The sequence below is a fragment of the Arsenicibacter sp. R0_47 genome (assembly GCF_057652235.1).
The window spans coordinates 1-57,671 of the sequence record NZ_JBYFCJ010000029.1 but is presented as its reverse complement, the minus strand read 5'-3'; the positions used below and the strand labels follow the sequence as shown (position 1 = coordinate 57,671).

Below are 57,671 nucleotides of genomic sequence, written 5' to 3'. Positions count from 1 at the left end.
ACCGATGAGTGCGGCAAGCTGAAGAGTCTGCCCACGAAAGCGGCGCAGCTGGAACGGGTAAAGGTACTGGCAGGCTGGGAAAATCCCGGACAGGGCAGCTATTATGACGATGTATCGAATGTCAGTAAGGGGCCCCGCGTAACGACGGTTTCTGATGATGCCACCGACGTTGCGTGGTGGGACAATGGCAGTAGCCGGGCACGGTTATCGTCGCAGTTGTTTCAGCGGGCACCGGCCCTGACCTACACCAATCTGGAGCCTGGCGCGCGGTATGTCATCCGCGTGGCCGGATACGGGGAGGCCCTGTTACGGGTCGACGGCAAGCGGCTGGAGCCAGTCGTTTACAACCGCGAAGCCGAAACGTTCAAGGAGTGGATCGTGCCGCTCAGTTTGACGATGGACGGTCAGTTGTCGGTCACGTTCGATGAGCCGGAAGAATCGCATCTGAACTGGCGGAAGCAATCCCGCATTTCAGATGTCTGGCTGCTGAAACGATAACACAAAAAAATATACCACATAGATACATAGGGCACAGAAGAGACAAGGAATCTTTGTTTTTCTATGTGCTTATGTGGTATACTATTATTTTGAGACGTTAAACAAACTTCCCACACTTACCTGCCTTTCTGAAAACGGGCTGCGAGTTTATCCCAATTCATCATGGCCAGCACAATCAGCACCACACTAACTGCTAATGTGGCTGAATTTGTCTTGATGCTGAAGTGCAGCAGGACCGGCAGCAGCAAGGCATTCGTCCGGCGCATAATCTGACCGGCAAAGGCAGAGAACAGCGACAGGACTACAACCGTGATGAGCAGCATAATGGGTAAGGGCGCATTGGCCGACTGGCCCAACATCGCCTTAACGGGGTTATCCAGCCATGAGTAATGCCAGATAAACCAGACGGTACCGATGACAAAGGCCTGAAGCCAGCTGTTTAGCTGCCGGGTAGCACTTTGCAGATAATGCCGCCAGCCAAATTCCTCGCCAAAGCAATACAGCAGTTGCAGACCGGCATAGCGCAGGCTGGCGGTCAACGGTTGCCCGGTGCTGGTCAACACAAACGTGAGGGTTGCCGTCAGCACAATTCCCCAGGCCAATAATGGTTGTTTTCCGTCGACAGAATAAGTGGTCGGTGTTTTGAAGAACAGGTAGCAGAGGTGACCGCTCAGGAGCGGGCCGAATCCACAGGCAATGTCGCGCAGGTCGATACCGGAAGGGGAAGGGAATGGTAGCTTGCTTAGTGTGTAACTAAACAGGAATGCTAAAACGGAAAAGGTAATGATGGGCAGATAAGCAGAATTTTTCATGATTGGTTTGGGGGCCATGCTTTCTTTCGCTGATAGCAGGCGGTTATGAACCTAAAAAAGAGGCTGCCTGGTTACGGGCAGCCTCCTGTTACAAACGATAAAAAGTAACGTAGTGAACAGATTTAGGGGTAACAGGGGGTATTTAATCTTAATAGAGCACCCAGGTATCTTTGCCGCCGCCGCCTTGCGATGAGTTCACCACCAGCGAGCCTTTGCGGAGAGCAACACGGGTCAGGCCACCGGGAATTACGTTGATATCTTCGCCGTACAGGATATACGGGCGCAAATCAACGTGGCGGCCTTCGGCATGTTCCCCGACCAGACAAGGCACACGGGAAAGCGAAATCGTTGGCTGGGCAATATAGTTACGCGGGTTTTCCTTTATTTTCTGCCGGAACAGTTCGTGGTCTTCCTTCGACGCTTTCGGGCCGATCAGCATCCCGTAACCACCGGCTTCGTTGGCTTCTTTGACAACGAGCTGCTCAATGTTATCGAGCACATACTGGCAGTCTTCTTCCTCACCGCAGATGTAGGTTCTGACGTTCTGGATGATCGGTTCTTCGCCCAGGTAATATTTAATAATCCGTGGCACGTAGGCATAGATGACCTTGTCGTCGGCCACACCGGTGCCCGGCGCATTGGCGAGCGCAACACGGCCTTTTTTGAACACATCAAAAATACCCGGCACACCCAGAAGCGAGTCCGGATTGAAGACCTGCGGATCAAGGAACGTATCATCGAGACGCCGGTAAATAACGTCGACAATCTGAAAGCCTTTCGTGGTCCGCATCTTCACATAGCCGCCCGATACCACAAGGTCACGGGCATCGACCAGTTCGACCCCCATCTGCTGGGCCAGGTACGAATGTTCGAAGTAGGCGGAGTTATAAATTCCCGGTGTCAGAACCACCACCGTAGGGTTTGGCCGGTCGGCGATATGGGTGAGCATCTGCAGCAGGCGCGTCGGGTAATCGGATACCGGACGTACGCCCGTACGGGCCAGTGACTCAGGGAATGTCTGTTTGCTTAATTCTCTGTTTTCCAGCATGTACGATACGCCGGACGGACACCGCAGGTTATCTTCCAGCACCATCCATTGCCCGTCGTCGCCACGGATCAGGTCCGTTCCGGTAATGTGACACCAGATGTCCTTCGGTGGTTTCAGGCCGATACACGGCTTTAGAAAGCACTTACTCGACTCGATCAGATCACGGGGTACTACGCCGTCATTCAGAATATTCTGTGCGTTATAAACGTCGTGGATGAACAGGTTGAGTGCCTTTATCCGCTGAATCAGGCCGCGTTCCAGCTGATTCCACTCCATGGCATCGACGACGCGGGGAATGATGTCGATCGGCATAATCCGCTCCGTGCCTTCGCCTTCAGAATAGACATTGAACGTAATGCCCATGGCCATCAGTGCCCGTTCGGCGGCCTGCTGCCGGCGGAGCAATTCCTCGGGCGTTAACGTTTCACACCGCTGGCGAAATACTTCATACCCTGCACGAACTTGCCCGGTCGCGTCAAACATCTCGTCATAGAAGCCTTCTGTTAAATAGTCCGAGAAGGAAAAATTCTTGTTGGTCTGGCCCTGGTTTTGCATGGTAAAACCGCTGCCCTGCGATTGAAACTGTATCATACGGTCGGTTTTTTCGGAACAATATATGGAGAAAAATGAATTTTGTGAAATTTTCTTTAAAACGATTTTTCTGTCCTATGTCCGCAGCCTACCTTATGTGCTGGCAATGAAGCAGTAAAAGCTGTTTTAAATTTCTGCGTTTTCCGTGCGTCTGGTACTATTTCGGGACCTGCCATGCAGCAAGATTACATCCATGTGCCTGTTTCGTACCTACGGCACGAATCGCTGACGCGGGAATATCGGGTTGTTGCCGGTTGCAATAATTATACCCTATAGCGTTATACCGAAACGTTCGCCCAGCTCTTCCAGGCTTTTGATGACCGGATCGAGAACCGGTATACCGTTGGTGAGGCGTTCTGCCTCCATCTCCCGTTCCGGATCGCCGGGGACCAGCACCCGCTGCCCGTCGACGGCTTTCGCGCTGCGGAACCGCTGAATCCACGTATCCATGTGCTGTTTGAATTCATCGGCCGGCCGGAAGGCGTCAATGCGCATGGCGCCGAAAAAATGACCGGTGCCGATCCCGACACCTTCGCTGGCCGACATAAAACCGGCAGTCGCAAACGGTGGAACCCACGGGCCGTAATTGGCGCCTGACAGCACACCGGAGAAAATATCCACGATAGCCCCGAGCCCGTAGCCTTTGTGACTCCCATGCTCACGGTCGGAGCCCAGCGGCAGCAGCGCCCCGCCGTTACGGACCGCATTGGAATCGGTGGTGGGCTGGCCATCGGCATCCTGGGCCCAGCCGAGCGGGGCGGGTTGTCCCTTGCGCTGCAAGATCTCCAGCTTCCCGTATGCTACGGCTGTCGAGGCAAAATCGGCCAGGAACGGCGGTTCGGTCATGGCCGGAATCGCCACGGCGATTGGGTTTGTGCCCAGGAGTTTATCGAGGGAGAAGGTAGGCGCCACCAGCGGGGCGGCATGGGTCATGGCCTGACCGATCATGTCGTGTTCAGCGGCCAGCATCGCATGGTAACCGGCAATGCCGAAGTGATTGGAGTTCCGGACCGCCACCCAGCCGGTACCGGCCAGCCGGGCTTTTTCGATGGCCACCTGCATGGCCCACGGCCCGACCACAAGGCCCAGCCCGCGGTCGCCGTCGATCACGGCAGTCGAGGGGGACTCGTGCACGATGCGGATGTCCGGCGTCGGGTTTAGGCGGCCGTGATCGTATAAACGCACATAGCCCGGCAGCCGGGCCACACCGTGGGAATCGACACCGCGCAGATCAGCGCTGATTAAAACATCGGCGGCCAGCCGTGCATCGGCATCCGGACAGCCAATGGCCAAGAAGACCTGTTCGGTGAAATTTCGGAGGTTATTTGCCTGAATCATGGCGGCAAAATACCACAAAAATGAATTTTAGTTGCTTGTTTGAGGTTATGTTTACTGCTGATCATCCATTCACTTGCCGCCACTATGAGTCGGTTTCTTACCTATTTTGGCCGGGGACTCCTGGCTGTTGCCCCTATTGGATTAACCATCTGGGTTCTCTACAGTATTTTTATCTGGGTTGACGGATTAGTACCCACGCAGATTCCGGGTATTGGTTTACTGATTGTTTTCGGGATTATTCTGGGCGTGGGAGTACTGGTGTCGACGGTTATTCCGAACTCTGTGCTGAACCTCTTCGAAGGGTCCATAAAGCACATGCCCCTTGTGCGGCTGATTTATTTTTCACTGAAGGATCTGATTTCGGCTTTCGTCGGTGATAAAAAGAAGTTCAACCAGCCGGTTCTGGTCGTGGTAAACCGGCAGTCAGAGCTGAAAAAACTGGGTTTTATTACGCAGGCTGATCTGAACCACCTCGGGTTAAAAGGACATGTGGCGGTCTACTTTCCGCATTCCTATGCCTTTTCCGGTGAGCTGTTTATCGTTCCGGCCGAAAACGTGTCGCTACTGTCTATGTCCAGCTCCGATGCCATGAAACTTATCGTTTCGGGCGGGGTAGCGGCCTGAAAACAGGACGTCAGTGCGAACCGGCTGACGTCCTGTATCCTTTTCTGACGCCGGTTTTACCCGAAATACCGGAGTGCCAGCGCTGTAATGTCATCAAACTGAGGAGCTTCACCGATAAAGGTTTGCAGGCTGTCGAGCACCAGCTTATTGATCTGCTGCGGCGTAGCCGTATCGGCAACCGGCTTAAGCAGGTCGCGGACGCGCTGAATCCCGAAGCGTTCGCCGGTCAGGTTATTAGCGTCGGGCACGCCGTCGGTATACAGAAACAACGCATCACCCGGCTGAAGCTGAAACGTAGCCGATGTGTAGGCGAAACTTCCGTCGATGCAGAGGGCAAGCCCGCCTTTTTTCTTCATAATCTCAACCTCGCTGCCTTTCCGCAGAATAAGCGGTGGTTCGTGGCCGGCATCAATATATTCTACTTCGCCCGTTTTCAGGTTCAGAATGCCGACAAAAGCCGTGACAAACATCATGGCGTCGTTTTCGCGGCTCAGGAAGGTATTGATGCGGTTAACCTCATCGCAGATCGTACCGCAGTTAGGATTCGTGAAATGACTGTTGAAGAGCGCTTTGGTAATCGCCATGAACAACGAGGCCGGTACGCCTTTGTCCGACACGTCGCCGATGATGAAAAACAACTGGTTTTCGTCGATCAGGAAATAGTCGAACAGGTCACCGCCCACGTGTTTGGCCGCCTTTAGAAAACCGTGCAGGTCAAAGTCAGTGCGGTGGGGGAAGGGCGGAAAAATCTTCGGCAGCATCGATTGCTGAATATCCTGCGCGATGGTCAGGTCGTTCTGGATCGACACCAGCTGGTCGTGTTCCTTCTGGGTCCGGAGCAGCATTTCCACATGATCAACGGTTTTATTGATCGTTATCTCCAGATCCTTAAAATTGATGGGTTTTGTGACGAAGTCGAAGGCACCCCGGTTCATCGCCGTCCGGATGTTGTCCATGTCGCCGTGTGCCGAAACCATGACCGTTTTCAGGTTTGGCTGACTGCGGGTGTTCAGCTCTGTCAGAAACGTCAGGCCGTCCATTTCCGGCATGTTAATGTCGGACAAAATCAGCTGAATGTCGTTGTGTGAATCGAGCATATCGAGGGCTTCCAGTCCGTTACGGGCATAAATGAACTGAAATTTCCTGTCACGGATCTGTTTCCAGAAGCGCTGCTCAATCAGCATTTCCATGTCTTCTTCATCATCTACACTGAGTATCTTGATAGCCATGTCGGGTAATTTTTAGTTGTTTGACTTAACAGTTAAGTAAGTTGCTTTTTATTTCGGTTGAATGGGGAGTGTAATGGTAAACTCCGTGTACTCACCCGGAACGGTTTCCAGCAGCAGGTCACCATGGTGGAGCTGCCGGATAATGTCACGGCTGAGGGTAAGGCCGAGGCCGGTGCCTTTGCCGACGGGTTTGGTGGTGAAAAACGGCGTAAAGAGCTTTTTCCGGATGTCGTCCGGGATGCCGTCGCCGTTATCGCGGATTTTAACACAGATCAGTTCAGGTGTCCGTTCTGTGCCAATGGTGAGGGTGGGTTTAAACCCCTTGCCTTCGCGTTTGCGGCGTTCATTGACCGCATAACAGGCATTCAGTACGAGGTTCAGAATCACACGGTTAAATTCGTACGGAGCGATGTGTACCTTGCCGACTTCCGGATCGAAGCGGAACACAAACGACACATTGAATTCAGTATCTCCTGCGCGCACCCCCTGATAGGCGAGTTTCGAAAACTCTTCAACCAGGGTGTTCAGGCTGATCGACTCAAAATGGGTTTCGTCGGCCCGCACCTGTGCCAGCATGCCCTGAATAATCCGCTGCGCCCGGGCGCCGTTCTCCTCAATCCGGCTAACGTTGGAATGCAGCCGGCCGACAAGCATGGCCAGTTCCTCCTTTTCGTCAGCGCCTGGCGTGTCGTGGAGTTCGTTGACAATCCGTTCGGCCTCTTCGGCCAGCTCAACGGAAATCTGCGCGTAGTTATTGATGAAATTCAGCGGATTCTTGATTTCATGCAGGATACCGGCCGTCAGCTGACCGATCGACGCTAAACGATCAAGCTCCTGGACCCGCTCCCGCATGCTGTCCATCTCTGCTTGTTGTTCGGTCAGGGTTTGCGTGGATATAACCGTACCATCGTTCCCGGTATTTGTGTTTTGTTTTGGGGGTTCCATAGCAATAACGTTAAAAGTCAAAACGCTGCTTCAGCCTGTTTTCAGGAGATTACCGGCAGGGCCATGTAGATTTCCGTGAACTCACCTTCTTTTGATTGAATATTAATTTTTCCCTTATGAATCTGAATAATGTCTTTTGTCATAAACAGGCCGAGACCCGTGCCTTTCGAAGTAGGTTTTGTGGTGAAAAAAGGGCTGAATAAACGCTCTAAATCGCGCGGGGGAATTCCTTTGCCGTTATCGCGGATAGAAATATAGACATACTGCTCATCGGTCCGGGTTGATACCGTAATTTCAGGCGTAAATTCCTTTACGGATTTGTTTTTCTCCGCGAGCGTATAGAATGAGTTATTAATAATATTGCTGACAGCCTGCGACAGTTCGTGCGGCAGAATGTTGACATGCGTTGTTTGCCGGGCTGTATTCAGAACAAGGTTTACCGGCAGGCCATTATATTCTGTTTTTAATTGCGTAAAAGTGGCTTTTACTTTATTTTCAATGAAGTGATTAAATTCGGTTTCAATAAAATCAGTTGATTTTTCGGTCAGCAGTTTCTGCATGTCTTTCAGAATACGGGTTGTACTGTTACCGTGTTCGATGATTTTTCTGGAATTATTTTTGAGCATATTCAGCTCAAATAATAAATCCTCCAGCTGCTCTTCGGATAAACCGGTCGAATTGGTTTCGACATTACCGATCATTTCCTCCAGAACGGCATCAGACGATTCCGAGAAATTTGTGACGTAATTGATCGGGTTCAGGATGCGGTCTACAATGCCTTTTGTCAATTGCCCGACGGAAGCGAGTTTCTCCTGACGGATGAGTTCGTCCTGTGCGTTGTTCAGGTTTTTCAGCGTAATCTCCAGATTTTCCAGGAGGCGGGTTTTGATGTAGGCCGCAATCAGGTGTTCCTTTAAGTGCCTGATCATCGTAAGGTCCCGCTGGTCGAAGGCAAAGGGGCGGATGTTGTTTTCGAGGGTGATAAAGCCTTCGGTCCGCTGCTCATTGACGATGGCAATTGTGAGCAGTGATTTAGGCGTAACCAGATCATCTACGGCGTTACCCAGCGGCTCAAAGTCGGGGTGGTTTTTAACGTAGATGTCGTCAAATACCTCCTCTGCACCGTCGATATAGCGTTTTTGTGCCTGCTCCGGTGTAATCTGTACGTCTGCGACATAAGCCAGTTCGCGGCTGCCGCGCAGGGCCTTGAAGCGGAACATGCCCGATTCCTGGTCAACGATCAGCACGGTGGCGCTGTCCATGTTCCGGATAACGGTAAACCGGCTCAGAATGGTCTGGAACAGATTGCCGGAATCGAGTTCGGCATTCACTGCCTGAATAATGACGTCGATTTTTTCGAGCTGATCGTTCTTAACTGACAGTTCCTCCGACTGCCGCTCCAGCGTTTCTTTCTGTTCAACAATTTCTTCGGTTCGTTCCTTTACAACATTTTCCAGTAGCTGCCGCTCGGAATCAGCCCGGTTCAGCCGTTTTTTGATAACAATAAAGAGGACGATCAGCCCACTGATCATGTATAACAGATAGGCCCACCACGTTAAATAAAATGGGGTTTTTATCGTAAATAAAAATGTCGCTTCCTGCCCTTCATTACCGGAATCATCTCTGGCTTTTACATGAAATGTATACGAACCATAGGGTAATTTACTGTATTCTTTCGTTGCCTGAGTTGACCAGTCAGACCAGCGATCATCTAGCCCTTCCAGAAAATACCTGTACTGAATACTGGTATTCGGCGTATAGGTGGGCGCTGAAAAATCGATGGTTAACCCGCTGAAATTTGATTTAAAAACAAGGGCATTTTTTGCCTGATCAGCCGCCGGCGTAAAACCATTATAAAGAATCCGTGTCGTATCTTCTGTAACCGAAATTTTCCGGATCAGGGTTGTAAACGGAATAGAGTCCTTTGCCAGTCCGGACCTGTCATAATGGATCAGTGCCTCAATTCCGCCGAACCAGACAGAAGCCGGTCCGTCCGGATAAATTGTCCGGATATTCATGGTATTTACCGGCGAAAAAGGCTTACGGATAATGGTATAGGCAGCGCCTTCTTTTTTGAATAAACTAATCTGCCGTTCATCACCGCTGAGGGTCCACAGATTGCCGTTGGCTTCGGCACTAATCCGGCTGAACCATTTTTCAGTAGCCGAGCCGAAGACACCGGTCGAAAAGGGAATAAACCGTTTGTCGGATGGATTGAACCGGAAGAGGCCGTTGGCGTTATAGGCAATAAGATCGTTACCGCTTAGCCAGAGCTGATTACCATAGTCCGTTCCGAGGCCTGCCTTGCTGCTGTAATTGGTAAGCGCACGGGTGACCGGATCATAGGTATACAGGCCGTGCGACAGACTTTGCAGCCAGAGTAAACCCGAAGGTTCTTCCACGACCGATACGATATTATCCGGAACCGCAATTTTCTCAGCACCCACCGGTTTGTTGTCGCGGTGAATACCGTCGCGGTGAATGCCGTCGCGGTGAACACCGTCGCGGAGAATCTGGAAACTGTTTTCGGCGCCTACATAGATGGTTCCGGGGTAAACGGCTGAGGGCTTGACCGCAAAGGAAAAGTCACCCGACAGTTTGCTGACTGCAAGTCCCTGAATTTTATAAATTCCGCTTCCGGTTGCCACGTAGAGGGCATCCTGCCCGACTCCCAGTCCCCAGCAACCCGCCTGAATCACCGGTTTCAGCATGGCATCCTGAGCCAGAAAAAGGCCTTTTGTCGCCGCCACAAACAAGTGACCGTTATACCGGACCATGTCGTTGACAATACCTTTGCGGGAGGCGTCAATGAATGTCAGCGGCGAAGCCGTATTGATCAGCGCAATGCCGTTGTCGAGCGCCAGCCAGAGATTGCCGGCGTTGTCCCGGAACATATCGTTAACCGGTTCATGATTGATCTGAGCGGTACTATTGGCCTGTGTGACGATCTTGCCGAACCGGTCAATCGTCAGCAAGCCGTTCTCTTCCGACCATAATACGAAGCGGTCGCCGGTCGCCTGAATAGCCCGCGTCAGGCTAACAAATTGTTTCTGCTGAATGTACGGCGTCAGCGTGCTGCCTTTGAGTTTATACAAGCCGGCATTGCGGGTAACCACCAGATGTTCCTCATGCCCAAGGGGGAGAACCGCTGCTATTTTATCCGGCGCAGGAGCTGCTCCTGAAACCGGCGAAAACAGGCCATCGCTGAATCTGAGCAGGTTATTCTCGCGTGTTACGACAAAAAGCGCCTGATCTGAGGCAAAGGCAGTCTGGATGTTCAGTTGGGTTTCCCAGCTCCGGACGCGTTTAGTGGCAGGCTGACAGGCGTATACCGTGTGTTGGGAAAAGGTATAGATTGTGCCATGTGATTCAACTAGTTTGTGCTGAAACTGCGTGTGCTTTTCTTTGAACGTAATAAGTGGTGTAAAAACGGGCTCACCCTGCGGGCCGGCATCAACAACCCCTACCTCCGTGTCGGTTACGGCAAACAGTTTGTTGCCGGTGGTCCGTAACAATGATGTTACGCGCATCCGGGTTGGAATAAGCTGCCAGTTTTGGCCGTCATATTCCAGAATACCCGCGAAATTTCCGAAGTACATCAGTCCGCGGTTATCCTGTGTCACGGCAAAATTCTGCGTATGTGCTTTGTATGTTTTCGGAGAATAAACTTCCGTAAACGGTAACCCTTTTTCTATTTGTGCCGGCAGATAACCGGGCAACAAAACACATAGCAGTCGTAGCCCAAATGCTGTTAGACTGCTTTGGGTCTTTGTAAACTGTTTTTTGATAGATGAGACCAGACTAATCATGACTGTAATTCCGGATTAGGCATGCTGGCTACCGGCTGATAACCGGAAAAATCATACGAACCGGCAACACGGGTATCCGTCATACAGATGTAATAGATAGCACAATTCCCGATTGCTTTCATATCCGTTATCGTATCGGTATACAGATAATAATTAGGCGCGTCCATAAAAAAGAAATCATTATTTATGGGAGTAAGCTGCAACCGGCCTTTGGTGAGGATAATGCCTGAAAAATCAGGATGATTCTGCTTTATCGTATTGGTGTATACATGCGTATCAGAAGCCAGTATCGCTGCTTCCATATTGGCCGAAATATGATAAAGTTTATCAAGATATTTATCAGGAAATACATCTGTCTGTAATAGAGATTCTACTTTACATACTTCCAGTAAATGGGTAGAAGAATTACTGATAATATCGTTACAAATAGCTATATGAACTTGCTGCTTATTATCTGAAAAATACCTGTAAAAACTATTGAATTTTTCGGGCTGAAATAAGTATAGACTATACAGACAAAGCTCCGAAATAATTTTATGTTTTGAGGCTGCATAGGTGGCATAGGTAAGCATGACGTTATCGTCGCTGAACTGGTGCATTTGTTTTATGGCCAGTGCCTTTGTAATCAGGTGAACTTCCTGATCACTCCGGTTAGCCAGATCAAACAGGCAATCGGTAACGGATACGGTTTGCTGCGGAAAATAGGGCTCAAGTCTGGTCAGTATTTCTTCTTTTGTAGCATCTTCGAACAAGGGAAGAAGTTTTGCTTTGAGTTCTTCCGAAATCAGCAGATTTAATATTTCATTCAGGTAGCCACGGCTTTGCTTATTTTTTTGCTGAATCAACTCCTTTACGTATAAAAACTTGTCGTCATTGTAATAAAGGGATAGTAAAATCAGCAGCCCGTCCAAGGTTTCTTCCCGTTCCAGCGTAATCGCTTTTATCAGCAGCGAAAACGAATGATCAGCCGGCTGGCTGAGGATTAATTCAGCCGATAGTGTCCGGAGATAGCGGTTGATCATGCCGTCAATATCATTCAGTAGTAAGGAGCGTTCACGAATAGTTGCCTGATAGCCAAGCTGTAGAAGGGAGCGGTAAAGCTGCAGCCTGATGCCGGCAGGCTGTCCTTCCATAAGCTTACGCAGAATGTGAATTGCCCGCAAGCCACCGATTGTTGTGATCACCTGAATCAGAGCTGTCAGGTCATTTGTTTTCAGGGATTTATCATTGAAGCAACGCCCGAGTAACGGCAGAACCGGTTCGCCGATCCGGCTCAGTGCCTCGTGAGCCGTCTGATGGCAGGCATCGATGAAAAGGTTAGGGATCACATGCTCCCAGACTTCCGGTTTTGTGGTATTAGCGGCAGCCACAATGGCCGGTTGCCTCACGGCTTCCGACGGGTCATTTAACAAATTGATAATCAGCTTATCTGTTTTAATGAGCCGGTAACTCCGGAGTTGCCGGGCTGCCTGTAGCCGGTCTGCTGCAAGTGGTGATCCGGCCAGTTTGACGAGCTCATTCACATCCGCCTGCGACCGGCCGGCAGTGGGTTCACCCGTGACAGGCTTGATTGCCAGAGCCGGTATACTGGTTAATAACGGAGTGCGGTTTGCCAGAAAGCTGATGATTTTTTCCTTGTACTCGTTGCGCATCAGATAGGCAATTACCAGCCAGACAACCAGGTAAATGAGCAGTAATGAAAAGACATCCGTACTGTTTTTAAAGCCGGAAGATGTCAGAAAAATCAGGCTTCCGCCGGCAAAAATATACCCCAGCGGCTTGATGTAAATTTCGACAAGGTTCTGAAGATGAATGCTTTCGGTATGTGGCAGGGGCTGGTATAATAGCTGAAAAGAGGTGTCACTGAACGAACGCCTGACCGAGGTAATAAAAAACCGGCTCATCAGTACCAGAAAGAAAATATTAATGTCAGCAGTATACAGCAGCAATATGGCCACGGCAATAATCAGCAGGGCAACCGGCAGCACAATCAGGCTGGACGAAACGCCGAACAGATTGGTAATAAACTGGTAGAGAAAGGATTTGATAATCAGTTCGATAATTGAGCAGGTGAACAGAAACTGCCCGATAAAGGCCGCCAGCTGCTCCTTGTCCGTATACTGCGCTTTACTGTCAACCGAAAAGATGTATTCTATCAGATAAAGGCAGACAATGGGGAGTGCGGCCAGCAGGTACACAAAGAGGTGATACTGGCTGGTTTGCCGGGTGAAAATACTGCCTGCGGAGGCCGCCCCTTCAGCGACCGGCGCTTTTCTGAAGGCCAGTAACTGACTGTATTTCTGCTGAATAACCGCATAAAAAAAGATCGAGGCGGCAATGCAGCCAATGGCAATGACCAGCAAGCCTTCGACGGTCAGAAGTTTGTGGCTGACCAGGTAACTGACCAGAAAATTAGCAATGGTTGAGGCAACGACTTCTCCTGTTCCCAACAACCCGAATAACCGTTTTGCCTGCTCCAGATTAAAGATTTTAGAAGCCGCAATCCAGAACGTAAAACTGAAAACAAACAGGTTGGCACGAATTAAGAGAAACAGAGCGAATACAATCCATTTATTCTGGAAAATAAAGTAAGAATAGAGCAGCAGACCGGCTACAATTGTCAGACCAATGACTAACCATTTTGACAGGGTAGAGTATAGTATTTTACTCTGGATGTAGAGGTTACTTTTACCGATCAGAAAGACAAGAATACCTCCTGCAATATAGGCAACCGGAAGGTCTTTGTTACTGAAATTACTTAAGAAAAGTGTTGTGGCTGCGGTGTAATAAATATACAAACCGACACTAATAACAAACGAATAACTGATCAGGAGAAAAACCGTCTGCGATTCTCCTGATTTTAAACTGAAAAGAGCCTCTATGCGTTTGCCCGATACCATCAATGCATCAATACGTTGGTTTAAAAATAGTCTGACAGTAAATATATACTGAAATAGTATGGTATACTCTATAAATGACTGTAACTATTGACTTAAAATATTATATTTATAGTAATATTAGTTAACGTATCTATGATAAAGCAAGATGGACACTATGACTGACATATATTTAACGTTTGACTGTTACGAAAATGAGGTATTTCAGCATAATTCAACCCTTAAGCTTAGGTTATATGATCTGATTCGCCAGAGCTACAAAAATGTTGCCGAGCTGATTGACCGGATTTACCTTGTCAATGACACAGCGTTTGTTGCCCGGGATCAAGACAAAATTGTTGGCATACTTTTTTTTAGTTTTAAAAACCGCACGTCATTTTTAATTCGTGATGAAAAATTTACGGCTATTTACAATGGTTATGCCGTAACGGATCTCGACTATCGCAACAGCGGCGTTTTACAGAAACTAATCCAGTTTGCAACTCAGTTTTTTTGCAGCCGGATTCTGGCTGATGATTCCCGTTTATTACTTTATGCCATCACATCAAATCCGTATGCATTACGTGCCTATCGTAAGGTCTGCCCGTATATGGAACCATTTGAAAACGGATCGTTTACTGAAAACGGCCGTCTGATTGCCCACCAGCTTAAGCATGATTTAGGCATTAACCGGCAGGATGGTGAACATCCTTTTACGTTCAATACCTCATTGCCACAGCGCTACAGCGATTTTGAACAGGAAAACCTGAGCAATGCGCCGGATAAAGAGCGGCTGTTTCTCAAGTCGCTGGGTATCAATGAGCAGGCCGGCGACCGGATTGTGTTTTTCTGGCTGACAACTCCCTTTCAGAGCCGTCTTACAGACTGATCATGAGCCTTAGCATCGCATTCCGTCCTTTCTGAGGAGTGCGATATGCCTGCGTCGTTCCGTTGGCCGACCGCGTGCCCGGATCAGCGTACACTTCGTTGAGGGCGTTGTTCAGAATCAGCTGCGCCTGCGCAAACGGCAAAATCCGGTAGCTGATCGTCGCATTCACCAGCGTATACGCCGGAAAATACCCGCCCGGCTGTTTTGTATTCCCCGGCACTGACGTGCCCGGACCCACCGGCCGCTTACCCACATAGTTGAACCGTACGTTAATGTTTAGTTTATCGGCCAGAAACCGTCCGTTAGCCCCTGCATTGAGGTGATGTTTGGCGATATCTCCCACCTGCAATTGCGTTTTTACGTATTCGCCCGCCGCATTGGTTGTTGTTACCCCACGAAAAGCATTCGTATAGCTGTAGTTTGCATAAAACCGGAAGCGTTCTGATAGCTGGTAGTCGGCAACAGCCTGAATACCATAGATATCGGCCGTTCCGGTATTCTGTTTTTGCAGGGTCCGGCCCGTCAGGTAAGGGACAGACACTTCTTCGACAATGTTCCGGCAGTTTTCGTAATAGGCCGTCACACCGACCTGATAGCGGTTCGGGGAGTTGTAGTTTACCGCCAGCTCAAGGTTGTCGATTCGGTCTGGGCGTAATGTCGGGTTGTTTTTCAGCCGTGTCGAACTGATGGCATAGCGGTCGCGGCTCGATGCATCCTGAAACGCCTTGGCATAGATGGCCTTAAATGCAAACCGGCCGGGCGTATAGGTCAGGGCCACACGCGGGTTGAGTTCACTGCCGTAACCGCCGCTTTCCCGGATGCGGGCAAAGTCATACCGGCCGCCAACCGTCAGCGCCCATTGCGGGTTCATGGTGTAGGTGCCCTGGAAAAAAGCCCCCATGTTGAAATATTCAAACGAGTTGCCGCCCGCCGTGTTATCGAGTGAACTGCGGCCGTAATCCTTCGCGCTGGTATCAATCGGAGCCGCCAGCGTGTAATTAATCGTAATCTGCTTGTAATCACCCTGCATGATGCTGCTCCGGGTTTCGATACCGCCTACCAGATCGAGCTGGCGCACGGGCGAAGCAATCAGCCGGAGTTCATTCCGGAACTGATTCGAATGCTGGTAAAAGTACTGGGTTTCCCAATACGGGTTTGTGCTGCGGGATAGGTTGTAGCCAAGCCGCACGAGCGCCGGAACGGTATCGGCGTTTATCGTCGGGTTCGCCTGCGCAAACGGGTACAGCAGGCTGGCATTACTGTAGTTTTTGAGCGTAACGGCCCGCGACTGTTCATTGACTTCATCAACGCGGTACTGCGTAGTATTGATCAGCGACAGCTTGTCTTTGATAATTTCCTTGTTGTATACCGCATAGACCAGCGTTTGCTTTGGTTTCCAGAGATTACCGTTTTTGGCACCGGCCCGCGAGTTATCATTTGCCGAATTAAGCGTGCCTTCTTCAAGGTTCCAAAGCTGAAATCCCAGCGTTACATCATTGAACGTCAGGCTGGAACGGATGTAAAAGGCTTTCAGCAGATTGGAGTAGCCGATGGGATTACCACTGACAGTCTGCTGAAGCGCTTTCTGATCAAAATCACGGGCAGCAGCCACACCGGCCGGCGTTAATTCGAGCGCGTTGCCGTTGAGGGCGTAATAGGGCGCATGGCTGGTTCCGTCCGTGAGGCCGTATTTATTGGCGTAGTAGGCACCCTTCGAGCCGATTCTGAGCAGACCGGCATAATTCACCTGATTGTAATCGGCCGGATTAAAATCGTATTCCTGATAACCGGACAGGTCCTGAAGATTCGAAAAATAGCCTCTGCCCGTTATGGTAAAGGCCATGCTGCCAACCCGCGTTGCGGCGGTTACGTCGGCATACCGGGTGTTATACGAACCGTAGCCCATGTCGGCAATTACGGCCGTTTTTTTGTTGCCCGGCAGCAAGTCTTTCGGGCCTTTGGTAATCACGTTAACAACACCCAGAAAGGCGTTTGCACCGTAGATGGTGGAGGAGGGCCCGTACACGATCTCAACCCGCTTCACATTGGAAACCGGAATCTGGGTCGACCAGTAAACGATGTTGCTCCAGAAATCATTTTCCTCGATGCCGTTGATCATGAACAGCGTACGCTCCGTATTGTCGGAACGGTAACCGCGCTGGTAAATGTTGGAGTAGGTCAGGCCATAACTCCGCGATACGTCGAAGCCCGGCAGGTCGCTGAACATGGCTTCCAGATCGGTATAGCCGCGCTGCCGGATATCGTCTTCGGAAATAACAATGGCCGTAGCCGGTGCCTTATAGAGGTCTTCGGGCTTCTTGGAAACCGAGGTGACCTGTACGACCCGCGCCTGGCTTTGCCGGATGCCGTTGACCAGACTGATGAAGCGGTAGGGGAGCAGCAGCTCGTTTTCCGGCTCATAGGTCGGGTTATAGACCAGCATCTGCTCAATGGCCTGCGTGGCACGCTGGGTCGAATCCATGGCCAAGTACGTGAGCGACAGGAGCCTGTAGGCGAGTGCTTTATTTGCATCTTCGAACCCGTTGGTTTCCAGACAGGGATTCAGCAGGGCAAATACCCGGTTAAAATTTCCCTTAGTATAGAAATCCTGCGCTTCCTTGATTTTATATTCACCGCATCCCTGACCCATGGTCTGTAACGCGGTACTTACCAATAATCCGGTCAGAATTAAACGTATCATCTGTATCATTCGCCACATACGTTTCCCTCCTTTATTTTGAATTTAACGGGGCCGGTACCTGAACAGGCCGGATGCCGTCGTTGCCTACATATTTGGTCCGTTCATCGGGCGTCAGCTGGCGTTTTACCGATTTTGATACGGTCTCGACCAGATCGCTGATGCTGGTATTCAGGCCCCAGATTGTTTTATCGGCTCCCGAAAACAAGACGGTGTTGCCGTCGTTTGCGTAGCCGAGGCTCATGATCCAGTTGCCGTAATCGTTGACGTTGATGGGTTGGGCGGCCTGTCGTTGCCGGGCCTCCTGCACATTCCAGATCCGGAGCGATCCGTCGTAACTGGTCGACACGATCAGTTTGCCATCGGGCGAAAAAGCGGTGCCGGTGACAGCCGAGGTCGGCCCGCCCGGCAAGCGGTAACCGCTTGCACTGAGGCTGTTGCCGGAATAACCGAACAGGACCACGGCCCCGTCGCCGTTCCCCGTCAGCAGGCTTTTTCCGTCGGGGCTAAAGGCAAGGGCCGTAATCCGCCCCGACAGGTCAATGGGTTTGGTATACCGGGCTTCCTGTTTCATATCGGCCATGTTGATCAGCGCTACTGTGCCGTTGGTAGAGCCACAGAGCAGGTGCTGCCCGTCCGGAGCCAGCCTGGCCGACAGAATCGGGATACCCGCGGCAATGCTGCTCAGCGAATCCAGACCCGCAGCCGTTTGTTTCCAGACCCGGATCAGGCCGTTGGTACTGACCGACAACAGCTCGGTTCCGTCGCGGAAGGGAATAAACGCCAGAACGGGCGCGGTATGCGCCCGAAGGACTGTCAGGCCCTTGGGTTTGCTCAGGTCCCAGCTGTAAATCTGCCCTTCCTGGCTACCGGCAAAGACAAACCGGTCATCTTTTGAAAAAGCAACGGCCCGGAAACCGCCGGTTGTCCGTTTGGCCGGTTGCAGGATGCGGGTCGTTTTGCGGGTGGCCAGATCCCAGATCCGGACGGTTCCGTCGTCGCTGCCGGAAGCAATCTGCGGTTTGTCCGGGTCAATGGCCACGGCGCGGACATTGTCTTTATGCCCTTCCAGTACATACCGTTCATCCGCTGCTTTCAGCAGAGCCGAAAAAATATCGGGTGAATTGCGGGAGCCGCCGTTGTCCAGATTCAGGCGGTAGGCTTCCAGGGCCAGCAGTTTGGGCAGATCATCCTGATTCGATTCCGGCATCTGAAGCGACTGAATGGCCAGCGACTGGGCCACCGCCAGCATACGGAGCCGGTTGGCTTCTTTTGCGTTCGAAATGGCGGATTGCTCAGAAGTTTTAGCCTGCTGTTCGGCGTTGCGGGCCACGGTAGCCGCTTTCTTTGCAGCATCCGCATTGTCGCGGGCCAGTTTTTCGGCGTTCTGGGCAATTTCGCGCAGGCGATCCGAGGCATTCCGGGCACTTTCCGCTTCACGCTGGGCCACAACGGCCTTTCCGCGCTGTTCGTTTGCGAGTTTGGTCTGTGCCGTGGCAACTTCGGTCTGCTGTTCTTTCAGTTCCTTTTCCTGATTCGCAATTTCCCATAGTTGCCGGGCGATCCGGCTCTGGGTGGTTGCTTCGCGCCGTTGTTCGTCGGCAAGTTGTTTTTGTTCAAGAGCAAGGGCACTCTGATCAATGGCCTGCTTCTCGGCGCTCTTGGCCGTTGCTGTGATCATGATCAGGTAAATAGACGCCACAATGGCAATAATGGCCAGGCTGATGCCGAGTCCGGCCAGAATCCGGCTCCGGGTGATTTCCTGACGCTGGCGTTTTTCGCGGTTTTCGACTTCGAATTCGTATTTCCGGCGGCTGAACTCAAGGTAATTCAGGGCGCGTTCAAAGAAAAAATCATGGCGGCGTGCCCATTCTTCGGTCGGTTTTTGTTCACGGAGCCACTTCAGAGCTATCTGAAGTTCAGGATTCATCAGCGGGCCGGTTTCGCCGGCTTCATACTGGGCCGCCGAACGGGCAAGTTCCTTGTAGAGTTTTGCCGAATCAATTTCCTGCTGACACCAGTCCCGCAGCCGGTCCCAGAGCCGCGTAATCCGTTCCATAGACATGCCGATGGTGGTATGGATGTCGACAGGTACACCGGCCAGCGGCGTAAAAAAGGCAACATCCCGCGCCCGGAAACGGTCAACGACATCAAACAACAGAAAATCCGGCTGTCCGGTAATGATCCGGATGGTTGAGAGCGTGGTCGGGTTAACCACAATCCGGTCGTCGGAGCCTACCGAGATCAGCGATTTAAAAAACTTCTCGGTTGCCAGTTTGCTCTTTTCGGTCGGGAAACTGTTAAAAATCTCTTCGGCATGCAGCGAAATCGCCTGACTCATGGTGCCGATGGCTTCGTAATGAATCAGATCAATCGCCTGACTGGCAGTAGCTGTCCGGTTCCAGTAGGCCCAGGTACGCATGAGCGCATGTTGCAGCACGGGGAGTAGATCCGGATTTTTCCCGGTATCGTCGAGCAGCCGCCCGGTAAGCTGCGGGCTGATGGTTGCCTGCCGGGCTTCGATGGGTTTGGTGATGACCTCCCGGATTTCGTCCTGATTCATCTTGGGCAGAACATAGTACCCATGGTTGATCGCTTCGGTCAGCCCCTCATAGTTGGTACAGTGGTCGACGTAATCGGAGCGCATGGTCAGCACCACGTAGGCCGAGCAGACTGACTGCCGGCTGAACGACAGGATAATGTCGATGAACCGGGCGGTTTTCCGGTGGGCCTCATCCGTATTGGTCTGGTAGCGGAACAGTTCCTCAAACTGGTCAATCACGACAAGCAGGTTATGGTCGCGGCAAAGCGAAATAACTGCTTCCAGATCCGTTTCGAGCAGCTGTTCAATGGCTTCCGGCGAGGAGCTGGTGGCAAACGGATGGTTCCGCTGGCTGAACGACTGAAACAGGGCCGTTGCCAGGCTCTGTATCGGGGTTGCTTCCGGATTAAAGAAAACAATCTGCCAGTCGGTATGCGGCGCACTGCTGTCGTGGCCGGCAATCAGCCCCGGCAGCAGCCCTGCTTTTACCAGTGACGATTTACCGCTGCCAGAGGAACCGATAATAGCCAGAAACCGGGAATTGGTGAGCCGCTCACGCAATTCCCGGATCTGATTATCCCGGCCATAGAACAAGTGGGCGTCTTCGAATTCGAAGCTCCTGAGTCCGGGAAACGGATTGGTGACCGCACTTGTATTACTGACTTGTACCATCGTTCACTTTTCAGCTACCTGTTCAGTACAAGAGCGTATGGTAATGCTCATTAACGCATGTACTCAGGTGTAAATCAGGCGTCTGTGCCCTGAATGTTCATGATAAAAATGTTCCGGTTCCGGTTATTGACATACTCATACTGAAACGAATCCACGCCGTTGACAGTCAGGAAAATACCCATACCGCCGATTGGCCGTTCTTCGAGCGGTTTACTGAAATCTGTCTCGCCCGGCAGGTCTTTCTGCAACGGGTCAAACGGTTCGGCATCGTCTTCCACCACAATTTTGAGGTGGTCGCCGGTCAGCTCGGTAATTACATCCAGCACGCCTTCCTTTCCGGCCTGTTCATAGCCGTAGAGGATGATGTTGGTCGCGATTTCGTCGAGGGCCAGCATCAGTTTGTAGGTTTTTTTCTTGTCGAGATTGGCGCGGAGGGCCTTGTCCCGAACCAGATCCCTGAGGTCATCCAGTGAGTCGAGTGTCGCCGGAAAGGTTTGGTTTTCCATAAAGCATACGTTGAAAACGGTGAGGCACTACGACCGGATTCCGGCAGACAGGCGCGGCCGGAAGCGCCCGACTACATGTATTTGTCGACAATGTTGACGCTATGCTGGAGACCGGTTTTTTCGAGGGTGTCCACGATGTTGTCCTGTGGCTTCACAATGTAAATAGCTAAGTTGGTACCGATTTTCTGCTTGGCGAAAATAAGAACACGCAATCCCGCAGAGGAGATAAAGGTCAGGTTCTCAACGAAGAGAATCAGCTCGTCAGGGCCTTCGGCGGCTACCTTTTCGATTTCGCGCTGAAACTCTCTGGCCGACAGCGAGTCCAGTTCTCCGGCGAGGGTAATTTTGGCAATTTTTTTGGCTTCGGCTAGTATGTGAAAACTCATTGTGTTGCTCAGTTTATTGGTTAATGGAATTGATCTTACATAGCGACGGGATAGTACCTGGTTCATGGCAGCATGCTGTTTTCAGGTGGTATACCGGTATTCTTCTCAGTTGTTAAACGGGTTTGCCGACGAGGACAACCACGCTGCGGGCGCCCACCAGGAAGTTTTGCTGATCGTCGAGCAGCGGCTCGCGGCCGGGATCAAAAATGTCTTCCGGCGACGGCATGTCCGTATTCGCAAACAAGTGCCATTTCTGGTTTTCGGGCAGCTCCGGCAACTGGAAGTGCAGCGTTTCCCAGTACATGTTCATGGCCACGTAGACCATGTTGTCGGTAACGGCACCCTGTTTGGCATGGAACCCGCAAAGCATAAATGCAAAGGCCCGGCTCGAGGTCGACCAGTCGCAGCGCCACGCTTTGGTGCCGTGGAAACTGATGTCCGGGAAACCACTGCCTACATAATCCCAGTGCTGGAAGTGCTTCGGACTGCGCAGTACCGGGTGCAGGTGCCGGAACCGGATAATCCGCTGGGAGTAATTGTACAGGTCAGCATTCTTGTCGAGCAGCGACCAGTCGAGCCAGTTCAGGTCATTGTCCTGACAGTAGGTATTGTTGTTGCCTTTCTGCGTCCGGCCTACTTCATCCCCCATCAGAATCATCGGAATCCCCTGGCTGACCATCAGGATTGTCAGCGCATTTTTTACCTGTTTGTGGCGCAGCCGGTTAATGGCAGGGTCATCGGTTTCGCCCTCCCAGCCACAATTCCAGGAGTTGTTGTCGTTGGCACCGTCGTTGTTATTTTCCCCGTTGGCTTCGTTGTGTTTTTCATTGTAGGCGAACATATCGTATAGCGTAAACCCGTCGTGGCAGCAGATAAAGTTGATGCTGGCCGCAGGTCCCCGGTGGTAGTAGAGGTCCGGAGAACCCATGATGCGCTGGGCCATCGGCCCGACTTCGCCGGCATCACTTTTGAGGAATTTTCGTACGTTATCCCGGTATTTCCCGTTCCACTCTGCCCAACGCCCATACGCCGGAAATGACCCTACCTGATATAAACCACCCGCATCCCAGGCCTCGGCAATAAGCTTGCACTTGGCCAGAATCGGGTCAAACGCCAGCGACTCGAGCAGGGGCGGATTGCTCAGCGGCCGTCCGTCCATATCCCGCCCCAGAATCGCGGCTAAGTCGAAGCGGAAACCGTCGATGTGGTATTCCGACGCCCAGTACCGGAGGCAGTCGAGTACCATGTTCCGCACCACCGGGTGGTTACAGTTCAGGGTGTTGCCCGTACCCGAGAAGTTAAAATAATATCCCTCCGGCGTGAGCATGTAATACGTCTTGTTGTCGATCCCCCTGAAGGAGATCGTATGGCCCCGGTGATCGCCCTCGGCCGTGTGGTTAAATACCACGTCGAGGATCACTTCGATGCCGTTTTTGTGTAGTTCCTTAATGAGTGTTTTCAGCTCATCGACCTGCATCCCGAATTTCCCGGTAGCCGCATAACCGGCCTTGGGCGAGAAGAAGTTGACGGTGCTGTAGCCCCAGTAGTTGACCAGTGTCTCACCGGTTACGGGGCTTTCGCGGCTGTGTTCCCACTCGTCAAATTCGTAGACCGGCAGGAGTTCGATGCTATTGATGCCCAGTCCCTTGAGGTACGGAATCTTGCTCTTGATGGCACTGAACGTACCACGGTTCTTAACCCCCGATGACGGGTGCTGGGTGAAGCCGCGCACGTGCATTTCGTAGATAATCAGGTCTTCGGCCGGGGTTTCGAGCGGGTGATCGCCTTCCCAGTCGAAATCCTCGAACGCCAGCCGCGAGCGGTACGGGTAAATGTCGTCCCAGTTTGGTTTGGCCAGCCACATATCGCGGCCGCCGATTACCTTGGCATACGGATCGCTCAGGATTTTGGTCTTGTCGAAGCGGTACCCGGCCGCCGGATTAAACGGACCGTCCATGCGGTAGCCGTATTCCAGCCGTTCGTAGTCCAGATCAAAAACGATCATGGAATACACGTTGCCGATCCGGAATTCGTCGGGAAACGGAATTTCGGCAAAAGGTTTTGCTTCGCCCCGGTCAAACAAAACCAGCGTACACGAGGTGGCGGCGCTGGAATATACACTGAAGTTGACACCGTTTGAGACCATCGACGCCCCGAACGGCAGGACATGCCCCCGTCGGAACTTAATGCCGTTCAGCTCATGGGTGGGGTAATAATCTATCCGGCTATCTTCCATGGGCATTATGATTTAAGGGCAGCGATGCCTTCGTCCAGTGTATCGACTAAAATGAAAAAAGCCAGAAAACCGGTATTGGCCATGATGTCCTGAATCTCTTCGGAGGCACCCACCAATACTACTTTTCCGTTGCGTGACTTAATCTGGCGGTAGATCATGAGCAGTACCCGCAGGCCCGCGCTCGACAGAAAGTCGACTTTAGAAATGTCCAGAATGACAGCATTTTGCCCCTGAATGGGGCCCATCGCGCCGCGCTCAAAGTCGCCGGCGGTTTTGCTGTCAATACTGCCTTCTGCTTCAATAACCGTTATGTCCTGTACCGTTTTTGATGTAACGTTCATGCTCGATTCGGTTTGGTGTTTTGTGTTAACAGCATGGTGCCCGGAAACCTCCGGACACCATCGCGACGTAACGCAGTACTTGTATATTCACTTGTTAAACCGGAGTGATCAAAACCTTCACTCTTACTTGCTTGTCGGTTTCAGGGAGATTTACGGTCAGCGCATCGGCATCAAAGTCCGTATACGGCGCGTCGTCAATAAACACCTCTCCGATTTTAATGCTGCCTTTAGGCAGGATATCCGGCGATACGTGCAGGACATTGTTCTTGAATGAATTCGGATAGGGTTTGAAATAGAAATAGGTTGGCTGCTTCGTAATCAGCAGGTTAATGTACACGGCCGACAGGTAGCACAGCTCCGTTGAGTGGTAGGCACTCATGGAGTGGCTGCCCTTGAAGCGTTCGTGACCCAGCAGATAAGGCATCCCGTTGGCGAATACGTTGAAGTATACGCCGCCGTCGTCGGTATCGAGGAAGAAGGCATTGTAGAACGAAGCCGCTTCGCGGGCCTGCTTCTGGTAGTCACCCTCGCCGAGGATGCCGTACATGATCAGGTAGGCCAGAATCGCCTGTTCCTGCTGCCACCACGCCTTGCGGTCGTGCCATACGTACTGGTGATGCTTGCCGCCGATGAGCGTTTCGCGTTCCACCACGTCGTACCAGCCGCCGCGCTGCTGGTCAGAACCGGCTGCCGGCATCAGTTCCGCAATTTTCTTTGCGAACTCCAGGTACTCGTCCTTGCTCTTCAGCGACTGCATCCGCATCAGGTTCCAGGCGATCTTGAGGTTGTGGCCGACTACGGCACGGTTCTGCTGCCAGCCCCAGGTCTGGTCCTTGCTCCAGTCTTCAAAGAATTTCTCCTGCACAAACGGGCTTTTGTCGTAGTCAGGGAAATATTTGGTAATGGTATCGAACGTATATTCGAGGAAATCAGCGTATTTCTGCTCGCCGGTGGCCAGGTAGAGGTTAATCAGGTAAGCCGGTGCGTGGTCACCTACCGAGTTCCAGTTTTTCCGGGCGCGGTTATGGGCCAGCGACTGATCGCGCGGGTCAAGGCCGATCGGGTCGATGTGCGAGAAATAGCCTTCCTGCTCGTTGTCCTTGTAGTACTTCTCAAACAGGTCGATGGTTTTTTCGATATCCGCCATAATGCGGGTATCGCCGGTGATGCGGTAGGTCTGGGTCGGTCCGGCCAGGGCATAAATCTGCTCATACATCGGGATCGAGTAGTAGTCGTCGCCGAATTCAGAGGTAAGTAGTTTGGTCTCCTTGGCGCCGTCTACCTTGATACCGTGGTACCAGTAGATAAGGTCGGCGTCCTGGTCGTAGAACCGCATGTGGTCGCGGAGGTAGTTGGTACCCTGTTCGGCGCCTTCCAGAAAAGCGTCGTTGCCCGTCAGCATATAGGCCGACGCAAAGCCGTAGATCATCCGCGAAATCGTATCGGTTTCCTGCAGGTAATCACCGCGTTTCGAACCCGCCAGATGGAGTACGGTGCGGTAGTTATGGTAGTCAATCGGAGCCTCAGGGTAGTTGAACTGCCATTTCAGGTAGCTTTTGGCGATGGAATCAATTTGTTTGATCCACCAGTCCTGTCCTTCGTGGCGGTATTCTTCGGGCGTTTTGCCCGGGAAAATAAGCTGCTGCGCCTCAAAAATCATGTCGCCGCCGTCGGCACCAGGGTAGAATGTGCCGTAGGCAAAAACGTACTGCCCTTGTTTCGACAGAAACTCGAACATCACGCCGGTAGCATCCTGATAGCCTTCGTCGAGATTGCGCACGCTGCGGGCGTAGGTCGACGGAATCAGGTTAAGTTTAAACTGACGTTTGTCGGAAGTTTCGACAACAAACGCACGCTCGGCGGGGGTAAAGCTGACGATATACCCGGCAATGGTATCCGAAAATGTAAAGTTGAGTTTCATGGAAGATGAATTGACTACCGCAGGCAGTACTCCGATAGTGGTTTAGTCTAAATGAGGATTTACGAATTGATGCTGACGGAGCGGGGCTCAGCCCTGCCGTTCAGCCAGCATATCAATGATCCGGCGGGCGAACAGGTGCGCATGACCGCCGGAGCGTCCGGTAACCAGATTACCATCAACAACCACATCCTCGTTCGTGTAGATGGCACCGTAGGCCTTAGCATCGCCGATCAGGTTGTTATGGCAGACAAGTTTTTTACCCCTGACAAGCTCTGTTGCGGGGGCAACGAGCCAGAGGCCGTGGCAGATAATGCCTTTCAGGATGCTGTCTTCGGCAAATACGCGTTTCAGAAATTCAGTGGCAGGCGGTATTTTCTCAACATCCTCGGTATACCGTAACCGGTCTGAAACCATGCCGGACGGGACAATAATGGCCGCATAACTGCGGAGTTCTTCATCGCTCATGCCTTCGAATGTCTCCCGGCATTCCATGGGAGCGCGGTGTTCGTGGCCGTAGAACGTGATGCTGGGCTGGCCCCACAAGCGGGTCAGAAAGTGCACTTCAGCACCTTCTTCCGGAAACCGGTACTTGTAGTAAAAGATTTCGTTTTCGAAATAGTCGCTCTCAAACAGTATGCCGATTTTCGCGCCTTTCAGTTTCATGGGGTTTACACAGATACAGGGTTAATGAGAGGAAGGTTACTAAACCGGCGAAAGACAAAGGCTGTTGACAGTCAGTGTCTTCCGCCGGTATGTTGCGGATTAGCGGATCAGACGATCGAGCAGGCTCTGGTCCAGACCTACGTTGTGGTAGTGTTTACGGGCCAGCTCCAGCAAGGTGAAGCCGTCGTCATACGCCACGATTTTGCCGTTATCGACAGTATCCAGGTAGATCAGACCACCGGCCACGTGGAAGAACGTGATCATAGGCTCCGGCGCGTCAGCCGGTACAACCAGCGTGTGGGCTTCTCCCGGTGGCTCGTAGATAAACGTGCCCGGCGTAGCTACCCAGTCGTGCTCAAGGTAATGCCATGAACCGCGGAGCGTGTAGCCGTAAACGGTACTGATGTGATAATGTGGGTTCAGCATCGCGCCCGGTGCAATTTTCAGGACGTTGGTGAAACCACCCGTACTTACGTTGAAACTGCAGGCCTGAAACCATGCTCCTTCTACGTAAGGAATCCACAGCCGGTCATCATCCAGGTTTGTGTCGGTTGTGTATTCGGTGTGCGTACGCTGCTCGGCTAATAAGCCGTCGTTGAACGTGCGAAACGTGTTAATTGGCATTTTTTAACCCTCCGAATTTTAGTTTTAAGATTTGTTAAACCGGTAAAGTAACAAGTATTACTATGCTTGATTGAGTCGTTGTTAAGCCGTTTCTTTCAGGCGTTCGCGCAGCTTATCAGCCATGTGGTGATAGCCGAACGCAACTGCCAGATCGAGCGGGGTACGGCCGTCCTGCCCTTTCAGATCGAGGCGGACATTAGCATCTGCATCAGCACTCATGAGTACCTCAAACGCCTCCGTGTGGCCGTGCCAGATCGAATCATGCAGGGCTGTATAGCCGTTGTAAGGGCCTTGTGCGTTTACTTCAACCAGTCCCTGTTCGAGGAGCAGTTTCAGCGGACCCGGGTGACCGGAGAACGCGGCCTTGTGCAATGGCGTGGCTTTCAGGAGATAGTCGACAATTTTCGGGTTGGCACCGGCCTTGATCAGCTCACCGGCGATTTCGGTAAGTCCGCTGAAACAGGCCACCAGAAGCGGAGTTTGTCCGTCGTTGCCGCTGCCGATTACCGGCGATTTTTCGTTGACATCAACCCCCTCAGCGATCAGTTTCCGGACAGCGTCCACGTCGTTGCGCAGAACGGCCTGCATCAGCGGCTGCTGCTGGTTTTGTTCGTCGGCTGCCTGTTTGGCTTCCAGCATCTCGCGGATGCTTTTACCCCAGCTTTCTTCTTCCGGCGTAGTACCACCGGCAGTCCAGCGGGGTTCTTTACCGATAAAGTCGAAGACTGAAGCGCCGTGATGCCCCTTAATGGTGATGGATGCACCCTGATCGAGCAGGAACTTTACCATCGCCGGTTTTTTCGACCAGACGGCATCAATCAGCGGCGTATGGCCAACCGTTGCCGACTGCAGGTTGATAAAGGCACCGGCGCTGAGCAACAACTGTGCGACATCAACCACACCGCTTTGAGCGGCTTTGTGTAGCGGCGAGGCACCAAGGCTGCTGTCAACGGCATGGACATCGGCACCGGCGGCCAGCAGTTTGTCAGTCATCTGTACATAGCCTAAACCGGCAGCCACCATCAGAAGGGTGTAGGGAGTAGGGCCGCGGCGGTTCACATCGGCACCGGCCTTGATCAGTTCGGTAGCTGCCGTAAGGTCGTTAGCTTCAACGGCGGCCAGGAGAGCAAGTTCGGGAGATCCGTTTTTGTCGATCGTCTTCATTCGTCAACGGGTATGTATTGTAAGAAGTAAAAGGCTGTATGGGTAATGGTACCGGTTAACACAGTCTGGCGTAAATGCCAGGGCCGCCGGCCGCAAATAGTGTGTTGCTCTGATTTGTATTTATCCGGGTTTCTGAACCGGGTAATAAAAAAAAAGAGAACCTTTTCCGTGGACAGCTTTTGGGGCTGAACCGTGGAAAACGTTCTCTAAACTAGCTAAACCGGCAGTGAAGTGCGGGTATTTGGCCGTAAACGACAGGGGAAGGGGCGCGAACGACTACCTTTTGGGCGTCAACCGAAACCGCGCCGGTCAGCGGAAGCGGAAATGCTGTAAAAAGTCTTCTTTATACGCCCTGCCTAATGGTAAAACCTGACTTTTGATCTGTACTTCATAGTCATTAAAGGACTCAATCTGGGTCAGATTGACGGCGTAGGAACGATGAACCCGTACAAGTGCCTGATCCGAAAGACGTTGCAGCAACACGCCCATGGAGAGGCGTAAAACAAACTTCCGGTCGGAGGTAACCAGGGTCGTATACTTGTCGTCGGCTTCGACATAGAGCACATCGCTCTGCCGGACGCGGACGAATTGGTAATTTTGCTTGATAAAGATATGGTCGCCTACCTGCAGAATCATCTCGCTGTCTTTGGCAGGGGCCATGGTGATGGCCGGGCGCGGCTTCGGCGCGGCGGCCTGGTCGTGACTGGCCGGTACGAGGTAGGCAAAATTGCTCATCGCAATTTCAATGGCAATCCGGAGACAGTCTGTTGTTATGGGTTTGGTCAGGTACGCGGCGGGTTTGGTCGATTTGGCCATTTCGACGGTTTCGCGGTCAGTCAGCGCCGACAGGTAAATAACGGGAAGCGGTTTAAAGGCCAGAAGCTGCTGTATGGTTTCAACACCGTTCCAGTCGCCGGCCAGGTTAATATCGCAGATGACAATATCAGTCTGGTGCTGCTGGTAGAGCGTCAGTGCCTGTCGGCCCGTGGCCGCGGTACCGGTAACCTGATAGCCCTCGGCTTCGAGCCGCGCACACAGGTCCATTGCCAGGATGGCCTCGTCTTCAACAATTAAAATGGATACAGGCATTGAAGGATTCATGGAAAAGAAAGAGAGGTTATGTGATAATAGTCGTTATGCTGCTTTCGGTATACTCAAACGGAAACAGGTCCCGTTATCGGTAATGATATTCAGGTTCGCGCCAATCTGATTGCCAAGTGCTTTAACAAGTTGTTTTCCAAACGAACCGGCCGGTTTCTGCCACTGACTGATGTCAAAACCTGACCCGTTATCAGCGATCTCCAGCACCAGGGCGGGGTCAGTCTGCAACGCCACCCGCAACGATGGCCGATCGGTGTGCTGGTAGGCATATTTCAGCGAATTGGTAATTAACTCATTCGCAATCAGCCCGATCGGTATCATCAGGTCAACGTCCAGCCATTCGTCGGAAATATCAATCTGTAAGTCGAAGTCATTCGGGGTATACCCGTGTACCCGTAACAGACTTTCGATCAGATTGAGCAGATATTCACGTACATTAATCTGGGTTAATTTATCGGTTTGGTAGAGTTTTTGGTGAATTAAAGACATTGCTTCAATGCGTTGCTGTCCGCGGCGGATGGCCTCTACGGCTTCCTTATCCTGCATCTGGTACGATTGCAGGTTCAGCAGCCCCGACACAATGGCGAGGTTGTTTTTCACCCTGTGGTGCAGTTCCTTCATCAGTAATTCCAGCTGAACGGACTGCTGCTGTAATTTGGCTTTCGTCCGCCGGATCCGCTGGTATTGCCAGCCGAGGCCGCCGAGCGCCATGACCAGTAACAAGGCCCCGCCACCTAACAGGGCAAGCTGTCTGGTCTGTGAGTCATTTTCCTGATCCAGTTTCTGGATCTGTTCTTCTTTTTGCCGGGTCTCATACTGCACCTGTAGTTCGGCGAGTTGCCTGGCTTTGTCGGCCGAGAAAATAGAGTCCTGTAAATGGGTGTACCGCTTGTGATAGGCCAGCGCCCTGGGAAGTTCGCCCGCCTGCTCATAGCTCTCACTCATGGTACTGTAAATCTCCTGAATCCGGTTCATGGCCTTCTGCGCATAAGCCAGTGTCAGTGCCTGATTAAAGGAGGCTTCTGCTTCCGTCAGTTTATGCTGGTAAGCATAGATCCGGCCGGCATTTTCGTAGCTGTACGTCAGGGACCGCTTGTTGTCGTATTTTTTATTGAGGGCAATGGCCTTTTGTACCCATTGCAGCCCTTCGGCGGGTTTGCCCTGGTCAAGAGCAACCTTCGACAAGTTGTTATAAAAAGCCGTCAGCTCGTATTCTTTAAGCTTATCCCGTTGTTTGCCCAGTTCAACGGCTTTCAGGAAATGAAACCGGGCTATATCTAACTTACCAAGCTGCTTATAGACCAGACCGATCTGATTATGACTATCGGGCAAATAATCGAGCATCCCGGCTTTGATAGCAATGTCACGCGCTTTTTCATAGTATTTAAGCGCCAGCGGCAGGTTTGATTCACCTTCGAAAATAATGTAACCGAGGTTGTTATAGCCTTGATACAGGCCTTTTGGCAGACCCAGCTGCTCCCTTATTTTCAGCGATTTAAGCGTATACTCCTTTGCTTTTATAAAATTGCCTTCCTGCCGGTAGGTAACACCGATCAGGTTGTAGGCATCACCTTCGGCCTTAAGCATGTGCAGCTCTTTTGCCAGTTCAAGTGACTGTAGCGCATAGCTGCGGGAGACCTGAAAGTTCGTCAGTTTGTGCGCATTACCCAGTGCATAGAGGTATTCAAAACGCAGTGAATCGGGTGAAGAATGCGCAAGCAAATCCTTCAGACTATCAATCCTGGCCGCCGGAATCTGAGCCGGAAGCAGGGATACAGTCCATCCATACATGACCCCAATAGCCAGTACTATTTTCCGGGAAGCGTGCATGTTTAATAAGCGGGGTAGGGATTACGGTATAATAATCTTTCAGTAAGTTAGCGATGCATTCAATTATGTACAACTACCGGTACGTGTCGTTTTGGCTATGTAAGTTATCAGGAAATACGCTGTGAACTAAATTAACAAAGGGACAATAAATCATTGAATGATATTAAGTGCTTGTTTGTTAAGTATTTATAGTTGTAACTATTTATAGATATTGGTAAATTTTAATATTTTATTAGATAAGGTCAATGTTAAGCTGTTTGTATTAAAATTATTCAATAGCTGAAAAATTATGAATAATGTTGAAATGATACCAGAAAAAAAGAACGGTAACTTTCAATGAACAAATAGGTTAGTATATATACAGTATTCAGAAACGTAGACTTACTGTGTTAACTAGGCTTTAGGATGTGCCTGATCGTAGGTTTTTTTCAACTGTTCCAGGCTGTTGTGCGTATATACCTGTGTAGCGGCCAGACTGCTATGACCCAGTAAATCCTTAATAGCATTGAGGTCGGCACCGCGGTTGAGCAGGTGCGTGGCGAAGGTATGCCGCAGTACGTGCGGGCTTTTTTTCTCCAGCGTTGTCACAATCTCCAGATGCCGTTTTACAATCCGCTGGATCAGGACGGGGTAAGCCGGATTTCCCTGCTCACTGACGATAAAGCTTTCCGGATCGGCTTTATCGCCCAGTTCTGTTTTTTTGAGCTGAAGGTATTTTTCAATGACCGCAACCAGATTGACCGTAAGCGGTACAATGCGGTGTTTATTGCGTTTGCCGAGTACAATGATGGTTTTCTCGTACAGATTAACGTCGGTGTGTTTCAGGCCGATGAGTTCGCTCAGGCGGATGCCGGTGCCATAGAGTAGTTCCAGTACCAGTTTATCGCGGGTACCTTCAAAGTCGTTCGAAAACTCAACCTCGTCCAGCAGCGTTTCCATGGGTTTTTCTTCCACGTAGACCGGCAGTTTTTTGCTGGTCTTGAGCGCCTGAATTTTCAGCATGGGATCGCTGGTGATGACTTTGCGCCGGATCAGGAACCCGTAATAACTCCGGAGGGTAGCAATTTTCCGATTGATGGAGGTCTTATCCAGGTCTGCTTCTACAAGCGTAACAATCCAGGCCCGGATCTGGCGGAAATCGGCCTGTTCGGGGTGGGCCAGCGAGAACTCGTTTGCCAGAAACAGCTGAAACTGTTCCAGGTCCTTGCCGTATGCCGTGAGAGTGTGGTGGCTCAGCCGCTTTTCGAAACGGATGTAATTCAGGAAATCTTCAGTACTGATCTGCGGGGCGGTTGACATAAGGACGAAAATACGGGATTCCGCAGAACGGAGCGTTATACTGCATAACAAAAAAAGCAGCGAACTTCATAGCTCGCTGCTCTCTCTAAGATCTGTACCTGGCGTCAACGAAACGTTCGTGATTGCGCGCTAATCCGTCGGTTTGTCAGAGCGCCGGTATCAACAGACTATTGCTCGGTGTGCTTGCCGTACATTCTTTCCTTGTACGTAGCCTTGATAACCTGAGTACGACGTTTTACTGAAGGCTTCGTGAAAGCCGTCCGTGAACGCAGTTCACGCAATACGCCCGTCTTCTCGAATTTCTTCTTGAAGCGTTTCAGGGCTTTGTCAATTGATTCGTTTTCTTTTACGTTTACTATAAGCATATCCGGATATTAAAAATTTCGCTAAAAAACGGAGTGCAAAGATAGTATGTTTGCATTAATGAAGCAAGCAGTGATTGACTTAGGCACAAATACCTTCCATCTGATGGTCGTTGAGAAAGCGGCCGATGGAACGCAGACAACCCTGTTTCGGGAAAGCCGCCCGGCAAAAATCGGTAAAGCAGGCATCAATCAGGGAGTTATCACCGAAGAGGGCATTGGCAGGGCGCTCGGCGTACTTGGTTATTTCCGGGAGCAGCTCGACCGGCTGGACGTTCCGGCAGAACAGGTCGTGGCGATCGGTACGAGCGCTATCCGGGTGGCAAGGAATCAGGCTGAATTTATTGACCGCGTGCGCGAAGCGACCGGCATCCGCATTCAGGTGATTTCGGGAGATCAGGAAGCTGACTATATATATTATGGCGTAAAAGCGTCCGGAGCGCTGAAAAATCCCGACGATACCTGTCTGATTGTCGACATTGGCGGCGGCAGCGTTGAGTTTATCATCAGTGCCCGGGACCGGATGCTGTGGAAGCAAAGTTTTGAAATCGGCGGACAGCGGCTGATGGAGCGGTTTATGCCCGACCCGAAGCAGGCAATCAGTGCCGGGGCGGTCCGGCGGCTGCGGGATTACTTTCAGGAACAGCTGTTGCCGCTTGTGAATGCCCTGCACCAGTACAGCCCGCGGTCAGGAGCACCGCTCCGGCTGGTGGGCTCATCGGGGTCGTTTGATACGCTGGTCGATATGTGGTATATGCATAGTCAGGGCGTTTGGCCGCCGGCTGATCAGGCCGCCTTTGACCTGCCGCTCGAAGAATTTTACCGGTCGTTTGAACAGCTGATGACCCGCGATCATGCGGAACGGATGCAGTTGCCGGGCATGATTGAGCTGCGCGTCGATATGATTGTTGTCGCCGTCTGCCTGATTGACTACCTGATCCGGACGTTCGGCATTCAGCAGATTACCACTTCGACCTATTCGCTGAAAGAAGGCGTGCTGGCCAACATGCAGGCGATGCGGGATTAAGGCGCGTAAACCGGTAAAAGTCTGCGGATAACGCCTTTACGGAATAGCTCCTAACAAAACCCTTATGAAATCGGAAACCAACGAAAAATCATCGCTCAGCAACCTGCTGTACACCCTGCTTATCCTGATTGCGGTTATTCTGGCCTTGTCGTTTCCCGGCCTCTTTACGAGTGTGGGCGGCTTCCCGCTTAAAAGGCTGATTATTCCTTTGCTGCAGATCATCATGCTGGGGATGGGAACCACCATGGCCCTGAAAGATTTTGAGGGTGTGGTAAAGCAGCCGCGTGCAGTACTGATCGGCGTTGTGTTTCACTTTATAATTATGCCGGCGCTGGGCTTCACGCTGGCCAACGTATTTAATTTCCCGCCGGAAATTGCGGCTGGTGTGATTCTGATCGGCTGCTCGCCGAGCGGGCTGGCCTCCAACGTAATGTGCTTTATCGCAAAGGCCAACGTGCCGCTATCGATTACCGTAACGTCGATTTCGACGCTGCTGGCTCCGGTCATGACGCCCCTGCTGATGAAACTGCTGGCGGGGCAGTTTGTGTCGATTGACTTCTGGAAAATGGTGATCGAAATCATGGAGATCATTATCCTGCCGGTAATTCTGGGGCTGATCCTGAACCGGATCTTCCATAAATCGGCCGTAATCCTGAATAAGGTTATGCCGCTGATCTCGATGGGAGGGATCGTCCTGATCGTTGCCATTATCACGGCGGCCGGCCGCGACAGTCTGCTGACCGTTGGCTGGACGCTGGCTCTTTGTGTGCTGATTCACAACCTGAGCGGCTTTGTGTTTGGCTACTGGACCGCCCGATTGTTTAAACTCGATGAGCAAAGCAGCCGCACCGTAGCCATCGAAGTCGGCCTGCAAAACGGCGGGCTGGCCTCGGGCATTGCCCTGCAGATGGGGAAGGTCGCTACGGTAGGACTGGCCCCCGCCTTATTTGGGCCGATCATGAACATGACCGGCTCCTTGCTGGCAACCTACTGGAGCCAGCGGCCACCGAAAGAACAGCCGGCTGAACTGACGCCCGAGGTAGCCTGATCTTGATTTTAGCCCCTTTTATAGCACCGGATACGTAAAACTTCGCTGAAAGTTTTACGTATCCGGTTTTTAATTGTAGGATTTTTAGAAGTTACAAACTTTAATTTCATTAATTTGGTTGATATGTCAACAGTATTTATTTTTGTCCCATGTCAACGACAACAGCAGAGGATATTAAGGAACGGGTTGCAAAACAGTTAGGACGGCTGGTCGGATTTAATATTAATCACGTGGCTCACCTGATGGCAAAACACGTGAACCGGGAACTGTCGAAAACGGGCTATACCCTGCAAATGGAGCAGCTGCCGGTCCTGTTTATGATTTATTTTTCAACCGAACTGATGTCGCAGCAGGAAATTGCCAATCTGTTGCAGAAAGATAAGTCCGGTATACAGCGCACCATCAAAACACTGGAACGGGATGGTTATCTGCGGGTTCAGCAGGACGACGTTGACCGCCGTAAAAACAATGTACAACTAACGCCCGCGGGCCGGAACATTGTCGATCGTGTGGTTCAGTCAGCCCATACCTTTGATCAGGCACTGACCAATAAACTGACCACGGACGAGGTTGATACACTACTGGCGATTCTGAATAAGATTGCCGGTAATCTGGAGAATTAAACTTTTTTTTATAGTTATTGTTGACATGTCAACAGTAGATATGTCAACGGAGTCGGAGAATATAAATCATGAAAACCAGGATCATACTCAGCGGACTACTTGCCTTGGGCGTTACGCTGGGTGCAAAAAGCCAGTCGGCGACATCAGGGCAGCCGGCTGCACAGACGCAGCCGGCCGGATGGTCGCTGAAGGATTGTATTAGCTACGGATTAAAGAATTATGGTACGGTCCGTATTGCGGGGTATCAGACGCAGATTGCCGATCAGCAGGCCCGGGAGGCCATTGCAGGGTATCTGCCGCAGGTAAATGCATCCGGTAGCGTTACCGATAACATTAAGCTACAGACAACGGTATTGCCGGCCGGTATTTTCGGACCGGAGCCGACACGGGTTGCATTTGGTACGAAATACCAGACAACGGCCAGTGCGTCGGTTGATCAGGTGATTTTCGACAAGTCGCTGCTGGTAGGGATCAAGGCGGCAAAACCCAATACCGAAAAGGCCGAACTGAATGCACGGCTGACAAAAGAGGATGTGGTCTACGCCATTGCCAGCAATTACTATCAGGTATTTGTTGTGCAGCAGCAGATTGCGTTGCTGAACGATAACCTGAAACGGACGGAGCAGGTACTGAATATTCTGAAGTTACAGCGTGATAACGGCGTGATTCAGCCGGTCGATTACACACGGACGGAGGTAAATTATAACAGCACGAAATCACAGCTGACGCTGGCCGAAAGTAATCTGAAACTGGCGCTCAACCGCCTGAAATTCCAGATGGGTATGTCGCAGGAACAGAACCTGAATCTGTCGGATAACACGTTGACCACGAAAGTGCCTGTGATCGAAAATACCGGATTTGATGCCCGGAACCTGACCAACTTCCGGATTCTGGAGACAAACCTGGCCTTACAGAATCTGGACAGGGAGCGGATTAAAGCCGGTTACCTGCCTAAACTGAGTGCTAATGCTGCCTATGGTACGCTGGCACTGGGCAATAACTACTGGGAATCGCTCGGGAAATTCAGCGGTTTCGGCAGCGTAGGCCTGCGGTTAAGCATTCCGGTATTTGACGGTTTCCGCCGTGATGCCCAGATCAAGCAGTCAACGCTGAATATCAATATTCTGCAGGAACAGCAGCGCCTGAATGTAGCCTCGTATGAACTTCAGTTCAACAACGCGCAGACGCAGCTGCAGCGGGCACAGGTCTCATTGCAGAACGACGAGCGTAACATTAAACTGGCGCAGGAGGTTTATGATGTGACGACACTCCAGTACAAACAAGGTACTAAACCATTGACCGATCTGGTCAATGCCGAAACATCATACCGCCAGGCACAGAGCGATTACATCAATTCACTACTCAATTATAATCAGGCACGGTTAGACCTTGAACAGTCACAAGGTTCTTTGCTGTCGTTTTATAACCAACTCTAATTATCCGGAATCGGGCTCGATGAATGGGTGGGCCCTTTACTGACCTCAATCATCATGAAAAAGACAACCATTATTATCCTTGTCGCGCTGGTAGGTGTTTCGGCTCTGATCGCTTTCCGGCTGGCATCCAATAAAAAGGTAATTGATGCGAAAAACCAGTTGCCGACTACAGCAAACGTGGCGATTCCGGTTACGGCAGCAACCGTTGCGGAAGGGGCCGTTGACCAGCAGCTGGTGAAAACCGGTAATCTGATCCCGTTTAAGGAAGCTGATATCATGGCTACCGTAGCCGGTAAGGTAACCCGTGTCAGTTTTGATCTGGGTTCATCTGTCCGTCAGGGAGCAACGCTGGTGCAGGTAGACAGCAAGCTGAAAGAACTGTCGCTGGAAGCAACGGAACTACAGGTGGATAAGCTGAAAAAGGACGTTACCCGTTACAATACCTTGCTGGCCGGTAACGCAACCACCGAAATTCAGGTCAACGAAACGAATTACAATTATAAAAACGCCCTGAATCAGGCGGAGCAGATCAAAAAACAGATTCAGGATGCGGCCGTTCAGGCACCCATCAGCGGGCGTGTTGTAAAGAAAAACATTGAGCCGGGCGAGTTTGTCAATGTCGGAACATCGCTGGGTACTATTCTGGATGTATCCCGCCTGAAAGTACAGGTACTGGTGAACGAAAAGGATGTGTATTCACTGCGGGAGGGCCAGTCGGTACGGGTTTCGGCCGATGTGTTCCCGAACCGTCAGTTCGAAGGTCGTATCTCCTACATTGCGCCGCAGGGAAATGAGGAACACAACTACCCCGTCGAAATTACGCTGAGCAATGGCAATGTGCTGAAAGCCGGTACGTTTGTCAACGTTGATTTCTCGCAGAAATCAAAGCAGCAGGCGTTGCAGATTCCGCGTTCGGCACTGGTTGCCAGTATCAAGGCCCCGTATGTGTACGTAGTTGAAAACGGCAAGGCCCGCCAGCGGGTAATTACTATTGGCCGTGATTTCGGTGATACTGTGGAGGTGACCGGCGGATTAGCCGCAGGCGAGCAGGTGGTCACAACCGGCCAGCTGAATCTGAGCGATGGGATTGCGGTACAAGTAACGAAATAATCACCGGTAAGGTAAAGCCATGTCAATAACCGAAGTAGCCATAAAACGACCATTGCTGGTGACGACCATTTTCACCGTCATGGTCCTGTTCGGCTTCATGAGCTACAAGCAGCTGTCGTATAACCTGCTGCCAAAGTTCGAAGCGAACGTAATCAGTGTATCAACCATCTATCGGGGGGCTTCTGCCGATGAGGTGGAGACCAACGTCACCAAACGGATTGAAGATGCCCTGTCGTCGATCGAAGGCCTTGACCGGATCACATCGACCTCGCAGGAGGGGGCTTCCATCGTAATTATGCAGCTGAAAAACGGGGTAAACACCACCCTTGCTCAGCAGGATGCACAGCGGAAGGTAGATCAGATTCTGAACCTCCTGCCGGACGGCGTCGATAAGCCAACGATCAACAAATTCTCGACCGACGAACTGCCTGTACTCCGGATGGGTGTAACGGCAAAAATGTCGCCGACGCAGCTCTATGACCTCATTGATGATAAAATCAAGCCGCAGCTGTCGAACGTGCCGGGTGTGGGGCAGATCAGCATCATCGGGGGCAGCGAGCGGGAAATTCAGGTCAACGTTGACCAGGAAAAACTGAAAGCCTACGGGCTGTCGATCGGTCAGGTGTCGCAGGCAATTAACGCCGCCAACACCAGTTACCCGGCCGGTCAGATCGAGACCGACAAAAGTCAGTACTCGATCCGTTTCGACGCTACGGTTTCGACGACGCAGAAAATGCGGAGCCTGATTGTGGCGCGCCGGCCGTCGGGAGGTGAAATATTACTGAGTGACATTGCCGAAGTGGTAGACGGTACGGCGAAGGCAACGGCCATTAACCACATAAACGCGCTGCCGTCGGTTGGTTTGCAGGTGCAGAAGCAGTCGGATGCCAATGCGGTAGACGTGAGTAAGCTGGTGCGTGAGCGGCTGACGAAGATCGAAGGCCAGTTTAAAAGCGTGGGACTAAAGTTCAACGTGGCGTCTGACCAGTCAATTTACACCCTGGCCTCAGCCAATGCCGTCGTTGATGACTTGTTCTTGGCGGTATTAATCGTATCGGTGGTAATGCTGATGTTCCTGCACAGCTTCCGGTCGTCGCTGTTCGTACTGGTGGCCCTGCCATCATCGATGCTGCCGACCTTTGCGCTGATGTACCTGAGTGGCTTCTCGCTCAACCTGATGACACTGATGGCCCTCTCGCTGGTGGTTGGTATCCTCGTCGATGACTCGATTGTGGTACTCGAAAACATCAACCGCCACATGGAGATGGGAAAAGACAAGCGGACAGCGGCGCTGGATGGCCGGAACGAAATCGGCTTTACGGCCCTTGCCATTACATTGGTGGACGTTGTGGTATTCGTACCGCTGGCGATGACCTCCGGTCTGATCGGGAACATTCTGCGGGAATTTGCGCTCGTGGTTGTCTTCTCAACCCTGATGAGTCTGGTAGTTTCCTTTACGCTGACACCACTGCTGGTATCGCGTTTCGGGAAACTGGAAGTGCTGAATCCGAAATCACTCTGGGGCAAGCTGAATATTGGTTTTGAGCGGTTCCTCGATAATCTGAAAGAAGGCTATGGCCATGTGCTGACCTGGTCACTGGGGCATAAGCGATACATTTTCCTGCTGACGATTGCCATATTTATCGGGGCGGTCGCCCTGGTGCCGGGTGGTTTCATCGGCGCCGCGTTTATGCAGCAAAGCGACCAGGGCGAGTTTAACGTCAGCGTCGAACTGGATCCGACGGCGTCGATTTACCAGACCAATCAGCTGTCGCAAAAGGTGGAGCAGATTATCATGAAACACCCTGAGGTGACGAATGTGTTCACCAACGTGGGGTATACCAACAACGGGGTCGCTACATCGTCGAACAGCAACATTGCGGACATCAACGTGAAGCTGGTTGATAAGAAGGAGCGCAAGCTGTCAACCGAAGAGTTCGGTAGCATGGTGAAGGGCGAAATTGCGCAGATTCCTGGTGTTCGCGTAACGGTGAGTCCGGTGTCGATTGCCGGTGGTACGCAGGCGCCGATCCAGATTGCGATAAAAGGTACTGATTTGCCGTCAATCCGTCAGGCGGCGGCGCAGGTGAAAGCCGTAGTACAGTCGGTGGCTGGTACGCAGGACGTTCAGTATTCGGTGAAAGACCCGAAACCGGAAGTAACGGTAAACCTGAACCGTGACCGCATGGCACAACTGGGCATCAGCGCCGCCGATGTCGGACAGGCGCTGCAGATTGCCTACCGTGGTGATGACCGGTCTAAATTCAAGCAAAACGGAAACGAATACGATATCCTGATCAGCCTCGACAAGTTTGACCGTTCGAATCCGAATGACATCAGTCACCTGACGTTTGTCAACAACCAGGGCCGTACGTTTGAGCTGTCGCAGTTTGGTACGGTTCAGCAGAATACGGGTGAGAGCGTGCTGCAACGGATCGACCGGCTATCGTCGATCTCGGTAAACTCACAGGTTGTCGGTCGCCCATCGGGTTCAGTAGGGGCCGATATTCAGGCTAAAATGGCCAAAGTAAAACTGCCGGATGGTATTTCGATTCAGTATCTGGGCCAGCTGGAACAGCAGTCCGATGCGTTCGGCAGTCTTGGTCAGGCCCTGTTACTGGGTATCCTGCTGGTGTACTTCATCATGGTAGCCCTGTACGAAAGTGTGGTCTATCCGTTTGTCGTCCTGTTCTCGATTCCGGTTGCGCTGGTGGGTGCCTTGCTGGCACTGGCCTTATCGATGCAGAGTCTGACGGTGTTCTCTATTGTAGGGATGATTATGCTTCTCGGTCTGGTAGCAAAGAACGCGATCCTGATCGTTGACTTCACCAACCAGCTGAAAGCAGAAGGCATGCCGGTGGTCGAAGCGCTGATTGAAGCCGGTAAAGAACGTCTCCGCCCGATTCTGATGACTACGCTGGCGATGATTGTCGGTATGTTGCCGATTGCGTTGGCCAGCGGGGCGGGTGCCGAGGTGAAAAACGGGATGGCATGGGTTATTATCGGTGGTTTGTCCAGCTCGTTACTGTTAACACTGGTTGTCGTTCCATCGGTATATCTGGTCGTTGACCGGATCATTGCCCGGTTTTCGGGTAAAAAAACGACGCCGAAGAAGCCGGAAGAACTAACGGCGGCTAAGGCAATAAGCTAAGTCGATGCATACTTTATCAACAGCAGGGCGGGCCGGAGCAATCCGGTCCGCCCTGTATTTTTTGTGGCTGGATTAGTTTGACGATGGATAAATTGTACCACATAGGCACATAGCTCACAGAAGTGTTTCAAAAAAACTATGTTTATCTATGTGCCTATGTGGTAAAATACGTGAAGTGAACGTCAGCGTACATGCCATTACATTGCTTTCCTGCTTAGGATGTCGGCATGGTGCTGCGTATGATAATCAGTGAAGTAAATCATCTCACGCACCGTAAACGGCCCAAGGAGCGGGTGTTTCCAGACGGTATAAGCATCCAGATCCGTTTCGGGAATAGCCTCAACATGCGCCAGCAGTTGCGTGGTCATCGACTGCCAGCTTTCCATCCATTGTGCCGGGCTAAGGCTTTCCAGTTCGGGTTTTGGGTTGGTGTTCGGGTTATTGGCCCCCGGAAAGCGGGCGAGTTGTTCGAGGTAACCGGCCTTGATCGCCTCAAAACTGCGCGATTCGCGGGCTTCCGGACGCCACGTGGCCCGACCGGCCTCACTCAGCAGGCGGCTTGTGCCATAATCGGCCAGGTAGATATGGGAAAGCTCCTGCGCGATGGTCCATTTGCCGTTCTGCGGGCGGTGAAGCTGCTCGCCGGTGACGGTACCAATAAAGTCAGCCATGGCCTGGAGGCTGGTGGCTAGTGAAGCGGATAAGGGTATTGCTGTCATGTTCAGGAAGATTAAGTTATCTGGTCAAATCTGAACAATAAAAGTTGCATATACAACTTTGTGGAATTAAATTTGTCTATGGACGCAGAAAACTACTGCATTGCGGGTCGGCTGCGCATGCTTTCCCGCATCATGACCAGCCTGTATAACCAGGCGTTTAACGGGGAGGAAGTGACCTTGCCTCAGGCAGGGCTCCTGATGTATATTTTTGCAAAGCCCGGCATTCGTCAGGTCGAATTAGCCCAGCTGCTGTATATCGAAAAGTCGGGTATGAACCGTGAACTGCAGCTTTTGCAGCGCAATGGCTGGCTGACCGATAACCTGAAACAGGGCCTTTTTCTGACGGAGGAGGGGCGGGTGAAAGCCAAACGATGTCATAAAATCTGGAAAGCCCTGAATCTGACCATGCGCGAACAACTCGGACCGGAGGCGGTATCAGGGTTAGACACACTTTCCGGACAGGTTTTCGCCTTTACAGCTCCTGCGGAAACGCAACAAACAATAACCGAATGAAACCTGATTTTTTGCACACAACCCGGAAAGAATCCTTTCAAACATGGCGGTTCCGGACATTTATGAACTGGTACCCGATGTTTTTTGGAACGGGCGGTAAAATTCTGTTCTGGTCGGGAGATTCGAAAGAGGTGCAGGTCAGGCTGCGCCGCAATATCTGGACCTACAACTACGTCGGGACGATTTTCGGTGGCAGCATGTTTTCCGCTTCCGACCCGTTCTACATGCTGATGCTCTACCGGATTCTGGGAAGCCAGTATGTTGTCTGGGATAAGGCGGCGAAAATCCGTTTCCGGAAGCCAGGACGCACTACGCTGTACGCCCGTTTTCTGCTGACAGACGCTGACCTGGACGAAATCCGGCAGGAAGTAGCCCGGAACGGGCAGATGGACCGGACCTTTGTTATTCAGTGGCAGGATAAGGACGGTGCTGTATATGCCGAAATCGAACGCACGTGTTACATCGCCGATAAAACCCATTATGAACAACGCAAAAATGACCGGCAGCACTCCCGGTTCCAGCGCCGCTGAGCAAATTATGGCTACAGAACATCAACTCCCGGTAACCCGTACCGCCCGTTTCTATACTCTTGGCGGCGACGGATCGGGGCAGCTGACCAACGAGGTAACAAACATCTGGTTTGTGCTGCACGGCTACGGACAACTGGCCCGGTACTTTATCCGTAAATTCGACGTCATTGCCGATGAAAAGACCCTTGTGGTTGCGCCGGAGGCGTTATCGCGCTTTTACCTCGATGCTGATTTTAGCCGGATGGGCGCTTCGTGGCTGACCCGTGAAGCGAGGGACCAGGAAGTAGCCGATTATGTGGCCTATCTGGATGCGTTATATGCCCGGATTATGCAGGACCGGGATCCGGCGTCGGTCAAGGTAACGCTGCTGGGCTTTTCGCAGGGCGGGGCCACGGCCTGCCGCTGGGTGAACTACGGAACGATCCGCTGCGACCGGCTGATTTTGTGGGCAGGCTACTTTGCCAACGGTCTGACTGATGTATTGCCGGCCGAAAAAGCGGAAAAGCTGCCGGTTACCTATGTGTATGGTCGTCAGGATGAGTACATTGAGCAGATGCCCGATCCGGAGGCGTACATTAACCGGCTGAAAGAGGATATGCCGCACGTACAGATCGATGCCTTCGAGGGCAAACACGTAGTAGACCGGGATGTACTGAAACGCTATAAATAACAGCCGTCCGGCAGCCAGTAGCTGGCCGGACGGGCCGTTTTATTTCCGGTAAATGGTTGTTGCGGCGGCCTGCGCGCTGGCCAGAATCGTCATATCGGCAATCGTGACATTAGCCGGAGCCGTAACGGCATAGACGATGGCATCGGCAATATCTTTGGCCGTCAGCGGGTCAAATCCTTCATACACTTTGGCCGCACGGTCGGCGTCTCCTTTAAACCGCACCACCGAAAACTCCGTCTCTACAGCACCCGGCGCAATGTTGGTAACCTTGATACCATGTTGGGTCAGGTCAAGCCGCATGCCGGTGCTGAGCGCTTCAACCGCCGCCTTGGACGCGCAATAAACCGCCCCGTTGGCATAGGTCTGCTTGCCGGCAATAGAGCTGATGTTCACAATATGCCCTTTCTGCCGTGCCACCATGCCGGGAATGACGGCTTTCGATACGTAGAGCAAGCCCTGCACATTCCCGTCGATCATGGCATCCCAGTCGGCCACATCCCCGTCCTGAACGGTTGACAGGCCGTGGGCATTGCCGGCATTATTCACCAGGACATCAATGGCTTTCCAGTTGTCGGGGAGAGAGGCAATGGCTTCCGTGACGGCCTCATAACTACGGACGTCGAATGCCAGGGTTGTAACAGTTGTCTGTTGACCAAGTTCGCCGGCCACTTCGGCCAGCCGGTCAGTCCGGCGGCCGCATAAAATCAGGTTGTATCCACGATGGGCCAGTGCTGCGGCAGTGGCTTTACCAATGCCGGAGGTGGCTCCTGTTATAAGCGCATTCATACTAGAAAATTAACGAATTTGTAAACCGTTTGGTAAAATAAAAAACATTTGAGTATAATCAGTAAGTTATCTTGCTGATTATGGTAGCATAATGGCAAATGCCATTATAAACCTATCAGAAAAAATCGGATTGACCTTCTGGTTTTTTGGTGTATTATTGGGGTTGCAAAATTATATTCCGGATTTGTTCACAAAATGGCACTGATTATCGAAAAGTAATTCTACGTACGTTATGAACCCTGAATTTTCGGTCGTTATCCCGACATACCTGCGGCCGACACAACTGATGAAATGTCTGGATGCCCTGAGCCGCCAGCAGCTCCCCCATAATCAATTTGAAATTATTGTGGTGGATGACGGCGACGACCGGGCAACTGCCGAGATTGTACAGAGCTTCCGGGAGGTCTTCGGGATCGAAGCTCGCTATCTGGTACAGGCTAAACGCCGTGGACCGGCTGCCGCCCGTAACCGGGGCTGGCGGGCCGCGCGTGGCCGTATTATTGCCTTTACGGAAGATGACTGTATGCCGCATCCGGATTGGTTGCCGGCTGTATTGCCCTCCTTTAAACGGGGAGCGCAGGCGGTTTCCGGCCAGGTAAAGCTGACGGGTGCTCCCCGGCAGTCAATGGCAGGAGGGAGTAAGGGTTTTATGGACCGCGCTGAGCTGTCGAGTGCTAATTTTTTCTGCCTGCCTGCGATCTTACAACGGGTCGGGGGCTTTACCGAGGATTTTGACATTGCCTGGCGTGAAGACAGTGATCTACAGTTTAAGCTGATCCGGGCGGGTGTCAGGATGGGTAAATGCCCGGAAGCTGTTGTTGAGCATCCGGTTCGTAAACCGCACTGGAACAGCCGGTTACGGGAAGAGCGTAAATACAGCTATGATGCCCTGCTCTACAAACGTCACCCTGAGCTATACCGCCAGCGGATGGGCCATGAACGGCATCAGGTGCTGGAATATTATGGTGCTGTTTTTAGTTTTACCACCGGCGTGTTCGCGCTGTTAAGCGGCCATAGTTTTGTGGCTGTGGTGGGGCTGGCGGTGTGGTTATTGCTGACAGCTGAATTTCTGATCCGCTTCTGGCCGAAAGAACAACCCACGTGGGATGGCATTCAGCAAACGTTTGTGACGGCTGTTACAACACCTTATCTGTCTATTTTCTGGCGGCTGCACGGTGCTGTCAAATACAGGGTTTTGTATTGGTAACGAGATTATTATAGCTATAAACGCGAAAGGGCGTAACCACTGGTTACGCCCTTTCGCGTTTATGCACTATCCGGCAGATTAAGCCTGCGCTTTGTCGCAGAATTCTTCAAATGCCATCACCAGGTGCTGAGCGATCATCTGAGCCGAGCGGCCTTCGATGTGGTGACGCTCGATGAAGTGAACCAGCTCACCATCCTTAACCAGGGCAATTGACGGCGAAGACGGCGGATAAGGCAACAGGTGCTCCCGCATACGGGCAGTCGCCTCAAGATCGCCGCCGGCAAATACGGTTACCAGACGGTCTGGCTTCACTTCGCTGGCAGCCAGTGCGGCTTTCACACCCGGACGGGCTGCACCGGCGGCACAACCACATACCGAATTAACCATAATCAGCATAGTGCCTTCGGTCTGTGCCATCGCGGCATCAACTTCGGCAGGTGTTGTTAACTCCTGAAAACCGGCGCTTGTCAGGTCCTGACGCATCGGAATCAATAGATGAGGAGGATACATGATTTACTTATTTTTTGATGTTTAAGATACTTATTTTAATTGCCTGACGGCAGGGAATTACATGAAACCGAGCTCTAGTTTAGCCACTTCCGACATCATTTCGGTCGAATACGGCGGATCAAATGTGAGCTCAACACTAACATCATTCACGTCTTCGATTTCCCGGACTTTCTGTTCGATTTCGGCCGGGATGGAGCCCGCCGACGGGCATGAAGGCGAGGTCAGCGTCATCAGGATATAGACGTTATTGACCGGGAATACCTTAATGTCGTAAATGAGGCCAAGCTCATAGACATCCACCGGAATTTCGGGGTCATAAACGCCTTTGAGGGCCAGTACGACCTGCTCTTTAAGTTCTGTTTCGTTCATATGGTTTCTTGCGGTTTGCCTGTCTGCCGCGTTCGGGCTGCTGTAAAGAACAGTTCCGGCGGGCAGCCAACCTGACCGGATTTATGCGATAGATGTAGGGACGATCCCATGTGGCCGCCCTTTTCCGGCAGACGAACTGACCGGATTTATGCGGGGTTCGTAGCGTATACCTGTCCGTAGGCCTTCATCTGTGCCAGCATGGATGCTAATCCGCCGGCGCGGCGCGAGGTAACCAGATTGCCCATACCGACCTTTTCGATAAAGTAAATATCGGCGCTGGCAATGGCCTCCGGTTTTTCGTCCGACAATACACGGATCAGCAGACTGATCAGGCCTTTTGAAATCTGGGCAGTCGGTTCGGCATCGGCAAAGAAATGAATCGTATCGCCCTGCTTTTCCGCCCCCAGCCAGACTTTCGACTGACAACCCATGATCCGGTTGTCGTCGGTCAGGTATTTTTCAGGCATCGGCGGCAGTTTTTTGCCCAGATCAATGATGTATTGTGTTTTGTCGAGCGGATCGTCGAACAGATCAAACTCGTCAATAATTTCGTCCTGCTTTTCGTTAATGGTCATTGTTTAGAATTTGCCAAACTAGGTACTGAACAGCCGGAAGGCTTCTTACATCATCATTTTCTGAACGCGCAGGATGCCTTGTGCCAGACGGTCAATTTCTTCTCTGGTGTTATAAACCGCAAAAGAGGCCCTGCTGGTTCCGGCAATACCCAACCGGTGCATTAATGGCTGCGTACAGTGGTGACCCGTCCGGACAGCAATGCCCAGCTGATCGAGAATTACGCCCGTATCCTGATGGTGAATGCCATCCAGCACAAACGAAATGACACTAACCTTTTCCCGTGCCTGACCTACAATGCGGAGACCGTCAATGTCGCCGAGTTTTTCAGTGGCATACATCAGCAGTTCATGCTCGTAGGCCGCAATGTTTTCCTTACCCAGTCCCTCAATATACTCAAGGGCTGTCCGCGCCGCAATCACATCGGCGATGTTCGGCGTACCGGCTTCAAATTTATAGGGAAGGTCGTTATAGGTCGTTTTGTCAAATGTTACTTCCTTGATCATCTCACCGCCGCCACGATACGGTGGCATGGCGTTCAGAATTGCTTTTTTGCCGTACAATACGCCCATGCCGGTCGGACCATAGAGCTTGTGAGCCGACATGACGTAAAAATCACAGTCGAGCGCCTGCACGTCGAGGGTAATGTGGGAGCTGGCCTGCGCACCGTCGATGAGTACGACCGCGCCGACGGCATGCGCCTTATCAATGATCGTCTTAACGGGGTTAATCGTGCCGAGTGCATTGGACACGTGAACGACCGAAACCAGTTTTGTCCGCTCCGAGAGTAGTTTTTCGTATTCGTCGATCAGCAGATCACCATTGTCGTCGATCGGAATTACCTTTAGTATACACCCTTTTTCCTCGCAGAGCATTTGCCAGGGAACAATGTTTGAGTGATGTTCGAGGGTAGAAATAATGATCTCATCGCCTTCTTTCAGGAAGCAGCGGCCATACGACTGGGCGACAAGGTTGATGCCGTCGGTTGTTCCGTAGGTGAAAATGATTTCTTCCAGGTGTTCTGCATTCAGAAATTCCTGAAATTTCCGGCGGGTTGCTTCGAAGGCGGCAGTTGCCTTCTCGGCCAGCTGGTGAATGCCACGGTGAATGTTAGCATTATAACCGCCATAATAGCCGCTGAGGGCATCTAAAACAGGCAATGGCTTCTGAGTAGTAGCGGCATTATCAAAATAGACAAGCTGCTTACCGTTTACCAGCTGATCAAGAATAGGAAAGTCTGCGCGGATGCGCTGTATGTCCAGAATGTCCGTGGCTGTTTGCATAATCCGAATGACTCAGTCGTAAAGAAAAAATCCTTAGCGGGTGAGTAGTTTTGAAAGATTCAAAATTACAACAAAAAACGGCCACAATTTGTGCGATCAGGGTGGGATAATCTTAAATACCGCAGTAGCAATGCATAATGTAAAATGAACAATGGGTAATGACTAATGTAAAATGGATAATGAGCAATGATAATGCCTCCGGAGGCCACATTATTCATTGCTCATTATCCATTAGTCACTGACCTCAGGCAAAATAGCTTTTCGCTTTAATGACTTTCGGGCCGGTATCGTCTTTGGTAACGGTGTAGCTGAAGCCTTTCTGGATGGCGTAGCCGCCGACTTCACCGGCTTTGTTGATCGCTACAAACGCTACCTGAAAATCCTTTGCTTTATCAGGATTCCGCTTTACAACACGCTCAACGGCTTTACGGCAGGCTTCTTCCGGCGACATGCCCTGGCGCATAAACTCAACGACCAGGTGGGTGCCGGCCACCCGGATAACTTCTTCGCCCTGACCGGTTGCTACGGCGGCACCGGCTTCGTTATCGACAAACAGCCCTGATCCGATGATAGGGGAGTCGCCGAGGCGGCCGCGCAGCTTGAAGGCCATGCCGCTCGTAGTACACATCCCTGATAACCGGCCGTTGCTGTCAATGGCAACCGTGCCCATGGTATCGTGGTTTGGTGTACCATCATCGAAAAATGAAGGCGCAAACGGCCCGTGGCCCTTTTTCTGAGCCGGTTTTGAGTTCTCGATGTTGATAACCGGCTTGTATTCTGATTTCTTCAGCCATTTGCGATAGGTTTCAGCCGCGTCCGGCGACAAGACGTCCGGTTCCAGTTTAAACCCGTTTTCAAGTGCAAACTGCTGGGCCCCCGACCCGACAAGCATGACGTGCGGCGTCAGTTCCATCACCTTGCGGGCAACTGAAACCGGGTGTTTGATCCGCTCCAGAAAGGCGACGGAACCACAGTTGGCCTGTTCGTCCATGATGCAGGCGTCAAGCGTTACGTGGCCGTCCCGGTCAGGATTTGCCATCAGCCCCACGCAGCAGCCGCCGTCATTTTCAATGGCAATCCCTGCCTGTTCAACCGCATCAAGCGCTTTGCCGCCTTTTTTGAGTACTTCCCAGGCCGCGTTGTTGGCAATAACCCCGCTATCCCAGGTCGAGATAACAACAGGTTTAGCCGGTGCAGAAGGAGTGAGGGGGCTTTTAGAAAAAGCGGCTGAGACTTTACCAAATAACGGGAGCGACAAGGCACCCAACTGAATAAACTTGCGACGTGAAGCCATTAGGTTGATGATAAATAATCTGTTCTGTTAAGGTTGAGGTGGAATAAGTATGCTAATTATTAAATTATTTTAAAATATACTATAGCGCCATCTTAATTTGTGTAATAACATGTATAAAAAGTGCATATTTTACTGTGAATAGCGTAAGTATAAGGTTCTTGGTAAACAGGTGTGGATAGCAGTATAAGGGTATAAACTTATGCGTTTACCCTATGTGATACAAACTGTAAGCAACTGGTTTCTAGTTTATTTTTTGTCATGCTGAGCTAGTGAAGGCCCTCGCCGGTTCTATGGCAAAGATTCTTCGCAGGCTCAGCATGACAAAACAGACGGGAGAGTCCCTTACGCCAGATTTTCCAGCGCGGCCGCTACAGTTGTGACCGGCATCTGGCAGGCACTGTTGTAGCATACATAAATGGCCGTTTGCCCGTTTATGGTCGTCCGGTCCTGCAGGAGGGGTAACTGGCTGCTGCTTTCGGTGCCGCAGAAAACAACATTCGGCAGGAAATGCTTATCCAGTTCACGCCGGAACGCCTGCGCATCGGGGCCGACAATGGCAATTTCCGCCGTTGGTTTCACCCGCAGCGTGTAGAGCGCGGCCCAGTTGGTCAGGTAATCGGCATTGGGCTGGAGTAACGGCTGAATACGCCCGAGCATCTGATCGGCCTTTTCGCCGTACTGCGGACGGTCGAGCAGCAGGCTGAGTGTATACAGATTACCGGCCATGATCGAGTTGGACGCCGGAATCACGTTGTCGAACAGCTCTTTCCGGCGGGCAATCAGTTCTTCGCCGTTTTTGTCGGTAAAGAACAACAAATCATCGTCCGGATCGGTGAAGTTGTCGAGCACGTATTTCGTCAGCCGGTCGGCTTCGGTCAGGAAACTTTCGGTGAAGGTGGCCTGGTACAGGGCCAGTAACCCGTCGATGACGGCGGCATAATCTTCCAGAAAACCAGGTTGTTTGGCGCGGCCCTGCTTATAGCTGTGCCAGAGCCGGCCGTTCCGCTGGTCGCGCATCTTGTGCAGCAGGAAATGGGCGAGTCGGATAGCGGTAGCCAGAAATTCCGGTTCATCAAAAACGCGGTAGGCCGTAACCAGTCCCTTCAGCATCAGGCCGTTCCATGAGCAAAGTAGTTTATCGTCGAGGCTCGGCCGGATACGTGCATCACGGAGTTTGAACAGCCGTGCATGGGCCGCTGCCAGCTGAATGTCAACTTCCTCCTGCGTCCAGTCGGCCCGTTCGGCAAAGGCCTCGTCGGTATCGATGCGGTGCAGGATATTCCGGCCATGTTCGAAGTTGCCTTCCTCTTTGATGTGGTACAAATCGGCGAACCAGTCGAAATCAATGCCCAGCGTCTGCCGGAGTTCGTCGGTGGTCCAGGTATAAAACTTTCCTTCTTCGCCTTCGCTGTCGGCATCGAGCGCGGAGTAAAATCCGCCTTCGGGACTGAGCAACTCGCGCTGGGCAAAGTGAATCGTCTGATAAACAACATGTTTGTACAACGGCCGTTTGGTCAGGCTATAGGCCTGGCTGTAGAGCGTCAGCAACTGACCGTTGTCGTACAGCATTTTCTCGAAATGGGGCGCAAACCAGTGGTCATCGACCGAATACCGCGCAAACCCGCCGCCCAGCTGATCGTAAATGCCGCCGAGTGCCATGCGGTCTAGGGTCAGTGTTACCTGGGCCAGCGCGGCTGACCGGTCGGGTGATTCAGTCAGTCGGGTATAATTGAGCAGGAAAGTGTAAATGCTCGGCATCGGGAATTTTGGCGCCCGGTTCATGCCGCCTTTCTGCCGGTCGAAGCTGCCGGCCAGTTTCTGGTACATGGCCTCAACGGTTTCGGCAGAAAACAGCGGATTGGCAGCGGCAAGGCTGAACCGGCTGCTTTCCGAAATGTTCAGTTCGTTGGCAAACCCTTCTGCTGATTCAAACAGCTGGTCGCGGTGCTCCTGAAAAGCATTCTGTACGCTGTTGAGCAGGTTGACCCACTGCTGCGGGGGCAGGTAGGTGACGCCGTAAAACGGTTTGGCATCCGGCACCAGAAAAACGTTCAGCGGCCAGCCTCCCCGAACGCCCATCGCCTGTACCGCATCCATGTAGATCGCATCCACATCGGGCCGCTCTTCGCGGTCGACCTTGATGCAGACAAAATGCTCGTTCATCACCCTGGCGATGCCTTCTTTTTCGAACGACTCGCGCTCCATGACATGGCACCAGTGACAGGCCGAATACCCGATGCTGACCAGAATCGGTTTGTTTTCATCGCGGGCTTTGGTCAGCGCTTCCTCACCCCACGGAAACCAGTCAACCGGATTATGGGCGTGTTGCAGTAAATATGGACTTGTTTCGTTTGCTAAGCGATTCATGGGCAATTGGTGAATGAGTGATTGTGCGATTGAGTGAACAGACGGAGCAAATTGCGTGGAACACTGCGGCAATCACTGATTATGAATAAAAAATGTTTTTTGAGCCTGCGCCGTTCCGACCTGGAACCGGACGAGGTAGAGGCCGGATGGCAGACCGGTGACGGGGACCGTGGCTTGATGGTTGCCGGCGACGATTTGTTTGCTGACCGCCGTAAGCTGTTTAACCACCTGTCCGGATACGGTTAATACGGATATGTCGGCCGAATTGTTCAGTCGGGCGGGCCAGGTAATGGTCACCTGGTCGGTGGCGGGGTTAGGGTAGAGGATAATGTCGGGCGACGCCAGGCCGGTCGCCGGATCGTCGGTACCGGTAATGACCGACAGATCGTGCTGACACAAATACACCTGCCGCCCCGTGAGCGTAATGGTCCGGCTCCAGTTTTTGTAGGTTACCGTCATCGTGGTTGTTTGCCCGTCGGCGGCGTAGGGGTTCTGGGCCGCAATCAGGATTTTGCTCCCGTTAACAACCCCCCGCCACACCGGTTTACGGGCGTCCATGAGGTCGCGGGCGGGCGTTTCGATGACCAGTTCGTAGGTACCCTGAAACATGTTGGCAAAGCGGGAGAGGCGGTACAGGCCGTGAATAAAGTGCTCGTAGGCCGCATAATTATCCTGCCGGGTTTGCTCAAATGCCGGAATCTCCCAGAGCCAAAGTCCTTTTGCGCCCGAGAAAAACGGGAAAATGGCGGTGGCTTCGGCCATAAACGGCTGGATGAAATTAGGGAAGTTGCCGCAGCAATCGTGGTAGCGCATCCAGACAAACGGGATTACCGGCTTCGTGCTCCATGCGCGGTTTACCTCCACCTGAAACAGCAGGTAGGCCAGGTAGTCGGGGGCGAGGGCGCTGGTGTAATCGTAGTAGTAATAGCCGGACGGAGCCAGGTAGTCGAGCTGATCGTAGAGCGGCCCGCCCACTTTAGCCGTGTTGGTGGTGTCTTTCGTCAGAAAATGCACGCGGTTGGGGTTGGTAGTCCAGTCGGCCCAGGTATTGCCGGGTACGTTGAGGTAAGTATTCCGGACCGGCACGTCGCTGTACGTACTCATCGGTATCTGGCTCAGGTCGGCGCGGTTGCGGATATAGCGCAGCGACTCGCCGTAGAGGGCGGTCATGTCTTTTTTGTAGCGGTCCAGAAACGCCGCGTCCGACAGCTGCCGGTACGGGGCAGGGGTATTCGGATCGGTTTTCAGCGTCAGAATCCGGGCATCGGTTTCCTGCACGCGCTCCACATCCACCATCAGCAGGCTGCTCTGGAGGTTAAATTTGCCCTGAGCGTTGGTCTGTCCGCCCGACGCATCCGACAGCCATCGGTCCCATTTGGTCCGGTAGGCGGTCAGGTTATTGTTCCAGGGACTTTCGACAGTCTCCCACGGCTGGTTAAGCCCGAACGCAAAACCCGACCATTCGAGCGCACGCTGAGCGGGTTTCACAAATGTGCCGAACTCATTGTCGCGGACGAACACAATGTGGCTGAATCCGTGTTTGAGCGGTTGCCCCTGAACGGCCGAAAAACGGGGACCGCCGTAGACGATGGTAAACGGCAGCGTAAAGTCCGGAAACGACTCCCAGTTGATGCGGTTCGTCTGCGACACGGGCGTAAACGAAAGCGGGTCGGCGCACTGAATCTGGCCGAAAGCGGTGGTTGAAACGAGGCTATATAGCAGGAAAAGAAACCGATTCTTCATGCGTTTGCTGGATACCTGATGGAGATGATCCGTCAAAAGTATTAACTTAGGCCCGTCCATTGCCTCAGAAAAGGCCATTGGGCGTATTATTAACCAAATATGGGGTGTTTTACCAGAAACATCGCATAAAAAGCCATGAAACGGTTCATCCCTGTCCTGATACTTAGTGTAAGCACACTCTTCAGCCAATGTAAACAAGGCAACGAGCCTGACACCTCAACCGCCACCCGCCTGGAGCTGATTACGGCGTCCAACTGGCAGCTTAATCAGTTGACCGATGCGAGCGGTAAAGTGATCAATCCCCAACAAACCAACCTGACGACGCAGGTTTTGTTTGGTCTGGATTTTCAGTTCCGCAACGACAATATTGTGCGTGCCCTTGACCGGACCACCAAACAGATCGTCAACGGCGGCGACTGGAAATTTACGAGCGACAACACCGGCGTTGACGTGAAGGTAACAGGCTTCAACGGCGTGTTCCCCATCGGCGAACTAAGCCGCCAGAAGCTGGTCCTGAAAAACAAAATCCCCGTCAACGGCGTCGAGCAGGAAGCCAACCTCGAATTTAAACCGTCACTGTGACAATGATTGAATGATTTAGTGATTGAATTTGCAAGGCTATTCACTATTCAATCATTCCATCATTCAATCATTCCCCTTTATGAAAAATAACCCCCGTACGTTGAGTGCCTGGTGTATGTATGACTGGGCGAATTCGGTGCATTCGCTGGTGATTGTGTCGAGTATTTTTCCGGTTTACTTTTCGTCGACGGCGCTGAACGACGCGGGCGGGCCGGTGATTGACTTTCTGGGGTATCCCATCAAAAACTCGGTCCTGTTCTCGTATACGGTGTCGGCGGCGTTTCTGCTAACGGCCCTGCTATCGCCGATCTGTACGGCCATTGCCGATTACAGCGGGCGCAAGAAAATCTTCATGCAGCTGTTCTGCTACCTCGGGGCGGTTTCCTGTTCATTGCTCTACTTCTTTACGCAGGAGACCACCACGTTTGCCATTTTCTGTTTCGGGCTGAGTCTTGTGGGCTGGGCAGGAAGTATCGTGTTTTATAACTCCTACCTGCCCGACATTGCCACCGAAGATCAGTTTGACCGCGTCAGTGCGCGGGGGTATACGATGGGCTATATCGGCAGCGTGGCACTGATGATTTTCAACCTGGTGATGATCATGAAACCCGAATGGTTCGGCGGTATTTCGGCCGGGCTGGCGTCGCGGATTTCGTTTCTGACCGTCGGGCTGTGGTGGATCGGCTTTGCCCAGATTCCGTTCCGGATCCTGCCTGACACCCGTTTCTCAAAAGGCGGCGGCGCTTCCACCAATTACCTGCTGAACGGCTTTAAGGAGCTGCGGAAAGTGTTTGTACAGGTTAAACATCAGTTGCTGATCAAGCGGTTTCTGCTTTCCTTTTTTGTGTACAACATGGGGGTGCAGACGGTGATGTATATCGCGACCATTTTTGCCAGCGACGAGCTGAAGATGACCGGATCGAGCCTGATCGTAACCATCCTGCTGATTCAGCTGGTAGCGATTCCGGGCGCATACGGGTTTGCGCGGTTGTCGGAGCGGTTCGGCAACACCTATGCCCTGATGACGGCCGTGACGATCTGGATCGGCATCTGCACGGCGGCCTATTTTGTGCAGAACCAGAACCAGTTTTTTATCCTGGCGGCGGTCGTCGGGCTGGTCATGGGCGGCATACAGTCCCTGTCGCGGTCGACGTATTCGAAGCTGATTCCGGAGGAAACGCCCGATACCGCCTCGTTTTTCAGCTTCTACGACGTCACGGAAAAGGTGTCTATTGTACTGGGAACGGCCGTTTACGGGTTTATTGAGCAAATTACCGGCAGTATGCGCAACAGCGTACTGGCCTTGCTGGTGCTGTTTATCATCGGGTTAGTATTATTGATGCGGATTCCGTCACAAAAAAATTACCGTGTCCGTTTGCAAACTGAATAAGTTTTGTAGTTTTGCAACCCGATTGAGGCAGGAAACTGCTTTAAGGCCTCGCAGGATGTTAGCTCAGTTGGTTCAGAGCGCTGCCTTGACAGGGCAGAGGTCAGCGGTTCGAGCCCGCTACGTCCTACTACCGGAAACCCCCGCCGAACAGCTGTTCGGCGGGGGTTTGTTTTTTGGTGTATGTACAACGGAATGCCATTCCGTTGCCGGATGGATGTAGAGACGCAACATCTTGCGTCTCCGGGTAGTCGTGGTGACACCATTGTTTTCAGGCACTGCCCGCCTGTCTGCCTGTCCTGTCTGTCTGTCCTGCCTGCCGGTAGAGGAGACGCAAGATGTTGCGTCTCTACGGGGTGGTGAATATCAGCTCGGTTTGCGCCGTGGTTAGTTTTCTGGCGGCTTTCAGGGTGGTGGCGGTGTCTGCCTTGATGCGGGCCAGCAAGGCCGTGGCCGGTTCATCGGCGGGGTCCTGCGCGACGAGCTCGCCACGGAAGGCTTTGGCCAGCAACGCCCCGGGCAACGCCTCGATCCGCTCCCGCAACGCCGCATACTGCGCCTCCAGCCGGTCCGCCACCCCAAACAACCCCTCCACCCGACGTACAATCTCCTCCTGCTCGGCAAGGGGAGGAAGGGGAATGGTATAATTTGATAGTGATCTAGCTGTAAGATGCATTATTCCTGTTCCTGTAAAATAAGAATTAAGTATTCCTGTTTCTGCATCTACTTTCAAATTGTAAAGAAACCAGTCCGGCATAAAATTTGCTTTGAACCTAATTCTATGTAAAGCTTTTTGAAAAACTAGATCATTTGACCCATTTCGCCAAATTGCAGCTCTTCCTGGCTCACCCCCTTCACAAATAAATAAATCTCCATCTTCGACGTTAAATCTAATCTTTTCATCAGGTGTAACTAGCATTGTTTGCAAGTCAGTAAGATCGAATCGAAACCACCTGACATTTATATTTCTTAAATATTGAAAAGCTTGACCTTTATTCTTTTTCTGATCAAGCATTTTACCGAGAATATGAGATTCTACTATGTCTTTACATGCTGCTGTTTGCCATTTCTCTGGTACAACATCAAGTAAGTGGCTGTTGTAATTTAAATTTATACTATTGGGCTTATAGTCTGAACCATCCCGCCAGTTTTCCGTCAGCTTCCCCGTAACCGCCTGTGTGAGTACGGTTTGGCGGAATTTTTTGAGCAGTTCGGGGATGCGGGCGAGGCTGCTTTTCAGCGTCTCCAGATGCCCGAACGCCTCATCTAATTTGGCCACAATCCGCCGCTGCTCCGCAAGAGGGGGGAGGGGGATTTTTAGTTCTTCTATTAATTTTGATGAAATATTTGGTTGTGCACCTCCGTATGCCTTTTCTTCAATTTCTTTTTTAAGAAACCCTAAAAAATAATAGATTAATTTACTGGAAAATATTTTATTGAACCGAGGAATTAAATTTCCTACCCGTTGATTTTGTAAAGACACAAAGTCTTCAGTATAAATCCCAAACTTCCCAGTAGTTGCACCGGACATTGCTATGAGTATATCCCCTTTATTTACAGCAAAGTCCTTGTTAAATAACTTTTCTGAAACGTATACGGAATTTTCAGTAGTTACGAATCCATTTTTGATGTCCGATATTCTTACTACAGGAATCCCAGTATTCAGGGCTTTCTCATAAAACCCTATGCATGGTCATAAATTCGATTAGTGAGTTAAAATCATCCGCAAACTGATCGAT

46 protein-coding genes and 1 tRNA gene (1 of these 47 running past the window's edge) are annotated in these 57,671 nt (G+C 51.8%); 16 read left to right on the top strand and 31 right to left on the bottom strand.

Annotated features, from left to right (window positions below; genetic code table 11):
* Positions 1-498 carry the 3' portion of a hypothetical protein gene (locus AC23NW_RS29580; RefSeq protein WP_487454124.1) on the top strand. It extends 1,839 nt beyond the left edge of the window, so the window shows 498 of its 2,337 coding nt (coding positions 1,840-2,337); its start codon lies off the left edge, out of view; it ends in the stop codon at positions 496-498.
* Between the two features lie 116 nt (positions 499-614).
* Here the strand turns inward: AC23NW_RS29580 and AC23NW_RS29575 are convergent, their stop codons facing one another.
* The 3 genes from AC23NW_RS29575 to AC23NW_RS29565 all read right to left on the bottom strand — a co-directional run bounded on the left by AC23NW_RS29575 (position 615) and on the right by AC23NW_RS29565 (position 4,287).
* On the bottom strand, positions 615-1,310 hold the full coding sequence (locus AC23NW_RS29575; RefSeq protein WP_487454122.1) for a CPBP family glutamic-type intramembrane protease: 696 nt from the start codon (positions 1,308-1,310) through the stop codon (positions 615-617).
* A gap of 148 nt (positions 1,311-1,458) precedes the next feature.
* Positions 1,459-2,913 (bottom strand): circularly permuted type 2 ATP-grasp protein, encoded by a 1,455-nt coding sequence (locus AC23NW_RS29570; protein ID WP_293843398.1) that lies wholly within the window; start codon positions 2,911-2,913, stop codon positions 1,459-1,461.
* A 306-nt stretch (positions 2,914-3,219) separates the two neighbouring features.
* A complete protein-coding gene (locus AC23NW_RS29565; RefSeq protein ID WP_487454159.1) occupies positions 3,220-4,287 on the bottom strand; it encodes an Ldh family oxidoreductase in 1,068 nt (355 codons plus the stop codon).
* Between the two features lie 84 nt (positions 4,288-4,371).
* Here AC23NW_RS29565 and AC23NW_RS29560 point away from each other — a divergent pair, with 84 nt between their 5' ends.
* Entirely contained in the window at positions 4,372-4,911 is a 540-nt protein-coding gene (locus AC23NW_RS29560; RefSeq protein ID WP_293843378.1) for a DUF502 domain-containing protein, read from the top strand.
* A 56-nt stretch (positions 4,912-4,967) separates the two neighbouring features.
* Here AC23NW_RS29560 and AC23NW_RS29555 read toward each other — a convergent pair whose 3' ends face one another.
* The 4 genes from AC23NW_RS29555 to AC23NW_RS29540 form a co-directional block, all read right to left on the bottom strand.
* Positions 4,968-6,140 carry a PP2C family protein-serine/threonine phosphatase gene (locus tag AC23NW_RS29555; RefSeq protein WP_487454120.1) on the bottom strand — a complete coding sequence of 391 codons (1,173 nt, stop codon included), beginning with the start codon at positions 6,138-6,140 and terminating at the stop codon, positions 4,968-4,970.
* A gap of 48 nt (positions 6,141-6,188) precedes the next feature.
* Entirely contained in the window at positions 6,189-7,085 is an 897-nt protein-coding gene (locus AC23NW_RS29550; RefSeq protein ID WP_487454118.1) for a sensor histidine kinase, read from the bottom strand.
* A 41-nt stretch (positions 7,086-7,126) separates the two neighbouring features.
* On the bottom strand, positions 7,127-10,684 hold the full coding sequence (locus tag AC23NW_RS29545; RefSeq protein WP_487454116.1) for a sensor histidine kinase: 3,558 nt from the start codon (positions 10,682-10,684) through the stop codon (positions 7,127-7,129).
* Between the two features lie 206 nt (positions 10,685-10,890).
* Positions 10,891-13,692, bottom strand: a complete 2,802-nt coding sequence (locus AC23NW_RS29540) for a hypothetical protein (protein WP_487454115.1) — start codon at positions 13,690-13,692, stop codon at positions 10,891-10,893.
* 256 nt (positions 13,693-13,948) lie between these two features.
* Between AC23NW_RS29540 and AC23NW_RS29535 the strand changes: the two genes are divergently transcribed.
* Positions 13,949-14,659 carry a GNAT family protein gene (locus AC23NW_RS29535; protein WP_487454114.1) on the top strand — a complete coding sequence of 237 codons (711 nt, stop codon included), beginning with the start codon at positions 13,949-13,951 and terminating at the stop codon, positions 14,657-14,659.
* Here the strand turns inward: AC23NW_RS29535 and AC23NW_RS29530 are convergent.
* From AC23NW_RS29530 to rpsU, 14 genes are all read right to left on the bottom strand, one after another.
* Complete coding sequence (locus AC23NW_RS29530) at positions 14,649-17,360, bottom strand: TonB-dependent receptor plug domain-containing protein (protein ID WP_487454112.1); 2,712 nt, start codon at positions 17,358-17,360, stop codon at positions 14,649-14,651. The two genes, AC23NW_RS29535 and AC23NW_RS29530, sit on opposite strands and share 11 nt — an antisense overlap.
* A gap of 31 nt (positions 17,361-17,391) precedes the next feature.
* Complete coding sequence (locus tag AC23NW_RS29525) at positions 17,392-20,571, bottom strand: WD40 repeat domain-containing protein (RefSeq protein WP_487454110.1); 3,180 nt, start codon at positions 20,569-20,571, stop codon at positions 17,392-17,394.
* Between the two features lie 74 nt (positions 20,572-20,645).
* On the bottom strand, positions 20,646-21,077 hold the full coding sequence (locus AC23NW_RS29520) for an ATP-binding protein (protein ID WP_293844477.1): 432 nt from the start codon (positions 21,075-21,077) through the stop codon (positions 20,646-20,648).
* A 71-nt stretch (positions 21,078-21,148) separates the two neighbouring features.
* Positions 21,149-21,463 (bottom strand): STAS domain-containing protein, encoded by a 315-nt coding sequence (locus AC23NW_RS29515; protein ID WP_293844480.1) that lies wholly within the window; start codon positions 21,461-21,463, stop codon positions 21,149-21,151.
* Positions 21,464-21,575: 112 nt separating this feature from the next.
* Positions 21,576-23,699 carry a glycogen debranching protein GlgX gene (gene glgX / locus AC23NW_RS29510; RefSeq protein ID WP_487454107.1) on the bottom strand — a complete coding sequence of 708 codons (2,124 nt, stop codon included), beginning with the start codon at positions 23,697-23,699 and terminating at the stop codon, positions 21,576-21,578.
* A gap of 5 nt (positions 23,700-23,704) precedes the next feature.
* Positions 23,705-24,040, bottom strand: a complete 336-nt coding sequence (locus tag AC23NW_RS29505; RefSeq protein ID WP_487454105.1) for an STAS domain-containing protein — start codon at positions 24,038-24,040, stop codon at positions 23,705-23,707.
* Between the two features lie 94 nt (positions 24,041-24,134).
* Positions 24,135-25,961, bottom strand: coding sequence for an AGE family epimerase/isomerase (locus tag AC23NW_RS29500; protein WP_293844489.1), 1,827 nt, complete (start codon positions 25,959-25,961; stop codon positions 24,135-24,137).
* 87 nt (positions 25,962-26,048) lie between these two features.
* Positions 26,049-26,624 carry a DJ-1/PfpI family protein gene (locus AC23NW_RS29495; protein ID WP_487454103.1) on the bottom strand — a complete coding sequence of 192 codons (576 nt, stop codon included), beginning with the start codon at positions 26,622-26,624 and terminating at the stop codon, positions 26,049-26,051.
* Between the two features lie 99 nt (positions 26,625-26,723).
* Entirely contained in the window at positions 26,724-27,248 is a 525-nt protein-coding gene (locus AC23NW_RS29490) for a 2,4'-dihydroxyacetophenone dioxygenase family protein (RefSeq protein ID WP_487454101.1), read from the bottom strand.
* Positions 27,249-27,329: 81 nt separating this feature from the next.
* Positions 27,330-28,412, bottom strand: coding sequence for an ankyrin repeat domain-containing protein (locus AC23NW_RS29485; protein ID WP_487454100.1), 1,083 nt, complete (start codon positions 28,410-28,412; stop codon positions 27,330-27,332).
* Positions 28,413-28,721: 309 nt separating this feature from the next.
* On the bottom strand, positions 28,722-29,513 hold the full coding sequence (locus tag AC23NW_RS29480) for a LytR/AlgR family response regulator transcription factor (RefSeq protein WP_293845328.1): 792 nt from the start codon (positions 29,511-29,513) through the stop codon (positions 28,722-28,724).
* Between the two features lie 33 nt (positions 29,514-29,546).
* Entirely contained in the window at positions 29,547-31,343 is a 1,797-nt protein-coding gene (locus tag AC23NW_RS29475; RefSeq protein WP_487454098.1) for a tetratricopeptide repeat-containing sensor histidine kinase, read from the bottom strand.
* A gap of 393 nt (positions 31,344-31,736) precedes the next feature.
* On the bottom strand, positions 31,737-32,642 hold the full coding sequence (locus tag AC23NW_RS29470) for a tyrosine-type recombinase/integrase (protein WP_487454097.1): 906 nt from the start codon (positions 32,640-32,642) through the stop codon (positions 31,737-31,739).
* 167 nt (positions 32,643-32,809) lie between these two features.
* Positions 32,810-33,007: a 30S ribosomal protein S21 gene (rpsU, locus tag AC23NW_RS29465; protein ID WP_071501163.1), complete on the bottom strand. Its 198-nt coding sequence runs from the start codon at positions 33,005-33,007 to the stop codon at positions 32,810-32,812.
* Between the two features lie 58 nt (positions 33,008-33,065).
* On the opposite strand from rpsU, the gene AC23NW_RS29460 reads away from it, so the two are divergent.
* From AC23NW_RS29460 to AC23NW_RS29435, 6 genes are all read left to right on the top strand, one after another.
* Positions 33,066-34,031 (top strand): Ppx/GppA phosphatase family protein, encoded by a 966-nt coding sequence (locus AC23NW_RS29460; RefSeq protein WP_487454094.1) that lies wholly within the window; start codon positions 33,066-33,068, stop codon positions 34,029-34,031.
* Between the two features lie 64 nt (positions 34,032-34,095).
* On the top strand, positions 34,096-35,079 hold the full coding sequence (locus AC23NW_RS29455; protein WP_487454093.1) for a bile acid:sodium symporter family protein: 984 nt from the start codon (positions 34,096-34,098) through the stop codon (positions 35,077-35,079).
* A 149-nt stretch (positions 35,080-35,228) separates the two neighbouring features.
* Positions 35,229-35,702 (top strand): MarR family winged helix-turn-helix transcriptional regulator, encoded by a 474-nt coding sequence (locus AC23NW_RS29450; protein ID WP_487454091.1) that lies wholly within the window; start codon positions 35,229-35,231, stop codon positions 35,700-35,702.
* Positions 35,703-35,770: 68 nt separating this feature from the next.
* Positions 35,771-37,138 carry a TolC family protein gene (locus AC23NW_RS29445; protein WP_487454089.1) on the top strand — a complete coding sequence of 456 codons (1,368 nt, stop codon included), beginning with the start codon at positions 35,771-35,773 and terminating at the stop codon, positions 37,136-37,138.
* Positions 37,139-37,192: 54 nt separating this feature from the next.
* Complete coding sequence (locus AC23NW_RS29440) at positions 37,193-38,248, top strand: efflux RND transporter periplasmic adaptor subunit (protein WP_487454087.1); 1,056 nt, start codon at positions 37,193-37,195, stop codon at positions 38,246-38,248.
* A 19-nt stretch (positions 38,249-38,267) separates the two neighbouring features.
* The gene (locus AC23NW_RS29435; protein ID WP_293842624.1) at positions 38,268-41,399 is read left to right on the top strand and encodes an efflux RND transporter permease subunit; all 3,132 of its coding nucleotides are present in this window, start codon (positions 38,268-38,270) and stop codon (positions 41,397-41,399) included.
* 197 nt (positions 41,400-41,596) lie between these two features.
* Here AC23NW_RS29435 and AC23NW_RS29430 read toward each other — a convergent pair whose 3' ends face one another.
* Positions 41,597-42,118, bottom strand: coding sequence for a DinB family protein (locus AC23NW_RS29430; protein ID WP_487454085.1), 522 nt, complete (start codon positions 42,116-42,118; stop codon positions 41,597-41,599).
* 78 nt (positions 42,119-42,196) lie between these two features.
* Between AC23NW_RS29430 and AC23NW_RS29425 the strand changes: the two genes are divergently transcribed.
* From AC23NW_RS29425 to AC23NW_RS29415, 3 genes are read left to right on the top strand one after another with little or no spacing between them, the layout of a single operon-like run.
* Positions 42,197-42,631 (top strand): MarR family winged helix-turn-helix transcriptional regulator, encoded by a 435-nt coding sequence (locus AC23NW_RS29425; RefSeq protein ID WP_487454083.1) that lies wholly within the window; start codon positions 42,197-42,199, stop codon positions 42,629-42,631.
* Positions 42,628-43,161, top strand: coding sequence for a DUF4442 domain-containing protein (locus AC23NW_RS29420; protein WP_487454081.1), 534 nt, complete (start codon positions 42,628-42,630; stop codon positions 43,159-43,161). The genes AC23NW_RS29425 and AC23NW_RS29420 overlap by 4 nt, the downstream gene beginning before the upstream one ends.
* A complete protein-coding gene (locus AC23NW_RS29415; protein ID WP_487454079.1) occupies positions 43,112-43,831 on the top strand; it encodes an alpha/beta hydrolase in 720 nt (239 codons plus the stop codon). The genes AC23NW_RS29420 and AC23NW_RS29415 overlap by 50 nt, the downstream gene beginning before the upstream one ends.
* A 39-nt stretch (positions 43,832-43,870) precedes the next feature.
* Here AC23NW_RS29415 and AC23NW_RS29410 read toward each other — a convergent pair whose 3' ends face one another.
* Positions 43,871-44,617, bottom strand: coding sequence for an SDR family NAD(P)-dependent oxidoreductase (locus AC23NW_RS29410; RefSeq protein WP_487454077.1), 747 nt, complete (start codon positions 44,615-44,617; stop codon positions 43,871-43,873).
* A 232-nt stretch (positions 44,618-44,849) separates the two neighbouring features.
* Here AC23NW_RS29410 and AC23NW_RS29405 point away from each other — a divergent pair, with 232 nt between their 5' ends.
* Positions 44,850-45,824 carry a glycosyltransferase family 2 protein gene (locus AC23NW_RS29405; protein WP_487454075.1) on the top strand — a complete coding sequence of 325 codons (975 nt, stop codon included), beginning with the start codon at positions 44,850-44,852 and terminating at the stop codon, positions 45,822-45,824.
* A 78-nt stretch (positions 45,825-45,902) separates the two neighbouring features.
* Here AC23NW_RS29405 and AC23NW_RS29400 read toward each other — a convergent pair whose 3' ends face one another.
* The 7 genes from AC23NW_RS29400 to AC23NW_RS29370 all read right to left on the bottom strand — a co-directional run bounded on the left by AC23NW_RS29400 (position 45,903) and on the right by AC23NW_RS29370 (position 53,963).
* Positions 45,903-46,334, bottom strand: coding sequence for a BrxA/BrxB family bacilliredoxin (locus AC23NW_RS29400; RefSeq protein ID WP_293844435.1), 432 nt, complete (start codon positions 46,332-46,334; stop codon positions 45,903-45,905).
* A 57-nt stretch (positions 46,335-46,391) separates the two neighbouring features.
* A complete protein-coding gene (locus AC23NW_RS29395; protein WP_293844432.1) occupies positions 46,392-46,703 on the bottom strand; it encodes a DUF59 domain-containing protein in 312 nt (103 codons plus the stop codon).
* Between the two features lie 146 nt (positions 46,704-46,849).
* Positions 46,850-47,278 (bottom strand): SufE family protein, encoded by a 429-nt coding sequence (locus tag AC23NW_RS29390; RefSeq protein WP_293844429.1) that lies wholly within the window; start codon positions 47,276-47,278, stop codon positions 46,850-46,852.
* 45 nt (positions 47,279-47,323) lie between these two features.
* Positions 47,324-48,559 (bottom strand): SufS family cysteine desulfurase, encoded by a 1,236-nt coding sequence (locus AC23NW_RS29385; RefSeq protein ID WP_487454073.1) that lies wholly within the window; start codon positions 48,557-48,559, stop codon positions 47,324-47,326.
* A 244-nt stretch (positions 48,560-48,803) separates the two neighbouring features.
* Entirely contained in the window at positions 48,804-49,853 is a 1,050-nt protein-coding gene (locus AC23NW_RS29380; protein ID WP_487454072.1) for a glycosylasparaginase, read from the bottom strand.
* Between the two features lie 342 nt (positions 49,854-50,195).
* Entirely contained in the window at positions 50,196-52,220 is a 2,025-nt protein-coding gene (locus AC23NW_RS29375; protein ID WP_487454071.1) for a thioredoxin domain-containing protein, read from the bottom strand.
* A gap of 72 nt (positions 52,221-52,292) precedes the next feature.
* Positions 52,293-53,963, bottom strand: a complete 1,671-nt coding sequence (locus AC23NW_RS29370; protein WP_487454069.1) for a T9SS type A sorting domain-containing protein — start codon at positions 53,961-53,963, stop codon at positions 52,293-52,295.
* Positions 53,964-54,098: 135 nt separating this feature from the next.
* Between AC23NW_RS29370 and AC23NW_RS29365 the strand changes: the two genes are divergently transcribed.
* From AC23NW_RS29365 to AC23NW_RS29355, 3 genes are all read left to right on the top strand, one after another.
* Positions 54,099-54,545: a hypothetical protein gene (locus tag AC23NW_RS29365; RefSeq protein ID WP_487454068.1), complete on the top strand. Its 447-nt coding sequence runs from the start codon at positions 54,099-54,101 to the stop codon at positions 54,543-54,545.
* Between the two features lie 79 nt (positions 54,546-54,624).
* Positions 54,625-55,935, top strand: a complete 1,311-nt coding sequence (locus AC23NW_RS29360) for an MFS transporter (protein ID WP_487454067.1) — start codon at positions 54,625-54,627, stop codon at positions 55,933-55,935.
* A gap of 52 nt (positions 55,936-55,987) precedes the next feature.
* A tRNA-Val gene (locus tag AC23NW_RS29355) sits at positions 55,988-56,062 on the top strand.
* 219 nt (positions 56,063-56,281) lie between these two features.
* Here AC23NW_RS29355 and AC23NW_RS29350 read toward each other — a convergent pair.
* A complete protein-coding gene (locus AC23NW_RS29350) occupies positions 56,282-57,598 on the bottom strand; it encodes a restriction endonuclease subunit S (RefSeq protein ID WP_487454158.1) in 1,317 nt (438 codons plus the stop codon).
* Positions 57,599-57,671: the final 73 nt, after the last annotated feature.

What these genes read in the sequence shown, in the direction of transcription:
- AC23NW_RS29575 (WP_487454122.1), bottom strand. Translation starts at nt 1,310, where the DNA reads ATGAAAAATTCTGCTTATCTGCCCATCATTACCTTTTCCGTTTTAGCA.
- AC23NW_RS29570 (WP_293843398.1), bottom strand. Translation starts at nt 2,913, where the DNA reads ATGCAAAACCAGGGCCAGACCAACAAGAATTTTTCCTTCTCGGACTAT.
- AC23NW_RS29565 (WP_487454159.1), bottom strand. Translation starts at nt 4,287, where the DNA reads ATGATTCAGGCAAATAACCTCCGAAATTTCACCGAACAGGTCTTCTTG.
- AC23NW_RS29560 (WP_293843378.1), top strand. Translation starts at nt 4,372, where the DNA reads ATGAGTCGGTTTCTTACCTATTTTGGCCGGGGACTCCTGGCTGTTGCC.
- AC23NW_RS29555 (WP_487454120.1), bottom strand. Translation starts at nt 6,140, where the DNA reads ATGGCTATCAAGATACTCAGTGTAGATGATGAAGAAGACATGGAAATG.
- AC23NW_RS29550 (WP_487454118.1), bottom strand. Translation starts at nt 7,085, where the DNA reads ATGGAACCCCCAAAACAAAACACAAATACCGGGAACGATGGTACGGTT.
- AC23NW_RS29545 (WP_487454116.1), bottom strand. Translation starts at nt 10,684, where the DNA reads ATGTACTTCGGAAATTTCGCGGGTATTCTGGAATATGACGGCCAAAAC.
- AC23NW_RS29535 (WP_487454114.1), top strand. Translation starts at nt 13,949, where the DNA reads ATGACTGACATATATTTAACGTTTGACTGTTACGAAAATGAGGTATTT.
- AC23NW_RS29530 (WP_487454112.1), bottom strand. Translation starts at nt 17,360, where the DNA reads ATGATACGTTTAATTCTGACCGGATTATTGGTAAGTACCGCGTTACAG.
- AC23NW_RS29525 (WP_487454110.1), bottom strand. Translation starts at nt 20,571, where the DNA reads ATGGTACAAGTCAGTAATACAAGTGCGGTCACCAATCCGTTTCCCGGA.
- AC23NW_RS29520 (WP_293844477.1), bottom strand. Translation starts at nt 21,077, where the DNA reads ATGGAAAACCAAACCTTTCCGGCGACACTCGACTCACTGGATGACCTC.
- AC23NW_RS29515 (WP_293844480.1), bottom strand. Translation starts at nt 21,463, where the DNA reads ATGAGTTTTCACATACTAGCCGAAGCCAAAAAAATTGCCAAAATTACC.
- glgX (WP_487454107.1), bottom strand. Translation starts at nt 23,699, where the DNA reads ATGGAAGATAGCCGGATAGATTATTACCCCACCCATGAGCTGAACGGC.
- AC23NW_RS29505 (WP_487454105.1), bottom strand. Translation starts at nt 24,040, where the DNA reads ATGAACGTTACATCAAAAACGGTACAGGACATAACGGTTATTGAAGCA.
- AC23NW_RS29500 (WP_293844489.1), bottom strand. Translation starts at nt 25,961, where the DNA reads ATGAAACTCAACTTTACATTTTCGGATACCATTGCCGGGTATATCGTC.
- AC23NW_RS29495 (WP_487454103.1), bottom strand. Translation starts at nt 26,624, where the DNA reads ATGAAACTGAAAGGCGCGAAAATCGGCATACTGTTTGAGAGCGACTAT.
- AC23NW_RS29490 (WP_487454101.1), bottom strand. Translation starts at nt 27,248, where the DNA reads ATGCCAATTAACACGTTTCGCACGTTCAACGACGGCTTATTAGCCGAG.
- AC23NW_RS29485 (WP_487454100.1), bottom strand. Translation starts at nt 28,412, where the DNA reads ATGAAGACGATCGACAAAAACGGATCTCCCGAACTTGCTCTCCTGGCC.
- AC23NW_RS29480 (WP_293845328.1), bottom strand. Translation starts at nt 29,513, where the DNA reads ATGAATCCTTCAATGCCTGTATCCATTTTAATTGTTGAAGACGAGGCC.
- AC23NW_RS29475 (WP_487454098.1), bottom strand. Translation starts at nt 31,343, where the DNA reads ATGCACGCTTCCCGGAAAATAGTACTGGCTATTGGGGTCATGTATGGA.
- AC23NW_RS29470 (WP_487454097.1), bottom strand. Translation starts at nt 32,642, where the DNA reads ATGTCAACCGCCCCGCAGATCAGTACTGAAGATTTCCTGAATTACATC.
- rpsU (WP_071501163.1), bottom strand. Translation starts at nt 33,007, where the DNA reads ATGCTTATAGTAAACGTAAAAGAAAACGAATCAATTGACAAAGCCCTG.
- AC23NW_RS29460 (WP_487454094.1), top strand. Translation starts at nt 33,066, where the DNA reads ATGAAGCAAGCAGTGATTGACTTAGGCACAAATACCTTCCATCTGATG.
- AC23NW_RS29455 (WP_487454093.1), top strand. Translation starts at nt 34,096, where the DNA reads ATGAAATCGGAAACCAACGAAAAATCATCGCTCAGCAACCTGCTGTAC.
- AC23NW_RS29450 (WP_487454091.1), top strand. Translation starts at nt 35,229, where the DNA reads ATGTCAACGACAACAGCAGAGGATATTAAGGAACGGGTTGCAAAACAG.
- AC23NW_RS29445 (WP_487454089.1), top strand. Translation starts at nt 35,771, where the DNA reads ATGAAAACCAGGATCATACTCAGCGGACTACTTGCCTTGGGCGTTACG.
- AC23NW_RS29440 (WP_487454087.1), top strand. Translation starts at nt 37,193, where the DNA reads ATGAAAAAGACAACCATTATTATCCTTGTCGCGCTGGTAGGTGTTTCG.
- AC23NW_RS29435 (WP_293842624.1), top strand. Translation starts at nt 38,268, where the DNA reads ATGTCAATAACCGAAGTAGCCATAAAACGACCATTGCTGGTGACGACC.
- AC23NW_RS29430 (WP_487454085.1), bottom strand. Translation starts at nt 42,118, where the DNA reads ATGACAGCAATACCCTTATCCGCTTCACTAGCCACCAGCCTCCAGGCC.
- AC23NW_RS29425 (WP_487454083.1), top strand. Translation starts at nt 42,197, where the DNA reads ATGGACGCAGAAAACTACTGCATTGCGGGTCGGCTGCGCATGCTTTCC.
- AC23NW_RS29420 (WP_487454081.1), top strand. Translation starts at nt 42,628, where the DNA reads ATGAAACCTGATTTTTTGCACACAACCCGGAAAGAATCCTTTCAAACA.
- AC23NW_RS29415 (WP_487454079.1), top strand. Translation starts at nt 43,112, where the DNA reads ATGAACAACGCAAAAATGACCGGCAGCACTCCCGGTTCCAGCGCCGCT.
- AC23NW_RS29410 (WP_487454077.1), bottom strand. Translation starts at nt 44,617, where the DNA reads ATGAATGCGCTTATAACAGGAGCCACCTCCGGCATTGGTAAAGCCACT.
- AC23NW_RS29405 (WP_487454075.1), top strand. Translation starts at nt 44,850, where the DNA reads ATGAACCCTGAATTTTCGGTCGTTATCCCGACATACCTGCGGCCGACA.
- AC23NW_RS29400 (WP_293844435.1), bottom strand. Translation starts at nt 46,334, where the DNA reads ATGTATCCTCCTCATCTATTGATTCCGATGCGTCAGGACCTGACAAGC.
- AC23NW_RS29395 (WP_293844432.1), bottom strand. Translation starts at nt 46,703, where the DNA reads ATGAACGAAACAGAACTTAAAGAGCAGGTCGTACTGGCCCTCAAAGGC.
- AC23NW_RS29390 (WP_293844429.1), bottom strand. Translation starts at nt 47,278, where the DNA reads ATGACCATTAACGAAAAGCAGGACGAAATTATTGACGAGTTTGATCTG.
- AC23NW_RS29385 (WP_487454073.1), bottom strand. Translation starts at nt 48,559, where the DNA reads ATGCAAACAGCCACGGACATTCTGGACATACAGCGCATCCGCGCAGAC.
- AC23NW_RS29380 (WP_487454072.1), bottom strand. Translation starts at nt 49,853, where the DNA reads ATGGCTTCACGTCGCAAGTTTATTCAGTTGGGTGCCTTGTCGCTCCCG.
- AC23NW_RS29375 (WP_487454071.1), bottom strand. Translation starts at nt 52,220, where the DNA reads ATGAATCGCTTAGCAAACGAAACAAGTCCATATTTACTGCAACACGCC.
- AC23NW_RS29370 (WP_487454069.1), bottom strand. Translation starts at nt 53,963, where the DNA reads ATGAAGAATCGGTTTCTTTTCCTGCTATATAGCCTCGTTTCAACCACC.
- AC23NW_RS29365 (WP_487454068.1), top strand. Translation starts at nt 54,099, where the DNA reads ATGAAACGGTTCATCCCTGTCCTGATACTTAGTGTAAGCACACTCTTC.
- AC23NW_RS29360 (WP_487454067.1), top strand. Translation starts at nt 54,625, where the DNA reads ATGAAAAATAACCCCCGTACGTTGAGTGCCTGGTGTATGTATGACTGG.